Here is a 57,671-nt window from a genome sequence, read left to right as displayed (position 1 = left end):
AGTGAGCCTGCTCGCGATAGTCGCGGCGCGGTTCAACTGTGGAACAGCAATACAAGCAGCACCACATTCCCCAACAACGCCACCAGCGCTATGGTCCGCCAGACCTTCAACGGCTCCCGCTCCAGCAAAGGTCTGGGCCGCACACTCAAACTGCGCCGCTCGCCCTGTTCCAGCAGCAGCAACCATTCTTCCGCCGTTTCAAAGCGCTGCTGCGGATCGGCCGCGACGCCGCGCTCCAGACTCTGCGCCAGCCATTCCGGCAGATCCGGGCGAAACCGACTGGCGCTTACCGGCACGCCAAATCGCGGCCGCTGAAACGCTTCGATCTCGCCGTAGGGAAAATGCCCGGTGAGCAGGTAATACAGGGTCACGCCGACCGAATAGAGATCCTGCTGCACGCTTGGCAAATCCCCGCGAAAGGCTTCCGGGGCAATGAAGCTGGGGGTTCCCGGCAACGTCGACGGCGCGTCCTGCGACAGACCGGGGCAGTAGGCGAGGCCAAAGTCCAGCAGACGCAATTCGCCGTCATCGCCCCAATGCAGGTTTTCCGGTTTGATGTCGCGGTGCAGAATCTGCCGTCGGTGCAGCAGGCCGACCGCGCGCAGCAAGCGCTCGGCGATGTCCTGCCACTGCGCCAGCGGCAACTGGCCGTGTTGTTGAAACAATTGGGCGAGGGTCGTTCCCGGGTATTCGCGCATCACGTAATACAGATGCTGGCGCTGCGGGCAGGCATGCACTTCAGGGAAGTGCCGACCGGCGACGCGCCGCAGAAACCATTCTTCGGACAGCAGCGCTTGCCCGGCCTGCGGGTCGTCCGCCAGGCGCGCCGGCAGGGTTTTCAACAGCCACGACTGGCCCTGGCCATCGGCGACCCGATACAGCAAGGATTGCTGGCTCTGCGCAACAATGCCTTGCACCTGCCAGCCTTCGAATGACTGACCCGGTTTGAGTGGCGGCGGCAAAGGCCATTGCTGCAGATGAATCAAGGCATCGCCAATGCTCGACTCACCGAGCGCATCGACGCGCACCAGCAAGGCGCTGGCGTTGTCCTGACTACCGGCCAGATGTGCGGCGTTGATCAGCGTTTGTGCGGCGTTCGTCAGATCCGGTTGATCACGCAGAATCGCGGCGATTGCGGTATCGCCCAGCGTCGACCAGACGCCATCGCTGAGCAGCACGAAGCTTTCGCCTTCCTGCAGTTCACCATCGAGAAAATCCAGCACCAGGTGCTGGTCCAGTCCCAGCGCCCGCTTGAGGACATGTTGCATACCCGGCTGGTCCCAGACGTGATCCTCGGAGATGCGCTGCAACGTGTCGGCGTGCCAGCGATACACCCGGCAATCGCCGACGTGGGCGAGGGTGAAGCGCCGCCCGCGCAGCACCAGCGCACTGACCGTGGTCAGCAGCGGTTGCCCGCCGCCATTGGCCTGCAGCCAGCGGTTTTGCGCGAGCAACAGACGATCCAGCGCTTGCGCCACGCTCCAGGTTTCCGGCGTGGCGTAGTAGTCCAGCGCCAGCGCCTGCAAGGTCGAACGCGCGGCGAGGCCGCCATCGGCGCACTGGCTGACGCCGTCGGCGATGGCGAACAGATAGCCTTTGCTTGCGGCCAGCGCTGGCGCCGGCGTCACCGAACGCAGCGCGTCCTGGTTTTCCGCGCGCGGGCCGGTGGCGCTGGCTTCGGCAAAGCTCAGTTGCAGAGCCATCGACGCCTCAGACCCGCGCCGCCGTTACCGCTGCCGAGCCCCAGGTGGTCCTCCAGCGACGCTTGACGCCATGCAGGCCAAACCATGCCAGGACGCCGAGGCTGGCGAACAACCACAGCGCCAGTTGATAGCTGCCGGTGCTCTGTTTGATCGCGCCCATGCCGGCCGCCAAAGCAAAACCGCCGATGCCGCCGGCCATGCCGATCAACCCGGTCATCACACCGATTTCCAGACGAAAGCGCTGCGGCACCAGTTGAAAAACCGCACCGTTGCCGGCGCCCAGACCGAGCATGGTGCAGACGAAAAGCGCCAGCGCCGCGTAGGAACTTGGCAGATTGAAGCCGACGGCAGCGATGCAGATGGCGGCGACGGTGTACATCGCCAGCAAGGTGCGGATGCCACCGAAGCGATCGGCCAGCGCACCACCCAGTGGGCGCATCAGGCTGCCGCCGAACACGCAGGCGGCGGTGTAGTAACCGGCGGTGACCGGGCTCAAACCGTATTGATCGTTGAAGTAGCCGGGCAGGGCGCTGGCCAGGCCGATGAAGCCGCCGAAGGTCACGCTGTAGAAAAACATGAACCACCAGCTGTCGCGGTCGCCGAGGGCTTTGAAGTAATCGGCCATGGCTTTTGGTTTCGGCCGCTGCGGGGCGTTTTTCGCCAGCAAGGCGAACAGCACCAACGTCAGGATCAACGGGATCAGCGCAAAGCCAAAGACATTGCTCCAACCGAACGCGGCGGCAATCACGGGCGCCAGTAGGGCGGCGAACACCGTGCCGGAGTTGCCCGCACCGGCAATGCCCATGGCTTTGCCTTGATGCTCTGGCGGGTACCATTGCGAGGCCAGCGGCAGGGCCACGGCAAACGACGCGCCGGCCATGCCGAGGAAGAGGCCGAGGATCAGCGCCTGCTCGTAACTGTGAATACCGAGTTTCCACGCACCGAACAACGCGCAGATGACGATGACCTGACCGATCAGCCCGGCAGTCTTCGGCGACAGCCGATCAGCCAGCATGCCCATGGCGAAGCGCAGCACCGCGCCGGCGAGAATCGGCGTGGCGACGACCAGGCCGCGTTGTTGGGTGGTCAGTTGCAGGTCGGTGGCAATCTGCACCGCCAGCGGGCCGAGCAGGTACCAGACCATGAAGCTCAGGTCGAAATACAGAAAGGCCGCGAACAGGGTCGGGGTGTGGCCGGATTTCCAGAAGCTTGAATTCATCGCGCACCTCAGCTGATAAGAGTCTCGGGAGTCATGCACAGCAGGTGGAGCGCCTGCACGGCCGCACCACCGGCCCCGGTCTGTGGGGCCAAAACGCAAAAACGCCGCTACCGGATTCGCAAAAGGGCGAATGGGGTGAGCGACGTCTTTGTCGTGGGTGGGGCAACCGCCGTTGGTTACCTGAGGGAATGCTTAGCGAGATTTGTGCCAACAATCGAAGACCGAGGTGCATCCTTCGCGAGCAGGCTCGCTCCCACAGGGGAATTCAGATCGTTCCCATGCTCCGCGTGGGAATGCCGCCATGGACGCTCCGCGTCCGCTCTTGCGAGGTGACGCAGAGCGTCACGGGATGCATTCCCACGCAGAGCGTGGGAACGATCAGTCAGCCGAGCAACTCGCTCATGGCAATGATCTGCTCTGCCACCTGTATCAGCTTCTGCTGCCGGCTCATGGCCTGGCGTCGCATCAGCGTGTAGGCCTCTTCTTCATTGCAATTCTTCATCTTCATCAACAAGCCCTTGGCCAGTTCGATGCGCTTGCGCTCGGCCAGTTGCTGATCCCGCGCCTGCAACTGCGCGCGCAAGGCCTGGTCGCTTTCGAAGCGTGCCATCGCCACATCCAGAATCGGCTGCAGGCGCTGAGCGTGGATGCCCTCGACGATGTAGGCGCTGACCCCGGACTTGATCGCCTGGCGCATCACCGTCGGGTCATGCTCGTCGGTAAACATCACGATCGGCCGTGGCTGGTCGCGGCTGACCAGCACCACTTGCTCCATCACATCGCGGCTCGGTGACTCGGTATCGATCAGGATCACGTCCGGGCGCACCGTTTCGACGCGTGAGGGCAGGTCGATGGTCAGGCCGGACTCGTCGATCACCTCGAAACCAGCCTCGGTCAATGCCGCCTTGAGACGGCCGACTTTTTTCGCGGTGTCGTTGATCAGCAGAATACGCAACATGTTCGCGGCCTCCGGTCAGCGCTGGGCAAGCAGGGGAGCGTCGTCGTTCAGCGCGTGCAGCTTGAAGCTGCGCGCGTAGCCGGCCGGATCGCTGCCGTCCCAGACCTTGCCATCAAGCAACTGGCTGCTGCGCATGTCGGTGCCCCAGGCGGCCACGCCAACCGCCGTTGCGGCATCGCGATACAGCTGCAGTTGCTGAACCTGACGGGCCACGGCGAGGTAGTCCGGGTCGCTCCGCAACAAGCCCCATCGGCGGAACTGGGTCATGAACCACATGCCATCGGAGAGGTACGGCAAGTTGACTTCGCCATTGCCATGAAAGCGCAGCGCGTGCGGGTCTTGCCAGCGATTGCCGAGGCCGTCGGCATAGTCGCCGAGAAAACGCGGTTCGATGCACGCCACCGGCGCATCGAGGTATTCCGTCGCGCTGAGCAGGTGCGCGGTGCTGCGGCGATTTTCCGGGCTGGCTTCGATGAAGCGGCTGGCCTCGAGAATCGCCATCACCAATGCCCGCGCGGTATTCGGGTACTGCTCGACGAATTCACGGGTGCAACCGAGGACCTTTTCCGGGTGATCGGGCCAGATGGTCTGGCTGGTGGCGAGGGTGAAACCGAGGTCCTGCTGCACCGCGCTGGCGGCCCACGGCTCGCCGACGCAAAAACCGTCGATGCGCCCGGCTTGCAGGTGCGCGACCATTTGCGGCGGCGGCACCACCACACTGTCGACATCCTGCAACGGATGGATGCCCTGACTTGCCAGCCAGTAATACAGCCACATCGCATGGGTGCCGGTGGGGAAGGTCTGGGCGAAGGTCAGTTTTGCGCGGCTTTGGTGCACGTGGCGGTCGAGCGCTTCAGGACTGTTCACGCCGAGGTTTTGCAGACCGCGCGAGAGGTTCAGGCTCTGGCCGTTCTGGTTGAGGCCCATCAGCACGGCCATGTCGGTCGGCGCGACGCCGCCGATGCCCAGGTGCACGGCGTAGATCAGCCCGTACAGGCTGTGCGCGGCGTCGAGTTCGCCGCTGACCAGTTTGTCGCGCAGGTTGGCCCAAGAGGCTTGGCGCTTGAGGTTCAGGGTCAGGCCGTAGGGCTGGGCAAAGCCCTGCGTGGCCGCGACGACGACCGAGGCGCAGTCGCTCAGGGCCATGAAGCCGAGGTTGATCGCGCTCTTTTCCGGCGCATCGCTGCCATTGACCCAGGCCAGCGGCCCGACCGTCAGTTCATTCATACATCGCCACCTCGAAAAAAAAGCGCCGCCGCGGACTTTGCCCAGGCAAATCCCGTAGACGACGCCATTGTCCGCGCTCGCCGGTCGTCATTGGCCGGCGAGTTGATAACCGGGGAAGTGCAAGGCATATGCCACCGGCGCGATTTGCGCGTGCGCCTCGCGCCGCAGGGCCATGCCCGGCTATAATCGCCGCCTCTTTTCGCCGCCCGAGTCATCGCCGCCCATGTACACCCTGGCCCGTCAGCTGTTGTTCAAACTTTCCCCGGAAACCTCCCACGATCTGTCGCTGGATCTGATCGGCGCGGGTGGACGTTTGGGCCTCAACGGCTTGCTCTGCAAGGCGCCGGCGCAGGTGCCCGTAACCGTCATGGGCCTGGAGTTTCCCAACCCGGTGGGGCTGGCGGCCGGGCTGGACAAGAACGGCGCGGCCATCGATGGTTTTGCGCAACTGGGCTTTGGCTTTGTCGAAATCGGCACCGTGACTCCGCGTCCGCAGCCGGGTAATCCGAAACCACGGATTTTCCGCTTGCCGGAAGCCGAGGCAATCATCAACCGCATGGGCTTCAACAACCTCGGCGTCGACAACCTGCTGGCGCGCGTCGCTGCTGCGAAATACCAGGGCGTGCTGGGCATCAACATCGGCAAGAACTTCGACACCCCGGTCGAGCGTGCAGTCGACGATTACCTGATCTGCCTCGACAAGGTCTATGCTCACGCCAGCTATGTGACGGTCAACGTCAGCTCGCCAAACACCCCGGGCCTGCGCAGCCTGCAGTTCGGTGATTCGCTCAAGCAGTTGCTCGCGGACCTGGCCACGCGCCGCGCCGAACTGGCGCTGCGCCACGGCAAGCACGTGCCGCTGGCAATCAAGATCGCCCCGGACATGACCGACGAAGAAACCGTGCAGGTGGCGCAGGCGCTGATCGAAACCGGCATGGACGCGGTGATCGCCACCAACACCACCCTCAGCCGGGTGGGCGTTGAAGGCATGGAGCATGGCGACGAGGCGGGCGGTCTGTCCGGCGCACCGGTGCGCGAGAAAAGCACCCACACCGTGAAGGTGCTGGCGGGTGAGCTGGCCGGGCGTTTGCCGATCATCGCCGCCGGTGGGATCACCGAAGGCAAGCACGCGGCCGAGAAGATCGAGGCCGGTGCCAGCCTGGTGCAGATTTATTCGGGCTTCATCTATAAAGGCCCGGCGCTGATTCGCGAAGCGGTCGACGCCATCGCCGCGTTGCGCTGAGCCATCTGACACACCCGTCCCCCCTGTAGGAGTGAGCCTGCTCGCGATAGCGTTCTTTCAGTCACTTGATGAGTGACCGGTAGGCCGCTATCGCGAGCAGGCTCACTCCTACAGGTTTTTATGTGAGGCACAAGCCGCTTTTCAGGCAATAAAAAGGGCTCCTCGAGGGAGCCCCTGGGCCGTAGCCCGCCGTCCGGGAGGGACGTGCGTGGTTAATTCGTTACATATTCAGATTGTCGTGTCGGAATAAATGCCCTGTGTCAGCCGACGGCGTGAAGTTCGTTGAGTCTGTGGATTCCCGCAGTGCCGGTCATACCGTCCCAGTTGTCGCCGCGTCCTTCTCGCCAGCCGTTGATCCAGGCTTGACGTACCGACGGTAGAGTAAATGGGCAAAGCTCACGGGATTTGCCACCAACGCCATATTGATATCCGCGCAAAAACGCTCTTTCCAACGGATCACGCTTAAGTCTTCTCATAGGGTGTTTCCCTCACTTGTTGACTGTAGTGTCGCGTTGACCTCAATTGAGGTCTGGCAGAAAAAACCTGCCATGGTGCGGCTCGCTGCCGGCGTGGCGAGCCAAGGTGTTGACGCCGTTGCGACGTCAACCTGTATGCAGTTCTAACCAATGAGTCACAGCGAGGGAATGACCGTTTTGTCATAAGCACGTAACGGAAAGGATGCTATGGCAATAAGTAACCGTGTATTAATTGAACGTTTGTTGAGCAAACCCCGGTATGATCGGCGCCGCGCTGGATGATGGGGTTAATTCTTTAGTGAGAATGACCCACGTTTGCGCTCAGGTACTAAGCGACGAAGGGTCACTTCAAGACATTTTGTTGCCTCAACTTTTTTATCTGTCCCGGCATCTAAGCTCTTTTAACCCGAGCAGCGGGGATGGAACGGCACACCTTCGTGCCACGCGGGCGCTCTTTCAGAAAAGCGCCTGATTGAAAACCGGATCGGCAATGCGTTGCCGGTCCACTAGCCAAAGGCTTTGGAAATCACAATGTCCGACCGTTTCGAACTCTTCCTCACTTGCCCCAAAGGCCTTGAAGGCCTGCTCATCGAGGAAGCCGTCGGGCTTGGCCTTGAAGAAGCGCGCGAGCACACTTCCGCCGTGCGTGGCATGGCGACCATGGAAACCGCCTATCGCCTGTGCCTCTGGTCGCGTCTGGCCAACCGCGTGTTGCTGGTGCTCAAGCGCTTCCCGATGAAAGACGCTGAAGACCTGTACCACGGCGTGCTCGACATTGACTGGCAGGACCACATGCTCAGCGACGGCACCCTGGCCGTCGAATTCAGCGGCCACGGCTCGGGCATCGACAACACCCACTTCGGCGCCTTGAAAGTCAAAGATGCGATCGTCGACAAACTGCGCACGCCGCAGGGCGACCGCCCGTCGATCGACAAGCTCAATCCGGACCTGCGCATTCACCTGCGTCTGGATCGCGGCGAAGCGATCCTCTCCCTCGACCTCTCCGGCCACAGCCTGCACCAGCGCGGCTATCGCTTGCAGCAGGGCGCGGCGCCGCTGAAGGAAAACCTCGCGGCCGCAATCCTCATTCGTTCCGGCTGGCCGCGCATTGCTGCCGAGGGCGGCGCACTGGCTGACCCGATGTGCGGTGTTGGTACGTTCCTCGTCGAAGCGGCGATGATCGCCGCCGACATGGCACCCAACCTGCGCCGTGAGCAGTGGGGCTTCACCGCCTGGCTTGGCCACGTTCCGGCGTTGTGGAAAAAACTCCACGAAGAAGCCGTTGAACGCGCCGCTGCCGGTCTGGCCAAGCCACCGCTGTGGATTCGCGGTTACGAAGCCGATCCGCGCTTGATCCAGCCGGGCCGCAATAACGTTGAGCGCGCCGGTCTGAGCGAGTGGATCAAGATCTACCAGGGTGAAGTCGCGACCTTCGAACCGCGTCCGGACCAGAACCAGAAAGGCCTGGTCATTTGCAACCCGCCGTACGGCGAGCGTTTGGGTGACGAAGCCAGCCTGTTGTACCTCTACCAGAACCTCGGCGAGCGTCTGCGTCAGGCCTGCCTGAACTGGGAAGCGGCGGTGTTCACCGGTGCTCCGGACCTGGGCAAGCGCATGGGCATTCGCAGCCACAAACAGTACTCGTTCTGGAACGGCGCGCTGCCGTGCAAGCTGCTGCTGATCAAGGTCCTGCCGGACCAGTTCGTCACTGGCGAGCGGCGGACCCCGGAACAACGTCAGGCCGAGCGTGAGCAAGCGGCCTACGATCAGACCCCGGACGAGCCGCAGGAACGTAAGTTCAACAAGAACGGCAACCCGATCAAGCCGACCCCAGCCCCGGCACCGGTGATCGAACAGCCGCGCTTGAGCGAAGGCGGGCAGATGTTCGCCAACCGCCTGCAGAAAAACCTCAAGGCCATGGGCAAGTGGGTCAAGCGCGAAGGCATCGATTGCTACCGTGTCTACGATGCCGACATGCCTGAGTATGCCATGGCGATCGATCTGTACCACGACTGGGTGCACGTTCAGGAATACGCCGCGCCGAAATCCATCGATCCCGAAAAGGCCTCGGCGCGCATGTTCGACGCGCTGGCAGCAATTCCGCAGGCGCTGAACGTCGACAAGAGCCGCGTGGTGGTCAAGCGTCGCGAACGTCAAAGCGGCACCAAACAGTACGAGCGTCAGGCCGCACAGGGCAAGTTTGTCGAGGTCAATGAAGGCGGGGTGAAGCTGCTGGTCAACCTCACCGACTACCTCGACACCGGTCTGTTCCTCGACCACCGGCCGATGCGCATGCGCATTCAGAAAGAGGCCGCCGGCAAGCGCTTCCTCAATCTGTTCTGCTACACCGCGACCGCCAGCGTGCACGCGGCCAAGGGCGGGGCGCGCAGCACCACCAGCGTCGACCTGTCGAAAACCTATCTGGACTGGGCACGCCGCAACCTGTCGCTGAACGGTTTCTCGGACAAGAACCGTCTGGAGCAGGGCGACGTGATGGCCTGGCTGGAAAGCAGCCGTGACGAGTACGACCTGATCTTCATCGACCCGCCGACCTTCTCCAACTCCAAACGCATGGAAGGCATCTTCGACGTGCAGCGTGATCAGGTGCAGTTGATCGACTTGGCCATGGCGCGTCTGGCACCCGGTGGCGTGCTGTATTTCTCCAACAACTTCCGCAAGTTCCAGTTGGAGGACAACCTCGCCGAGCGTTACGCGGTCGAGGAAATCAGTGCGCAGACCATTGATCCGGATTTCGCCCGCAATACCAGGATCCACCGCGCCTGGAAAATCACGGCTCGTTGACACCTGCCGGGATTGGATCCTCAGAGCCTTGATTTTAAAAGGCTCCGTGGATCCGCCCGCGCTAGCTAAATTAGTGGCTAATAGCTATAACTCACACACGGTCAATGGGGTTTTCCCGTAATGCTCGCGCAGTGAGTGGTCTTTATGTCGTTGCACCCCGTGCGCCCGAAGATACTGGGCTTTATCAGTGAAGACGTCTCGGCCTGGCTGGTCGCGATGCTGGTATTGCTCGCCGGCGGAATTCTCACGGGGTTGCTCGCCTGGGCTAGTTACAACCAGTTTCAGCAACAACTGCGTCAGCGCTTCCAGTTGCTCGCCAACGAGCGCTACAGCCGTATCGAAGAGCGCTTTCAGGATCAGGAACAACGCCTCGATAGCCTGCGGCGGTTCTTCGCCAATTCCGAATCAGTGTCCCGCGCCGAATTCGACGGTTACTCCCGACCGTTATTGCTGCGCACCCAAGCCTATACCTATGCCCCCAGAATCAGCGGCGCCGAACGTGCGCTGTTCGAGCAGCGTGTGCGTGTTGATGGCCTGAGCACGTTCAACATCCGCGAACTGGACGCAAACGGCGAACTGCAACTGGCCGCGCCGCGCGATGAATACGTGCCGGTGCTGTACACCCAGACGCAGAGTCGCCTGCCGGCGCCGCTGGGCTATGACTTGCTCGCTCAGCCATTGCGCCGCGAAACCCTGCAACGTGCCGACCGGCTGCGCAGCCTGGTGGTGTCGCAACCGATGCATCTGGTCGGGATAGAACCGTCGTATGCGCGCGGGGTGTTGCTGCTGGCACCGGTGATTCGCCCAGACGAGGCACAGCCGTTCGGCTATGTGATGGCGGTGATCAGCATGCGCCAGTTGCTCGCCGACGGCTTGCCGGATGCGCTGCATGATTATCTCTCGGTGCGCATTATCGATCTGTCGACCCATGACCAGCATGAGGTGTTGTTCGAGTCGAGCAATCAAGCGGCGCCGAGCGATCTGGCGGCCACGCGACTGGTGCGCATGGCCGACCACGACTATCAGGTCGATATCCTGCCGAGCGAAGGATTCATGCAGGCTAATCACTCGTCGGTCAGCAGCGTGGTTGTGCTGGGCAGCTTGCTCAGTCTTTTGCTCAGCGCGCTGCTTTATGTGCTGGTCAGCCAGCGCCAGCGCGCCTTGCGTCTGGTTGAACTGCGCACCCAGGAGCTGCATGCCAGCGAACAGGAACTGCGCGGCACCCACGGCCAGCTGCGCGGCGTGCTCAACGCAGCGACCCAGGTGGCAATCATCGCCACGGACTTGCGCGGTGTGATCAATACGTTCAACCCCGGCGCCGAGCAGATGCTCGGCTACAGCAGTAGCGAAGTCGTCGGGCGCATGACCCTGGAAAACCTGCACCTGCCCCGCGAACTGGCCGCCCGCGCGGCCGAGCTGAGTGCGCGCTACGGCAAAAGCATTCCGACCTGTCATGCAATGTTGGTCGAGGGCGGCGAAGTCGGCGGTCACGAGGCCCGCGAATGGACGCTGGTGCGCAGCGACGGCAGTCACCTGCCGGTCAACATGCTCGCCACCCCAGTGCTCGATGAGCAGGGTTTGTGGGTCGGACATCTGGCGATCTGCATCGACATCACCGAGCGCAAACGCGTGCACGAAGTGCTGGCGGCGCGCGATGTGCTGCTAAAGAAGCTCAGCGCCCATGTGCCCGGAGGCATCTACCAGTTCAAGATGGAATTTGATGGGCGCTTCAGCGTGATCTATGCCAGCGACGGTATCCGCGAGATCTACGAGCTGGAGCCGGACGTGCTGCTGTTCAACGCCGAGGCGATTTTCACCCGGATTCATCCGCAAGACGTGACCCGCGTACGCTCGTCAATCCGCGCCTCGGCCGAAAGCCTCAGTCCGTGGCGCGAGGAATACCGCGTACAACTGCCCGAGCGCGGCCTGCGCTGGGTGCGCGGTGAAGCGACGCCGGAGGAGCAGCCGGGCGGGGGCGTGTTGTGGCACGGCTACATCTCGGACATCTCCGACCTCAAACGCGTAGAAGAAGAACTGCGCGCATTGTCGATCACCGACTCGCTGACCGGCATTCACAACCGCCGCTACTTCCAGGAGCGCCTGACCACTGAAATGGCGCGGGTCGAGCGCGGCGGTGGCGAATTGTCGGTGATCATGCTCGACATCGACCACTTCAAACGGATCAACGACCACTACGGCCACGCCGTCGGCGACCGGGTGTTGCAAGCGGTGTGCGAACGGATTGGCCATCGCCTGCGCCGCACCGATGTGTTCTGCCGCTTGGGTGGCGAAGAATTCATGGTGTTGTGCCCGGACATTGATGGTGAACACGCTTACATGCTGGCCATGGAGCTGTGGGAAGGCCTGCGCAGTGCGCCGGTGGATGTGGTTGGCGTGGTCACGGCGAGTTTCGGCATTGCCAGCTGGCGACCGGGGGAGGGCGCGGATGCGTTGCTGCTGAGGGCAGACTCGGGCGTGTATGCAGCGAAGCAGAACGGTCGGGATCGGGTTGAGCGGCAGATGAACTCAGCCGATTACACAGACCCCCTGTAGGCCTTCGCCTGCTCGCGATAGCGTCAGTCCAGATACATATCAGTGACTGATACACCGCTATCGCGAGCAGGCGAAGGCCTACAAGGGGTTATGTGTTTGTCAGAGGACCGAAGCGGTCTGCGGCAGTTTCGGCTGTTTGTAAAGGTCCAGCAGCACCTGATCGAGCACCGACGATGCGCCGAACGGTGCCTTGTCATTCAGGATCGCCACCACCGCCCAGGTGTTGCCATTCACATCCCTGCTGAACCCGGCAATCGCCCGCACGGTGTTCAACGTACCGGTCTTGATGTGCGCTTCACCGCGCATGGCGGTGGTCTTCAGGCGTTTGCGCATGGTGCCGTCGGTACCGGCGATCGGCATCGAGCTGATGTATTCGGCGGCATACGGGCTGTGCCATGCGGCTTGCAGCATGCTTGCCATTTCACGGGCGCTGACGCGTTCGGCGCGGGACAGGCCGGAGCCGTTCTCCATCACCAGATGCGGCGCGGTGATGCCCTTCTTCGCCAGCCACTGGCGTACTACACGTTGCGCGGCTTTGGCGTCGTCACCGTCGGCTTCGTTGCGGAAACGCTGGCCGAGGCTGAGGAACAGCTGCTGGGCCATGGTGTTGTTACTGTATTTGTTGATGTCGCGGATGATCTCGGCGAGGTCCGGCGAGTAGGCGCGCGCCAGCAGCTTGGCATTGCTCGGCGTTGAAGCGAGACGATCCTGGCCCTGAATGCTGCCACCCAGTTCTTTCCAGATCGCGCGCACGGCACCTGCGGTGTAGGTCGCGTGGTCGAGCAGCGACAGGTAGGTCTGCGAGCTGCAGCCTTCGCCCAACTGCCCGGCGACGGTCACGTTGACGCTGCCGTCAGCCTGCGGCACCGGGTTGTAACGCACGCCGCCGGTGCACTGCTTGGACGGCAGCGCCTTGACGGTGTTCTGGATATGGATGCTGGCGATCGGCGGTTCAACCGAAATCAGCACACGGCCACCGTCGTTGCGCGCGACGAAGCGCAGCGCCTTGAGGTTGACCAGCAACGAGTCCGGCTTGACCAGGAACGGCTTGTTGTCGTCATTGCCATCGTCGTTGAATTCCGGCAGTTGCGGCTGAATGAAGAAGTTGCGGTCGAGCACCAGATCACCGGTGATCTGGGTCACGCCGTTGGCGCGCAGGTCGCGCATCAGCAGCCAGAGCTTTTCCATGTTCAGCTTTGGATCGCCGCCGCCCTTGAGGTAGAGGTTGCCGTTGAGAATGCCGCCGCTCAGGTCGCCGTCGGTGTAGAACTCGGTTTTCCACTGGTGGTTGGGGCCGAGCATTTCCAGCGCCGCATAAGTGGTCACCAGTTTCATCGTCGAAGCCGGGTTCACCGACACGTCGGCGTTGAACACGGTCGGCGTGCCCGGGCCTTCCAGCGGCACCATCACCAGCGACAGGGCGCTGGGCTGCAATTTGCTGGCCTTGAGGGCTTTTTCGACGTTGGGGGTAAGGGCGGTGTTGATGGTGGCAGCGGAAACAGGCAGGGCCAGCGGCAGAAGAAGGCCGGCGAGAAGCAATGGACGCAACGATTTGATCATATGAAATAAAACCCTACAGCCGAGGGGGAAAATAACGAGGGCATGGATGAAAAAGCCCTCAGTGGTCATGAAAGTGTCGGCATTATGCCCCAAGCTGTAACAGCTTGTGCCTTGTCGGGGCGTTGCAAATCGTTATTTTTTACAGGCGGTCGGCCACAGAGGCCAGAGAGTCGGGCAATCGCCGGCTTAAACTGGTAAAGTGCCGGCCGTTATTACTTAAGAGGATTGTTCCAATGGCGACTAACCGTTCCCAGCGTCTGCGCAAAAAACTGTGCGTTGATGAATTTCAAGAGCTGGGTTTCGAACTGAACCTGGACTTCAAAGAAGACTTGTCCGAAGAAGCCATTGACGCTTTCCTCGAAGCATTCATCAAAGAAGCCATGGAAGCCAACGGTCTGGGTTATGTCGGCGGCGATGACTTCGGTCTGGTATGCCTGCAGAAGCGTGGTTCGGTCAACGAAGAGCAGCGCGCTGCCGTTGAAGCCTGGCTGAAAAACCGCTCCGAGCTGACCAAGTACGAAGTCAGCCCGTTGCTGGACGTGTGGTATCCGGAAAAGCCGATCAACGCGGCCAAGTGATACTGAAAAGAACGGCGGCCTGAGGGTCGCCGTTTTTTTTCGTCTGGGGTTTGGGGGTTCGGTTCGGGATCTGCGGTGGAGCTGCCCCTCACCCCAGCCCTCTCCCCTTGGAGAGGGAGCCGATTTATGGGCTTTGCAAAATTTGAGTTCGACTCGGTATCCCATCTCGGCGTATGTCTTCCAGACACCTCGGTCAGTCCCCTCTCCCCCGGGGAGAGGGCTAGGGTGAGGGGCTTTTGACCTTAAGCTTTGCGCCAATTCAAGATCAATAAAGTCAAAACCCCCGCCACAATCCCCCAAAACGCCGACCCAATCGAAAACAACGTCAGCCCCGACGCCGTGACCATAAAGGTAATCAACGCCGCCTCACGTTCTTTCACCTCGGTCATGGCAATGCTCAGGCCGTTGATGATCGAACCAAACAGCGCCAATGCAGCAATCGACAGCACCAGCTCTTTCGGCAGCGCGGCAAACAGCGCCGCCAACGTCGCGCCGAACACCCCGGCGATCCCGTAGAAAATCCCGCACCAGACGGCAGCGGTATAACGTTTGTTGCGATCTTCGTGGGCGTGCGGGCCGGTGCAGATGGCGGCGCTGATGGCGGCAAGGTTGATGCCGTGCGAGCCGAACGGGGCCAGCAGCAGCGAGGCGATGCCGGTGGTGGTGATCAGCGGCGAGGCCGGGACGTTGTAGCCGTCGGCGCGCAGGACGGCGACGCCGGGCATGTTCTGTGAGGTCATGGCCACCACGAACAGCGGAATGCCAATGCTGATGGTGGCGGCCAGTGAAAAGTGCGGCGTAGTCCAGACCGGGGTGGCGACCTCCAGGTGGAAGCCGCTGAAGTCGAGCAGGCCCATGGCGCCTGACAGCGCGGTGCCGACCAACAGGGCGGCGAGTACCGCATAGCGTGGCGACAGCCGTTTGATCAGCAGATAGGTGAAGAACATCCCCAGCACCAGCCCGGTACGGTGCTGCGCGGCGACGAAGATTTCGCTGCCGATCTTGAACAGGATGCCGGCCAGCAATGCCGCGGCCAGTGAGGCGGGGATCTTCTTCACCAGCCGTTCGAAGCTGCCGGTCAAGCCGCAGAGGGTCACCAGCACTGCGCAGGTGATGTAGGCACCGATCGCCTCGCCGTAGCTCACACCGCCGAGGCTGGTAATCAACAGTGCGGCGCCGGGCGTCGACCAGGCGATGGTGATCGGCGTGCGATAGCGCAGCGACAGGCCGATCGAGCACACCGCCATGCCGATCGAGATCGCCCAGATCCACGAGGAAATCTGCCCGCTGGTCAGGCCCGCCGCTTGCCCGGCCTGGAACATCAGCACCAGGGAGCTGGTGTAACCGGTCATCATCGCAATGAAGCCGGCGACGATGGCGGACGGTGTGGTGTCGGCGAGGGGACGCAGGCGGGCGTGGGTGGCGTCAGTCATGACGGTGGTGTTCCTTATACCAATGGAGATCCCCGCCACAACACAGATCCCGTAGGAGTGAGCCTGCTCGCGATAGCGTTGTGTCATTCAACCATTAATTGACTGACCTACCGCTATCGCGAGCAGGCGAAGGCCTACAGGGGGTTAGCGTTGAAGGCGGATTCTGCGATCAAGCCTAAACTCAAACCCGAGGGATCGTTGCAATACAGCCGAACGCACAAACAGCCGTACAGTCGTGTTGCCACCATTCATTGTGTACAATCGCGCTGTTTTTTACGCGATACTTGCCAGCGACCTACTGTGCCGTATTACAGTCACGGTCTATTCGCCGCAGTTCTTCCGACCCGAGTGCCCATGAACGAACAGTTGCAACCCCTCAAGAAACAACCGCGAGCAGGCAAAGCCGGGCGCAGCGGAACCCAGGACGATATTGTCTACGCGCATATCTTCGAGGCGATCCTCGAGCAGCGTCTGGCGCCCGGCACCAAGTTGAGCGAAGAAGCGCTGGGGGAAATCTTCGGGGTCAGTCGCACCATCATTCGCCGCGCGCTGTCGCGTCTGGCCCATGAAGGCGTGGTGTTGTTGCGGCCCAACCGTGGCGCGGTGGTCGCCAGTCCGAGCGTTGAAGAAGCGCGTCAGGTGTTTCTCGCGCGCCGTCTGGTCGAGCGTGCGATCACTGAACTGGCGGTGCAGCACGCCACGGCCGAGCAGATCGCCGAATTGCGGCAAATGGTCAATGACGAACGCGACAGCTTCTCGCGCGGCGATCGCGGTGCCGGTATTCGTCTCTCGGGCGAATTTCACCTGAAACTGGCGGAAGCGGCGATGAACGCGCCGTTGATCAGTTTCCAGCGCAGCCTGGTCTCGCAGACTTCGCTGATCATTGCCCAGTATGAAAGCGGCAACCGTTCGCACTGTTCGTACGACGAACACACCCAGTTGATCGACGCGATCGAGAAACGCGACGGTGAACTGGCGGTAAACCTGATGATGCATCACATGGATCACATCGACAGCAAGCTCAACCTCGACGAAGAAGGCGCGTCGGATGACCTGCATGCGGTGTTCTCGCATTTGTTGCAGACCAAGAAGCCGGGACGCTCGAGCGCCAAGCTCTGAGCTGACACCGAGTTGCCCCAATCGCTGGCAAGCCAGCTCCCACAGGTTTCTCGGTGTATCGCAGATTTGGTGAACCCCACAAAACCCTGTGGGAGCTGGCTTGCCAGCGATAGCAATCTGACAGGTATAAAAAATCCCCCGGGCGTAAACACCACCGGGGGATTTTTTATGCCTTGGGAAAGCTTAACGCTGATGCACCAACGCACCCGCCGCATACGTCTGCTGCACCGTGCGGTCATCGCCCAATGTCATCAAAACAAACAACGTCTCGGCAATGTTATTGGACTGCTTCAACCGGTAGCTCAGCAGCGGCGTAGCGTTGTAATCCAGCACCAGGAAATCCGCATCGGAGCCCGGTTGCAGGTTGCCGATTTTATCCTCCAGACGCAGCGCCCGCGCACCGCCCAGCGTCGCCAGATACAGCGATTTGAACGGGCTCAGCCGCGCGCCCTGCAGTTGCATCACCTTGTACGCTTCGTTGAGCGTCTGCAGCAGCGAGAAACTGGTGCCGCCGCCAACGTCCGTACCGAGGCCGACATTGAGCTTGTGCTTTTCCGCCATCGGCAGGTTGAACAGGCCGCTGCCGAGGAACAGGTTCGACGTCGGGCAGAACGAGATCGCCGAACCGGTTTCCGCCAGCCGCGCGCACTCGTCATCGCACAGGTGCACGCCATGGGCAAACACCGAGCGTTCGCCGAGCAGCTGATAGTGATCGTAAACGTCTAGGTAACCTTTGCGTTCCGGGAACAGCTCCTTGACCCACTCGATTTCCTTGAGGTTCTCGCTGATGTGGGTCTGCATGTACAAGTCCGGGTATTCGGTCAGCAGTTGCCCGGCGAGGGTCAGTTGTTCCGGGGTGCTGGTCGGCGCGAAGCGTGGCGTCACCGCATAGTGCAGGCGGCCCTTGCCGTGCCAGCGCTCGATCAGTGCCTTGCTCTCGACATAGCTCGATTCGGCGGTGTCGACCAGATACTCCGGGGCGTTGCGGTCCATCATCACCTTGCCGGCGATCATCCGCAGGTCGAGTTTCTCGGCTGCTTCAAAAAACGAGTTCACCGATTGCGGGTGCACGCTGCCGAACACCAGTGCGGTGGTGGTGCCGTTGCGCAGCAGTTCCTTGATGAAAATGTCCGCGACCTCGTCGGCGTGGGCCTTGTCGCCGAACTGGCTTTCGCAGGGGAAGGTGTAGGTGTTGAGCCAGTCGAGCAATTGCTCGCCGTAGGAGCCGACCATGCCGGTTTGCGGCAGGTGAATGTGGGTGTCGATAAAGCCCGGGGTGATCAGCGCGTCCTGATGATGCTCGATTTCAATGTCCGCCGGCAGGGTCGGCAGCAGGTCGCTGGCGTGGCCGAGGGCACTGATCTTGCCGCCATCGACCACCAGCAGGCCGTCCTCGAAATATTCGTAGGAGGCTTCGATGCCGACTTCGGCGGGGTCGGCAATGCTGTGCAGTATGGCGGCGCGGTAGGCTTTGCGAGTCAGAGGCATGAGGGTTCTCTAATCAGTTTGAGGCTTTGAGTTTGGCGGACTGGCTGCGGCGCGAGGCGGGCAGCAATCGGGCAATCGGTTCGGCGCTGGCGCTGTGCTGGCCGAAGTTGGCGTTGTAGGTGGCGATGATTTCGCCGGCGATGGAGATGGCAATTTCCACTGGCAGTTTGCCTTTGACTTCGCTGATGCCCATCGGGCAGCGCATGCGTTGCACCACGCTGGGGTCGAAACCGCGATCACGCAGGCGATGTTCGAACTTGACGCGTTTGGTCTTCGAGCCGATCAGGCCGAACCAGGCGAAGTCGTTGCGTTTGAGAATGGCGGCGGTGAGTTCCAGATCAAGCTGATGGTTGTGAGTCATGACGATGCAATAGCTGCCGGCGGGCAGATCATCGATTTCATCCACAGGCTCTTCGCTGACGATTTTACGCACGCCGTGGGGGATGTGCTCAGGGAATTCTGCTTCGCGCGAATCGATCCAGCGCACCCGGCAGGGCAGGCTGGCGAGCAGCGGCACCAAGGCGCGACCGACGTGGCCGGCGCCGAATACAGCGATTTGCGCCTGCACCTGGCCCATCGGTTCGAACAGCAACACCGTCGCGCCGCCGCAGCACTGGCCGAGGCTGGCGCCGAGGCTGAAACGCTCCAGATGGGTGTCCTGCTTGCCGCTGGCGAGCATGTCGCGGGCGATCTGCATGGCCTTGTATTCCAGGTGCCCGCCACCGATGGTGTCGAACATCCGGTGGGCGCTGACGACCATTTTTGAGCCGGCATTGCGTGGCGTCGAGCCGAGCTCTTCGATGATCGTCACCAGCACACAGGGTTCGCCCTGGTTCTGCAGGTCGGCGAGGGCGTCGATCCAGTTGTACATTGTTCACCCCTACAACATCGTTGTCTGTTCGGGCCTCATCGCTGGCAAGCCAGCTCCCACAGTGATTTGTGGTGACCACAAAATCTGGACTCAGCTCAAATCCTGTGGGAGCTGGCTTGCCAGCGATTGGCCGCGCCTCGGTCCTAGAGCGGAGCCAGTTCGGTTTCAGCCGCAACGGCTTTCACCGCTTTGAGCTGGCGCATCTGCTCACACCCCCACAACACCCGCTCCGGGGTCGCCGGTGCGTCGATTTTTGGCTGATGCTTGTAGTCACCCAGGCTCGCCACCGCATCCTTGATCGCGCACCAGGCGGCAATCCCGAGCATGAACGGCGGTTCACCGACAGCCTTGGAGTGGAACACCGTGTCTTCCGGGTTCTTGCGGTTTTCCACCAGCTTCACCCGCAGGTCCAGCGGCATGTCCGCCACTGCGGGGATCTTGTAACTGGCCGGGCCGTTGGTCATCAGCTTGCCCTTGTTGTTCCAGACCAGCTCTTCCATGGTCAGCCAGCCCATGCCCTGGACGAAACCGCCCTCGACCTGACCGATGTCGATCGACGGGTTCAGCGAGGCGCCGACGTCGTGAAGAATGTCGGTGCGCAGCATCTTGTACTCGCCGGTCAGGGTGTCGACGATCACTTCGCAGCACGCCGCGCCAAAGGCGAAGTAGTAGAACGGACGACCACGGGCCTGACTGCGGTCGTAGTGGATTTTCGGAGTCTTGTAGAAGCCGGTGCTCGACAGCGACACCTGATTGAAATATGCCTGCTGAATCAGCGCTTCGAAGGTCAGAATGTGCTCACGCACGCGGACATGGCCGTTGCGGAATTCGACGTCTTCTTCACTGACCTTGAAATGCCGCGCGGCGAATTCGACCAGACGTTGCTTGATGGTTTCCGCCGCGTTCTGCGCCGCTTTACCGTTGAGATCGGCACCGCTGGAAGCGGCGGTCGGCGAGGTGTTCGGCACCTTGTCGGTATTGGTCGCGGTGATCTGCACGCGGTCGATGTCCACCTGGAACACTTCAGCCACGACTTGGGCGACTTTGGTGTTCAGGCCTTGGCCCATCTCCGTGCCGCCGTGGTTCAGATGGATGCTGCCGTCGGTGTAAATGTGGATCAGCGCGCCGGCCTGATTGAGGAAGCTGGCGGTGAAGGATATGCCGAATTTCACCGGGGTCAGCGCCAGACCCTTTTTCAGGATCGGGCTGTTGGCGTTGTAGCGACGGATCGCTTCGCGACGCTCGGCGTACTGGCTGCTTGCTTCCAGTTCGGCGGTCATCTCTTCGAGCATGTTGTGCTCGACGGTCTGGTAGTAGTGGGTGACGTTGCGTTCGGTCTTGCCGTAATAGTTGGCCTTGCGCACCGCCAGCGGGTCGAGGTTGAGATGGCGGGCAATCGCGTCCATCACTTCTTCGATGGCGACCATGCCTTGCGGGCCACCGAAACCGCGATAAGCGGTGTTCGACGCGGTGTTGGTCTTGCAGCGGTGACCGTTGATGGTCGCATCGCCGAGGTAATAGGAGTTGTCCGAGTGGAACATCGCGCGGTCAACGATGGACGCCGACAGGTCCGGCGAGCAGCCGCAGTTGCCGGCCAGGTCCATGTTGATCCCGTGCAGGCGGCCGCTGCTGTCGAAGCCGACGTCATACTCGACGTAGAACGGGTGGCGCTTGCCAGTCATCAGCATGTCTTCGACACGCGGCAGGCGCATCTTGGTCGGCTGGCCGGTGAGGTGCGCGACCACGGCGCACAGGCACGCGGGGCTCGCGGCCTGGGTTTCCTTGCCGCCGAAACCACCGCCCATGCGGCGCATGTCGACGACGATTTTGTTCATCGACACATCGAGCACTTCGGCGACCAGTTTCTGCACTTCGGTGGGGTTCTGTGTCGAGCAGTAGACGATCATGCCGCCGTCTTCGGTGGGCATCACCGAGGAGATCTGCGTCTCCAGATAAAAGTGTTCCTGTCCGCCGATGTGCAGCGTGCCTTGGATGCGATGTTCGGCGCTGGCCAGAGCGGACGCAGAATCGCCACGCTGGTGGGTGTGGCTGTCGAGCACGAAGTGGCGTTTGCGCAAGGCGTCGACCACGTCGAGCACTGGCTCCAGGTCTTCGTATTCGATGATCGCGGCCATCGCCGCTTTACGTGCGGTTTCCAGGTCTTTCGCCGCGACGGCGAGCACCGGTTGCCCGACGAACTGCACATCGTCGATCGCCAGCAACGGATCGCCCGGCAGCAACGGGCCGATGTCTTTCAGGCCCGGCACGTCTTCGTGGGTGATGACGATGCGCACGCCGTCGAAGGCGTAGCACGGCTGGGTGTCGATGCTGAGGATTTTCGCGTGGGCGCGGTCCGACAGACGGGCGTACAGGTGCAACTGGTTCGGAAATTCCAGACGATCATCGATGTACTGCGCTTCACCGGACACATGCTTGGCGGCGCTGTCGTGCTTGACGCTGCGGCCGACGCCGGTGGTCAGGTCCCGGGCGAACAGTTCAGCCAGTTCAGCTTGAGTTTTCTCTACGCCGTGATGGTTAGACATAAGCGGTCACCCGAGTCTCGATGTGCGGTGTTTGCAGTTCGATGAAGTATTTGCGCAGCAGATTCTGCGCGCTGAGCAGGCGATATTCCTTGCTGGCGCGGAAATCGCTCAGCGGCGTGAAGTCCTCGGCCAGTGCAGCGCAGGCGCGTTCGATTACGGAGTTATTGAACGGCTGACCGAGCAGCACGGCCTCGCAATGCGCGGCGCGTTTCGGGATCGCCGCCATGCCGCCGAAGGCTACGCGGGCGTCGGCGATCACGCCGTTTTCCACGCGCAGATTGAACGCGGCGCAGACCGCGGAAATGTCGTCGTCCAGACGCTTCGACACTTTATAGGCACGGAACAACTGCTCGGCGCTGGCGCGCGGGACGATGATTTTCTCGATGAACTCACTTTCCTGACGGGCCGTGACGCGGTAATCGATGAAGTAATCTTCCAGGTTCAGCGTGCGGCGGGTTTCGCCTTTGCACAGCACGATCTGCGCGCCGAGGGCGATCAGCAGCGGTGGCGAATCACCGATCGGCGAGGCGTTGCCGATGTTGCCGCCGAGCGTGCCCTGATTGCGGATCTGCAGGGAAGCGAAGCGCTGCAGCAGTTCGCCGAAGTCCGGGTATTGGGCCTTCAGCGCTTCGTAGCAGTCGGAGAGGGCGGTGGCGGCGCCGATTTCAATGCGGTCTTCGAAGGTTTCGATGCGCTTCATTTCCGCGACGTTGCCGACGTAGATCATCACCGGCAAGGTGCGGTGAAATTGCGTCACTTCCAAGGCCAGGTCGGTCCCGCCGGCGAGCAGGCGCGCTTGTGGATAAGCGTCGTAGAGGTCGGCCAGATCGGCCACGGTCAGCGGCACCAGGCAGCGCTTGTCGCCGCTGTTGAGTTCGCCGATATCGGTCGGGGCGATGGCTTTGAGGCGGGCAATGGTTTCGGCTTCGCGGGCGTCGAACTGGTCGGGCTGTTTGCCGCAGCACGATTGCTCTGCCGCCGCCAGAATCGGCCGGTAGCCGGTGCAGCGGCAGAGGTTGCCGGCCAGCGCTTCGTGGGCCTTGGCGTGATCCGGGGCGTCGCTGTTCTTTTGCAGGGCAAACAGCGACATGACGAAACCGGGGGTGCAGAAGCCGCACTGCGAGCCGTGGCACTCGACCATCGCTTGCTGGACGCTGTGCAGCTCGCCTTTGTGTTTGAGGTCTTCGACGCTGATCAGTTGTTTGCCGTGCAGCGACGAGACGAAGGTCAGGCAGGAATTGAGGCTGCGATAGCGAATGTGCTCACGCCCGGCGTCATCCGTCTGCAACTCGCCGACCACCACGGTGCACGCGCCGCAGTCACCGCTGGCGCAACCTTCTTTGGTGCCAGGCTTGCCGACATGTTCGCGCAGGTAATTGAGCACAGTCAGATTCGGGTCCAGGGCGTGCTCGCTACGGAGTTCCTGGTTAAGTAAAAACTGGATCACGGAAGGCCTCGCAGACTCATTATTGTTGTTAACCGACGTGAACCGAATTTAGCAGGTCTGACTTTTCGGTCAATGGTTTTCTGACTTAAAGGTCAGGAAAATCGGTTTCGCCGATCAACAACGTGTCTATTCAGTATTGACCCTCATCGGTCACTGCGCTTTTTTGCGGGAATCGTGCCAAAAACCGCTGAGTGGGCACTCCGCCATGACCGTGCATTTGCGCTACACTGCGCCGCTTGTGCAGATCGATAGAGTTTGAAGGACAACCATGACGTTCAAGGCGCCGGACAGCCTCGCCGAGCAAATCGCTCACCACCTCGCCGAGCGCATCATTCGTGGCGAAATGAAACCGGGAGAGCGCATCCAGGAACAGAAGGTCACGCTGGCGCTCAACGTCAGTCGCGGTTCGGTCCGCGAAGCCTTGCTGATCCTCGAACGCCGCCACCTGATCGCGATCCTGCCGCGGCGTGGCGCCCACGTCACCGAACTCACTGCGCACAAGGTGCAGAGCCTGTGCACGCTGATGAGCGAGCTGTACATCCTGCTCGGCAATTCGGTGGCCAACGGCTGGCAGGTGCAGTCGGACATGGCGCCGTTCGTGCAGATCCAGCAGCGTCTGACCGGGCATTACGAACGCGGCGATATCCGCAGCTTTGTCGATGACAGCTTCGCGGTGATGCGCGCCGCCTATCCGTTCGCCAACAACCCGTATCTGCAGGAAACCGTCGAGAACCTGCAGCCGGCGATGAGCCGCGCGTACTTTCTCGCCCTCGAACAGCGCAAGGCGGAAATGAGCGAGTTCCTCGAACTGTTCGAACGCCTGCTCGCCGCCGTGCTCGCCCGTGATTTGCCGCAGATCCGCATCGTGCTGACGGCGTACGCCCAGCGCAGCTGCGATCTGGTGGTGTCTGCGCTGACGGTTGCTTAAGCGTGCGGCTCAAGTGCATCAAACTGGCGGGATTCAAATCCTTCGTCGATCCGACCACGGTGAACTTCCCCAGCAACATGGCGGCAGTGGTCGGGCCGAACGGTTGCGGCAAGTCGAACATCATCGACGCCGTACGCTGGGTGATGGGCGAAAGTTCGGCGAAGAACCTTCGCGGCGAGTCGATGACCGACGTCATCTTCAACGGCTCGACCAGCCGCAAACCGGTGAGCCAGGCGAGCATCGAACTGGTGTTCGACAACTCCGACGGCACGCTGCTCGGCGAATACGCGGCGTACGCGGAAATCTCCATTCGCCGCAAAGTCACCCGCGACAGCCAGACCACCTATTACCTCAACGGCACCAAATGCCGGCGCCGCGACATTACCGATATCTTCCTCGGCACCGGCCTCGGCCCGCGCAGCTACTCGATCATCGAGCAGGGGATGATCTCCAAGCTGATCGAGTCCAAGCCCGAAGACCTGCGCAACTTCATCGAAGAGGCCGCCGGTATTTCCAAGTACAAGGAGCGTCGGCGCGAGACCGAAAACCGTATCCGTCGCACCCACGAAAACCTTGCGCGTCTGACTGACCTGCGTGAAGAGCTGGAGCGCCAGCTCGAACGCCTGCACCGGCAGGCCGAAGCGGCGAAGAAGTATCAGGAATTCAAGGCCGAGGAGCGCCAGCTCAAGGCGCAACTGTCGGCCCTGCGCTGGCAGGATCTGAACGAGCAGGTCGGCCAGCGCGAGTCGATCATCGGCACCCAGGAAATCAGTTTCGAGGCGTTGGTCGCCGAGCAGCGTAACGCTGACGCGGCCATCGAGCGCCTGCGTGACGGCCACCACGATCTGTCCGAGCGCTTCAATCTGGTGCAGGGGCGGTTCTATTCGGTCGGCGGCGACATCGCCCGGGTCGAGCAGAGTATCCAGCATGGCCAGCAACGCTTGCGCCAATTGCTGGACGATCTCAAGGAAGCCGAACGCGCGCGCCTGGAAACCGAATCGCACCTGGGCCACGACCGCACGCTGCTGCTGACCCTCGGCGAAGAGCTCGACATGCTCACGCCTGAGCAGGAAGTCACCAGCGCCGCCGCCGAAGAAGCCGCCGCCGCACTGGAAGATTCCGAAAGCGTGATGCACGGCTGGCAGGAGCAGTGGGACGCGTTCAACCTGACCTCCGCCGAACCGCGGCGTCAGGCCGAAGTGCAGCAGTCGCGCATTCAGCAACTCGAAGCGAGCATGGAGCGCTTGGCCGATCGGCAGAAACGCCTCGGCGAAGAACGTGCGCTGCTGTCCGCCGACCCGGAAGACGCGGCGATCATGGCGCTCAACGAGCAGCTCGCCGAGTCCGAAGCGACTCTCGAAGATTTGCAGACCAGCGAAGAAGCGCAGGTCGAAAAACTCGAACAGCTGCGCCAGGAATTGCAGCAAGCACTGACCGCCCAGCAACAGGCACAGGGCGATCTGCAGCGACTCAACGGTCGCCTCGCATCCCTTGAAGCCTTGCAGCAGGCGGCGCTGGATCCGGGCACCGGCACCGCTGAATGGTTGAAGGAACACAACCTCACCGAGCGCCCGCGTCTGGCCGAAGGCCTCAAGGTCGAGGCCGGTTGGGAGCTGGCGGTGGAAACCGTGCTCGGTGCCGATCTGCAAGCGGTGCTGGTCGACGACTTCAGCGGCTTCGATCTGTCCGGTTTCAGCCAGGGCGATCTGCGCCTGCTCAGCCCGGCCAGCGACGGCGTGCGCGTGGCTGGCAGTCTGCTGGATAAAGTCGAGGCGCAGATCGATCTGTCGCCGTGGCTCGGTCAGGTCAGACCGGTCGACAGCCTCGAGCAGGCGTTGGTCCTGCGCGGGCAGCTCGGCGCTGGTGAAAGCCTGATCAGTCGCGATGGCTATTGGGTCGGTCGGCACTTTTTGCGCGTACGCCGGGCCAGCGAAGCGGAAAGCGGCATGCTCGCTCGTGGTCAGGAAATCGAAGCGCTGCACCTCGAGCGCGAGGAGAAAGAAGCCACGGTCGAGGCCATGGAAGCGCGCCTGCAAACCCTGCGTGCGCAACAGCGTCAACAGGAAAACGGTCGTGAGCATCTGCGCCGTTTGCTGCAGGACGAAGCCCGTCAGCAAGGCGAATTGAAAGCGCAGTTGTCCGCCGGCAAAGCCAAGGCCGAGCAACTGACCTTGCGTCGCACGCGCCTCGATGAAGAGCTGGTCGAGCTCGCCGAGCAGCGCGAGCTTGAGCACGAGCAGGTCGGCGAAGCGCGCATGCAATTGCAGGAAGCGCTGGATGCCATGGCACTCGATACCGAGCAGCGCGAGTTGCTGCTGGCGCAACGCGACAGCCTGCGCGAACGCCTCGACCGGGTGCGTCAGGAAGCCCGCCAGCACAAGGATCACGCGCACCAATTGGCCGTGCGTCTCGGCTCGTTGCGCGCGCAGCACGACTCCACGCGCCAGGCGCTGGAGCGTCTGGAAATGCAGGCCGAGCGCCTGACCGAAAAACGCGAGCAGTTGAGTCTGAATCTGGAGGAGGGCGAGGCGCCGCTGGAAGAGCTGCGCCTGAAACTCGAAGAACTGCTCGACAAGCGCATGACCGTCGACGAAGAACTCAAGACCGCGCAGATCGCCCTCGAAGACGCCGACCGCGAACTGCGCGACGCGGAAAAACGCCGTACCCAGGCCGAACAGCAATCCCAACTGATTCGCGGCCAGCTCGAACAGCAGCGCATGGAATGGCAAGCCCTGACCGTGCGGCGCAAGGCCTTGCAGGATCAGTTGCTCGAAGACGGCTACGATCTCAACGGTGTGCTCGCGACATTGACCGCACAGGCCAGTGAACGCGAAGCCGAAGAAGAACTCGAACGCATCAACGCGCGGATTCAGCGCCTGGGTGCGATCAACCTCGCGGCCATCGACGAATACACGCAACAATCGGAGCGTAAACGTTATCTGGATGCGCAGGATGCCGATCTGGTCGAAGCGCTGGAGACTCTGGAAAACGTCATTCGCAAGATCGACAAGGAAACCCGCAACCGTTTCAAGGATACCTTTGATCAGATCAATGGCGGTTTACAGGCGCTTTTTCCAAAAGTTTTCGGTGGCGGGCGCGCGTATTTGGAACTGACGGGCGAAGATCTACTCGATACAGGGGTGACGATCATGGCGCAGCCGCCCGGAAAGAAGAACAGCACCATCCATTTGCTCTCCGGTGGCGAAAAAGCCCTGACGGCACTGGCACTGGTTTTTGCCATCTTCAAGTTGAATCCGGCGCCGTTCTGCATGCTTGATGAGGTCGACGCACCGCTGGATGACGCTAACGTTGGACGCTACGCACGCCTGGTCAAAGAGATGTCGCAGACCGTGCAGTTCATCTATATCACCCACAACAAGATCGCCATGGAGATGGCCGAACAGTTGATGGGCGTGACGATGCATGAGCCGGGTTGTTCGCGGCTGGTGGCGGTGGATGTCGAGGAGGCGATGGCGATGGTGGACGCCTGATAGGGCGTGCGTCGGAAAGGTAAACGAGGGTTGTAGGACTTTTTTACCGAGGCGAATGAGCTGGCGATTCGACATATTCGCGCAAGCCAATGAGACAGACGGTGTAAAGTTGCCTTTGGTCGTGCTAGTTTAATGTCAATTTTTCGTATACGTGGGCAAAACGCCTGTCAGAACATAGAGTTGGCGCCACGTTTTAAAGCGGTTTGCACAATGTAAACCCCTTATTTTTCAGCATTTTTTATAGAGGCACGGGATTACATGGAAATCGGTCTGCGCGAGTGGCTGATCGTCATCGGCATCATTGTGATAGCCGGTATTCTTTTCGATGGCTGGCGCCGTATGCGCGGCGGCAAGGGAAAACTGAAATTCCGTCTTGACCGAAGTCTGTCCAACCTGCCGGACGAGGACAGCAGCGCCGAGCTGCTGGGCCCGGCCCGCGTACTGGACACGCACAAGGAACCGCAACTGGACGAGCACGATCTGCCGTCGGTGAGTATGCCCGCTCGTGAGGCCCGCGAGCCGCGCGAATCCGGCTCGAAACGTGGCAAGCGTGGCAGCAACGGCCCGGCACAGGGCGATCTGAACCTTGATCTCGATCTGGACGGTGGCCCGAGCTTCAACAGCCGTGACGACGACTTCGCTGAAGACAGCAAGCCTTCGCCGACGGTGGCCGACAAGGATCAGCCGCAAGCCGAAGAAGTCCTGGTGATCAGCGTGATCTGCCGCGACCCGGCCGGCTTCAAAGGCCCGGCGCTGTTGCAGAACATCCTCGAAAGCGGTCTGCGTTTCGGCGAGATGGATATTTTCCATCGTCACGAAAGCATGGCCGGCAACGGCGAAGTGCTGTTCTCCATGGCCAACGCGGTCAAGCCGGGCATTTTCGATCTGGACGACATCGACCATTTCAGCACCCCGGCGGTGAGCTTCTTCCTCGGCCTGCCTGGCCCGCGTCATCCCAAGCAAGCGTTCGACGTGATGGTGGCCGCAGCCCGCAAGCTGTCGCAGGAACTCAACGGCGAGCTGAAAGATGACCAGCGCAGCGTGCTGACCGCGCAGACCATCGAGCATTACCGCCAGCGCATCGTCGAATTCGAGCGCCGCGCGCTGACCCAGAAGCGTTGATACAAAAGGTTGTTCCTGTTTAACGGGACGATCGGCAGAATGATTGAGCAGCCTCGGCTGCTCTTTTGCTTTATGAGAGAACACCATGACCGCCGCGAAAAACCGCATCCTCGAGCTGCGCGCTGAACTCGACCAGCACAACTACCGCTACCACGTTCTCGACGAGCCGAGCATTCCGGACGCCGAGTACGACCGGTTGTTCCACGAGCTCAAGGCGCTGGAAGCGGCCAACCCGGAACTGATCACCAGTGATTCGCCGACCCAGCGCGTCGGCAGCGTGGCGCTCACCGCGTTCACTCAGGTGCGGCATGAAGTGCCGATGCTCAGCCTCGGCAACGCCTTCGAAGAAACCGACATGCGCGAGTTCGATCGCCGCGTGACCGAAGGTCTGGACTTGCCTGTGGGCGATCTGTTCGGCGGCGGGGCGGCCGTGGAATACAGCTGCGAGCCAAAACTCGATGGCCTGGCGGTCAGCCTGCTGTATCAGGACGGCGTGCTGGTGCGGGGCGCCACGCGCGGCGACGGCACCACCGGTGAAGACATCAGCGTCAACGTGCGCACCGTGCGCAACATCCCGCTCAAGCTGCACGGCGAAGGCTGGCCGGCAACGCTGGAAGTGCGCGGTGAAGTGTTCATGTCCAAGGCTGGCTTCGAGCGGCTCAATGCCTCGCAACTGGAAATCGGCGGCAAGACCTTTGCCAACCCGCGCAACGCCGCGGCCGGTAGCCTGCGCCAGCTCGATTCGAAGATCACCGCCAACCGGCCGCTGGAATTCTGCTGCTACGGCATCGGCCAGGTCTCGCACGATATTTCCGACACTCACATCGGCAACCTCAAGCAGTTGCAGAAGTGGGGCATGCCGATCAGCCACGAACTGAAACTGGCCAAGGGCATCGATGAATGCCTGGACTACTACCGCGACATCGGCGCGCGCCGCGACTCGCTGGCCTATGAAATCGATGGCGTGGTGTTCAAGGTCAACAGCATTGCCGACCAGCGCGAACTGGGCTTCCGCGCCCGCGAGCCGCGCTGGGCGATCGCGCACAAATTCCCGGCCATGGAAGAACTCACCGAACTGCTCGACGTGGAATTCCAGGTCGGCCGCACCGGCGCAGTAACGCCAGTGGCGCGCTTGAAACCGGTGAAAGTCGCCGGCGTCACCGTCGCCAATGCCACGCTGCACAACATGGACGAAGTCGCGCGGCTGGGTCTGATGATTGGCGACACGGTGATCATTCGCCGCGCCGGTGATGTGATTCCGCAAGTGGTGCAAGTGGTCACCGAGCGTCGCCCGGGCCACGCACGAGCAGTGGAGATTCCGCAGAGCTGCCCGGTCTGCGGTTCCCATGTCGAGCGCACGCAACTGATCAAGCGCAGCAAGGGCAAGGAAACCGTCAGCGAAGGCGCGGTGTATCGCTGCGTCGGCCGCCTGGCCTGTGGCGCGCAACTCAAGCAGGCGATCATTCATTTCGTCTCGCGCCGGGCGATGGACATCGAAGGGCTGGGCGACAAGAGCGTCGAGCAGTTGGTCGACGAGGGTCTGGTCAATTCCCCGGCCGATCTGTACGCGCTGAAGTTCGACGACATCGTCGATCTGGAAGGCTTCGCCGAGGTGTCCAGCAACAAGCTGTTGAAGGCTATTGAAGACAGCAAACAGCCGGGCCTGGCGCGCTTTATCTACGCGCTCGGCATCCCTGATGTTGGCGAGGAGACCGCCAAGGTGCTGGCGCGCTCGCTGGGCTCGCTGGAGCGGGTACAACAGGCTTTGCCGCAAGTGCTGACCTACCTGCCGGACGTCGGTCTGGAAGTGGCGCACGAGATTCACAGTTTCTTTGAAGATGCGCATAACCAGCAGGTCATCAGCGAGCTGCTTGGCCACGGTTTGCAGATTCAGGATCAGGGCGAACTGGGCGCCGAGTTCGCCGCGAGCACCACGCTGGGTGGGTTTCTCGACAAGCTGCATATTCCTTCGGTGGGCCCGGGTGGCGCGCAGAAACTTGCCGACAAGTTCGGCTCGCTTGAAGCCGTGATGATGGCCGACTGGCTGGACATGCGCCAGGCGTTGCCGGAGAAGCAGGCGAATTCGGTGCGCGAGTTTTTCGCCGTACCCGAGCATCGGCAACTGGCTGAAGCATCGGAAAAACAGCTGCGTGATTTCGGCATGCACTGGCAGAGCGAGAAGAAAGTTGTCGAAGGCTTGCCGTTGTCCGGGGAGACCTGGGTGCTCACCGGCAAGGTCGAATTGATGAGCCGCGATGTCGCCAAGGAGCATCTGGAAAGCCTCGGCGCTAAAGTCGCAGGCTCGGTGTCGGCCAAGACCCATTGCGTGGTCGCCGGCCCTGGTGCTGGCTCGAAACTGACCAAGGCCAATGAGCTGGGCGTGAAGGTCATGGATGAGGAGGCGTTTGTCGCTTTCCTCAAAACTCACGGTATTTCCCTGTGACCTTTTTTCTCACGCCCCTCAACTGATCGTTCCCACGCGGAGCGTGGGATTGATCAGTCGAGAAGGTGCGGGAACGATCTTCGCGCCAGGATGATCTAGTCTTGGCCAGTCCCAGGGAGAGATCGCCATGCACCGCTTCTTCGAGCAGCTCAGTTCCCGCATCATCGCGCCGTTCATGGCCGGGTCTTCACGCAACAGCAAAATCTGGCCGTGCCGCTGCGGCCAGTCCTTGTTCTTTCGCAACAGTCAGTGCCTGGCCTGCAACGCCTTGCTTGGCTATCAACCCGAAGAAAGCCGCCTGACCTCGCTGCAACCGGGGCCGCAGGCCGGCACGTGGACGCTGGACGCCGATCCCGATGCCGGACTGTTTCGCCGCTGCGCCAACCTCGATACAGCCGCCGCATGCAACTGGCTGCTGCCGGCCAACGATCGCGACAGCCTGTGCATCGCCTGCAGTCTCAATCGCACCATTCCCGACCTGTCCGTCCCGGAGAACCCGGAACGCTGGCGCAAAGTCGAAATCGCCAAACGCCGCCTCGTCGCGCAGCTGATCACCCTCGGCCTGCCGGTTATCCCCAAAAGTGTCTATGAAGAAACCGGGCTGGCCTTCGATTTCATCGGTATTGACCTTGAAGGCAACGCGCCAATGACCGGCCACGCCAACGGCCTGATCACCCTCGACATCAAGGAAGCCGACGACGCCCACCGCGAGCAGGTGAGGGCGCAGATGCACGAACCTTATCGCACGCTGCTCGGGCATTTTCGCCACGAAGTCGGCCACTACTACTGGGATCGCCTGATCGCCAACGGCCCGTGGCTCGGCGCGTTCCGCAGCCTGTTCGGCGACGAGCGCGCCAGTTACGCCGAAGCGCTCGACCGGCATTACCAGCAGGGTGCCCCGCTGGACTGGCCGCAGCATTACGTCAGCGCCTACGCGACCATGCACCCGTGGGAAGACTGGGCGGAAACCTGGGCGCACTACCTGCACATGATGGACGCCGTGGACACCGCGCTGGGCTTTGGCATGAGCGCGCGAGAAATGGACTTCGACTACCAGCCGTTTCCACCCAGCACGCTTTACGATCCCGAGCATCCCGGAGGCGCGGCGTTCCTGTCATTCGTCAACGCGTGGATCGAACTGGCCGGCATGCTCAACGAATTGTCCCGCAGCATGGGTCAGCCGGATTTTTACCCGTTCGTCCTGCCGGCGCCGGCGATTGCCAAGCTGCACTTCATCCATCTGGTCATCCAGCAGGCGGGTGGGCGGGCCGACGAGGTGCTTCAGGCGCAATAGCAAGTGCTTGAGCCCCTTGATATTTTTAATCTGCAACCAGGGTTGTAACTTCGTCTCAGACAGGTACAATGGCGCGGCTCGCCGACAGGCAAGCGTCGTTATGGTGACCCCATCGGTCCCCCCGCAACGATTACCCGTGAACCTGGTCAGAGCCGGAAGGCAGCAGCCACAGCGGGAACATTGTGTGCCGGGGTGTGGCTGGTGGGGTTGCCACCTTAACGAACAATCGAACGCTTCAACCACAACTGCATGGGTTTCGCCCACTGCGGTTTTTTTGTGTCTGTGATTTATCAGTTCGACACAAATCGCTGTAGGAGGGAGCCTGCTCGCGATAGCGGTGTCTCGGTCGACATAGATGTGTCTGACACACTGCTATCGCGAGCAGGCTCACTCCTACAGGGGTTATCGGGTGGATTCGGGATGACCGGTATACAGCCGGATAATCTCCTCAATCTCCCCCGATATCTTCATCCGCAGCAACGTGCGTAATATCCGTTGCACCGGCACGCTCGGATCGTTCCTCACGTAACAGCCCACCTCCTGCTCCTGCAGCACCGCCACCGCTTGCAGTTGCTCCGCCGGCAGCAGGCGTTGATTGAACCAGTCCAGTGTCCACTGGTTGCTCACGGCATAGCGATAACGCCCGGCCAGCAGTTTTTCCAGCACTTGTTCCTGATTGCGCGCGTCCTCGCGTTGCAGTTGATCGGCCTCGAACAGTGATTGCAGGGTCGGGTAGGTGTAACCGCGCACCGTGCCAATGGTCTGGCGGGGCAGGCGCGCGGGATCGATGGCCAGAGCCTGGTCCTTGCGGCTGATCAGCAGGTCGCGCTGGAACAGCAGCGGCACGCTCCACAGGTAATCGCCGGACTGATTCGGCAGCCACGACTGGGCGGCATAGCAGCGCACATCGATCTCGCCATTTTCCATGGCGCTTTGCACGCGCGCGCGGGGCAGAACGATGAATTCGGCTGGCGCGCCGACCTGCGTCGCCAGGCTGAGCATCAAGTCGAAGAGGATGCCTTGGGTCGGGCGGTTGCGTTCGAGTTGCACCATCGGCATCGCCCAGCTGTCGGACACCGCAAAGCGCAGCGGCGGTTCGGCGGCCGTCGCGCTCAGGCTGATACCCAGCAATGCCCCCATGGCCCACCGCATAAATGCTCCGGTCGTTGCCCATCCCGAGCCGATAAAAGCCTCTGCTGTTGCAGCTTAGCCATTTTAGGCGCGGACACCGGATGCAATTTTGCCCTTGCTCCGCTAGCATTAGCCGCTTCAGCTTCCTTCGTTGCGACGGTTTTCGATGAGTTATCAGGTTCTTGCACGTAAATGGCGTCCGCGCTCGTTCCGCGAAATGGTCGGCCAGACCCATGTGCTCAAGGCTCTGATCAATGCCTTGGACAGCCAGCGGCTGCACCATGCGTACCTGTTTACCGGTACGCGCGGGGTCGGCAAGACCACTATTGCGCGGATCATTGCCAAATGCCTGAACTGTGAAACAGGTATCACTTCCAGCCCGTGCGGCGAGTGCTCGGTGTGCCGGGAAATCGATGAGGGCCGTTTCGTCGACCTGATCGAGATCGACGCCGCCAGCCGCACCAAGGTCGAAGACACTCGCGAGCTGCTCGACAACGTGCAGTACGCGCCGAGCCGTGGGCGCTTCAAGGTCTACCTGATCGACGAAGTGCACATGCTCTCCAGCCATTCCTTCAATGCGCTGTTGAAAACCCTCGAAGAGCCGCCGCCGTACGTCAAGTTCATCCTGGCGACCACCGATCCGCAGAAACTTCCGGCAACGATTCTCTCGCGCTGCCTGCAGTTCTCGCTGAAGAACATGACGCCCGAGCGCGTGGTCGAGCATTTGACCCACGTCCTCAGCGCCGAGAACGTGCCGTTCGAAGACGATGCACTGTGGCTGCTCGGTCGCGCCGCTGACGGTTCGATGCGTGACGCCATGAGCCTGACCGATCAGGCCATCGCCTTCGGTGAAGGCAAGGTCCTCGCCACCGACGTGCGGGCGATGCTCGGCACCCTGGATCACGGCCAGGTCTTTGACGTCCTGCATTCGTTGATCGAAGGCGATGCCAAGGCCTTGCTTGAGGCCGTGCGGCATCTGGCCGAGCAGGGCCCGGACTGGAACGGTGTGCTTTCGGAAATTCTCAACGTGTTGCACCGTGTCGCCATCGCCCAGGCGTTGCCCGAAGGCGTCGACAACGGCCATGGCGACCGTGACCGCGTATTGGCGCTGGCCCAGGCGTTGCCGGCCGAAGACGTGCAGTTCTACTACCAGATGGGCCTGATCGGTCGCCGCGACTTGCCGCTGGCGCCGGACCCGCGCGGTGGTTTCGAGATGGTTCTGCTGCGGATGCTGGCGTTCCGACCGGCCGACACGGCGGACGCCCCGAGGCAACCGCTAAAGCCAGTGGGGATCAGCCAGGCCACAGTTGATTCCGCAAACGCCGTGGCTGCCGCGCCCAAGCCTGCGCCGGTGGTCGCCGCGCCAGTTGCACCAGCGCCCACGCCAGCGCAGACGCCAGTGGCTGCACCGGCACCGGCCGCCGCGCCCGCGCCAGTTGCAGCCGCTGAACCGGACCCCGTGGCAGAGCCTGAGCCCCTGGCCATCGAAGCAGTGGTTGATCTGCCGTGGAACGACCCGGTAGAAACCGAGGCTGAACCTGCGCCGGTGCAGCAACCCGCCGTCGAGCCGGTGCTGGAAACCGCCGCCGAGCAACCCGAGTTGCCGCCGATGCCGCTGCCGACCCCGGACAGCGTCGTCCCGGACGCGCCGGAGTGGGCCGCTGCGCCGATTCCCGAGCCGTCGGTTGCTGACGTCGATGCCGCCACGCCGGGCATTGATCTGGATGACGAGCCGCCGCTGGACGAGGACTACATCGAGCCGGACATGGATTCGGCCTACAGCTACCTCGACGAGCTGGCCAGCGAACACGCCGCCGACCCCGAACCGGAACCCGAGCCTGAGCCGGCTGCGGCACCGGCCACGGGTCTGGCTGCGCAATGGCTGGAGCTGTTCCCGAAACTGCCGATTTCCGGCATGACCGGGAGCATCGCCGCCAACTGCACGCTGATCGCGGTGGACGGCGACCACTGGCTGATGCACCTCGATCCGGCGCACAGCGCGCTGTTCAACGCCACTCAGCAACGGCGTCTCAACGATGCGCTGAACCAGTTCCACGGACGCACGCTGAGCCTGACCATCGAGCTGATCAAGCCTGAGCAGGAAACCCCGGCCCAGGCGGCCTCACGGCGCCGTGCCAACCGTCAGCGCGAGGCGGAGGAGTCGATCCACGGCGATCCGTTCATCCAGCAGATGGTTCAGCAGTTCGGCGCGGTGGTGCGACACGATACTATTGAACCTGTCGACGCCTTGGTCACCCAAGGCTAATAACTGAAGGTGCCCGGCCAACATCGCCGGGCGCTGTTTTGATCCAAGTACATTCGAGGTGATTACCATGATGAAAGGTGGCATGGCCGGCCTGATGAAGCAGGCGCAGCAGATGCAGGAAAAAATGGCCAAAATGCAGGAAGAACTGGCCAACGCCGAAGTCATCGGCAAGGCCGGCGGCGATATGGTCACCGTGGTGATGACCGGCCGTCATGACGTCAAGAGCGTGACCATTGACCCGAGCCTGGTCGAAGGCATGAGCGAAGACGACAAGGAAATGCTAGAAGCCGTGGTCGCTTCCGCCGTCAACGACGCGGTCCGCAAGATCGAAGCCAACAGCCAGGAAAAAATGGGCAGCATGACCGCCGGCATGAACCTGCCAGCGGGTATGAAACTGCCATTCTGATTCGCCAACCGGCGGCAGATGAGCTACACAAAATGCCAGGCATTGCGCCTGGCATTTTTGTTTCTGCCTTTGAAGGTGGGGCGCCAGTTGCACCGCCATCGCGAGCAGGCTCACTCCTACATTTGAAATGCGTACCCCTGTGGTAGCTAGCCTGCTAGCGATTGAAGTCACCACGGTCTTTGCTGAATAAACATCGAACGGCCTCATGGCGCAACGGTCTGCTCCCTATACCCGCTGAATTCACCATTCACAGGAGACGCTGACATGTCCGACCCTCTCACCCTCAACCAACGCTTCGTCCTCGCCTCGCGGCCGACCGGTGCTCCGACCCCGGAGAACTTTCGTCTTGAGCGCGAAGCGTTGCCGGATCTCGAAGACGGTCAGGTGCTGCTGAAAACCCTGTACCTGTCGCTGGATCCGTACATGCGCGGGCGCATGAGTGATGCTCCGTCCTACGCCGCGCCGGTGCAGATTGGCGAAGTGATGACCGGCGGCGCGGTCAGCCGGGTCGAGGATTCGCGTCATCCGAAATTCCACAAGGGCGATCTGGTGGTCGGCGCGACCGGTTGGCAAAGCCACAGCATCAGCGACGGCCGTAACATCATCCCGATCCCCGCTGGCCTGCCGAGTCCGTCGATGGCCCTCGGTGTGCTCGGCATGCCGGGGATGACTGCGTACATGGGGCTGATGGACATCGGCCAGCCGAGAGAAGGAGAGACCCTGGTGGTCGCCGCTGCTTCCGGTGCGGTCGGTTCGGTGGTCGGCCAGGTGGCGAAGATCAAAGGCCTGCGCGTGGTCGGTGTGGCCGGCGGTGCCGAGAAGTGCCAATACGTGGTCGATGAACTCGGTTTCGACGCGTGCATCGACCACAAGGCTGACGATTTCGCCGAGCAATTGGCCAAGGCGTGCCCCGAGGGCATCGATATTTATTTCGAGAACGTCGGCGGCCATGTTTTCGATGCGGTGGTGCCATTGCTCAATCCCAAGGCGCGGATTCCGTTGTGCGGCCTGATTGCCGGGTACAACGCCTCGGAAGCGCCGAAAGGCCCGGATCGCCTGCCAATGTTGCAACGCACGTTGCTGACCAAGCGCGTGCGCATTCAGGGCTTTATCGTCTTCGACGACTACGGTGACCGCCAGCCGGAATTCATCAGCCACATGGTGCCATGGGTGCGCGATGGCAAGGTCAAATTCCGCGAGGACGTGGTCGAAGGTCTGGAGCAGGCGCCCGAGGCGTTTATCGGTCTGCTGGAAGGGCGCAACTTCGGCAAACTGGTGGTGAAGGTCGCCGAGGACTGAGCATTTGACGCTGGCCGGAGGCGCGGGTATAAACCGCGTCTCGTTGTTTTGTCGGACTTTTCCCCATGAGCTTCAGCCCTTTGATTCGCCAACTGATCGACGCACTGCGCACCTTGCCAGGCGTCGGTCAGAAAACCGCCCAGCGCATGGCGTTGCAGATGCTCGAGCGCGATCGCAGCGGCGGCGTGCGTCTGGCCCAGGCGCTGAGTCAGGCCATGGAAGGCGTTGGTCACTGCCGGCAATGCCGCACGCTGACCGAAGACGATCTGTGCCCGCAATGCGCCGATAACCGCCGCGACGACACGCTGCTGTGCGTGGTCGAAGGGCCGATGGATGTCTATGCCGTCGAGCAGACCGGTTTCCGTGGGCGTTATTTCGTACTAAAAGGGCATCTGTCGCCGCTCGACGGGCTCGGGCCTGAGGCGATCGGCATTCCACAATTGATGGCGCGGATCGAAGAGGCGGGCACGTTTACCGAAGTCATCCTCGCGACCAACCCGACGGTGGAAGGTGAAGCGACCGCGCATTACATCGCGCAACTGTTGCAGCACAAAGGCCTGATCGCCTCGCGCATCGCTCACGGCGTGCCGTTGGGTGGTGAACTGGAACTGGTCGATGGCGGCACGCTGGCGCATTCGTTTGCCGGGCGTAAGCCCATCTCACTGTAAGTTCTTTACTGTCTGTTCTGGCCTCATCGCTGGCAAGCCAGCTCCCACAGTTTTCTTTGTTGAACACAATATTTGTGAACGCCCGAGATCCCTGTGGGAGCTGGCTTGCCAGCGATGGCCGCACCTCGGTCCGTCAGATTCACACAATTGAGTTGAAAACCAAGCAAGCGCTCGGTTAAGTTCGGCGAACCCCTTCGCGGAGTTCGCCCATGCCTGCCTTCCAGGAATACTTCGACCCCAGCCATCAATTGGTCCGCGACAGCGTCCGGCGTTTCGTCGAACGCGAGATCCTGCCGGACGTCGACCAGTGGGAAGAAGCCGAAAGCTTCCCGCGTGAGCTGTACCTGAAGGCCGGCGCGGCGGGCATCCTCGGCATCGGTTATCCCGAAGCCCTCGGTGGCAGCCATGCGGGCGATCTGTTTGCCAAGGTCGCCGCCAGTGAGGAATTGATGCGCTGCGGCTCTGGCGGGGTGGTGGCGGGGCTGGGTTCGCTGGACATCGGCTTGCCGCCGATCGTCAAATGGGCGCGGCCTGAAGTGCGTGATCGCGTGGTGCCGCAGGTCCTTGGCGGCGAGAAGATCAGCGCCCTGGCGGTGACCGAACCCGGCGGCGGTTCCGACGTTGCCAACCTGCAGACCCGCGCCGTGCGCGACGGCGATTGCTATCGCGTCAGCGGCAGCAAAACCTTCATCACCAGTGGTGTTCGCGCCGATTTCTACACCGTCGCAGTGCGCACCGGTGCGCCGGGTTTCGGCGGCATCAGCCTGCTGCTGATCGAGAAGGGCACGCCGGGTTTCACCGTTGGCCGCTCGTTGAAGAAAATGGGCTGGTGGGCCTCGGACACCGCCGAGCTGTTTTTCGATGACTGCCGAGTGCCGGTGGGTAATCTGATCGGCGCCGAGAACATGGGCTTCGCCTGCATCATGGGCAATTTCCAGAGCGAACGTCTGGCGTTGGCGCTGATGGCCAACATGACCTCGCAACTTGCACTGGAACAGAGCCTGAAATGGGCGCATGAACGTGAGGCCTTCGGCAAACCGATCGGCAAGTTTCAAGTGATCAAGCATCGCCTCGCCGAAATGGCCACGGCGCTGGAAGTATCGCGGGAATTCACTTATCGGCAAGCGGCGAAGATGGCCGCGGGGCAGAGCGTGATCAAGGAAATTTCCATGGCGAAGAACTTTGCCACGGACACCTCAGACCGGATCACCACCGAAGCGGTGCAGATTCTCGGCGGGCTCGGTTACATGCGTGAAAGTCTGGTGGAGCGGCTGTATCGGGATAACCGCATACTGTCGATTGGCGGCGGGACGCGGGAAGTGATGAACGAGATCATCAGCAAGCAGATGGGGCTTTGAGTTGATCGCTCCCACGCTCTGCGTGGGAATGCAGCCCGGGACGCTCCGCGTCCCTATCACAAGCTGCTGGCCTCATCGCTGGCAAGCCAGCTCCCACATGTTTTGGGGCATACACAATATTTGTGAACGACCGAAATCCCTGTGGGAGCTGGCTTGCCAGCGATAGCGTCAGTACAGGCGCTACTTATTTATCGGTCAAGGCAAACTGCGTCAGGCAGAACGTCGGAATGCCCATGTCCTGCAGACGCTGCGAGCCTTGCAGCTCCGGCAAGTCGATGATCGCTGCGGCTTCATGCACCCGTGCGCCCATTCGGCGGATCAGGTTGGCTGCGGCGATCAGTGTGCCGCCGGTGGCGATCAGGTCATCGAACATCACCACCGAATCGCCTTCGCACAGGCTGTCGGCATGCACTTCCAGAAACGCCTCACCGTATTCGGTGGCGTAGCCTTCGGCGAGCACGTCCGCCGGCAGTTTGCCTTGCTTGCGGAACAGCACCAGCGGCTTGTTCAGTTGATAGGCCAATACCGAGCCGATCAGGAAACCACGGGCATCCATCGCTCCGATATGGGTGAAGTCGGCTTCGACATAGCGGTGGGCGAAGCTGTCCATCACAAGGCGCAGCGCGGTCGGCGACTGGAACAGCGGGGTGATGTCGCGAAAGATCACGCCCGGCTTCGGGAAGTCGATCACAGGGCGGATAAGGGATTTGATGTCGAAGGAGTCGAAGACCATCGTCGAGGTGTCCTGGCAGGGCTGCAAACGGCGCAGTATACCCGCGGCTGAAACGATTCGCTCAACCGCGGGTCGTGATCAGCCTACTCAGCCTTCGATCGAACCGCCGGCCAGCGCGCACAGCTGGATCGGGTCGAGGATGTGAATTTCCTTGCCCTCGGCGGCGATCAGCTCGTTCTGCTGGAAACGCGTGAACACCCGCGACACGGTTTCCACCGCCAGGCCCAGATAGTTGCCGATTTCATTGCGCGACATGCTCAGGCGGAACTGGTTGGCCGAAAAGCCGCGGGCGCGGAAGCGTGCGGACAGGTTGACCAGAAACGTGGCGATGCGCTCGTCGGCGGTTTTCTTCGACAGCAGCAACATCATTTGCTGGTCGTCACGGATCTCACGGCTCATTACGCGCATCAACTGCCGGCGCAGCTGGGGCAGTTGCAGGGCCAGTTCGTCGAGACGTTCGAAAGGGATTTCGCAGACCGAGGTGGTTTCCAGTGCCTGGGCCGATACCGGATGTTTCTCGGTATCCATGCCGGACAGGCCGACCAGTTCGCTCGGCAGGTGGAAGCCGGTCAATTGTTCTTCGCCGCTGTCGCTGAGGCTGAAGGTCTTGAGGGCGCCGGAGCGTACTGCATAAACGGAATCGAACGTGTCGCCCTGGCGGAACAGGAATTCACCCTTTTTCAACGGGCGACCGCGTTTAACGATTTCGTCCAGCGCATCCATGTCTTCCAGATTCAGCGAGAGTGGCAGACACAGCGGGGCCAGGCTGCAATCCTTGCAATGGGCCTGGGTGTGAGCGCGCAGTTTGACTGGCTCGGACATTTCTTCAATCCTTGTGGGAAAACACACATAAGACGTAAGGGTAACTCACCGAGGGACCTTCAGGCCAGCGTATGAAGGCGTTGTCCCACAGACATAAAGCCAGCGCAAAAGCGGCCGATAAACAGGTTTCAGACCGCATGAAAGGAAGGATCCGATGACTGCCATTGGCACGCTAAGCCCCGGTAACAGCGGTGTTCCGGCATTGCCGGAGGTTGCCGGCAACGACGTCGCCAACGAGCGCGACGCTGACGCGTTGAACACCGCAACCCCGACCTTGGTCGAGGGCGTCAAAGTGTCGCTGTCCGGTGCGTCGATCGCCAAGGCCGCCAGCGTCGGCGGTGAAAACAGCGATATCGACAACAGCGGCCTGCCGGAGAACATCCAGCAGTTGCTGAAAATGATCCGCAAGTTGCAAAAACAGATCGCCGAAAAAAAGGCGCAGATGAACAAGGTCATGGCCGACAAGACCCTGTCCAACGAAGAACGGATCAACAAGCTCGCCGCCCTGCGCGGGGCCATCGCTGCGCTGAACAGCGGCGTGGTCACCGCCAATCTGGCCCTGTCCAAAGTCATGGGTCAGTCGGCAATGACCCCGGACCAGAACCTCAAGGTCGGCGCCTTGCTCACCAAAAACTAAATCACTCGCGAAAAGCGCTGGCGGTTCTGCTGTTGCAGGTACGCATCGAACACCATGCACACCGAGCGCACCAGCAGGCGCCCGGCTGGCAGCACGTTGATCCGCTTGCGATCCAGTTCAATCAGGCCATCAGTGGCCATGCCCTGTAGTTGTGGCCACAGCTCAGCGAAATAGCCCTGAAAGTCGATATTGAAACGCTGCTCGATGTCGGCGAATTCCAGGCTGAAGTTGCAAATCAGTTGCTGAATCACGTCGCGGCGCAAGCGATCGTCGGCGTTGCACACCAGGCCACGGCTGGTCGCCAGTTGTGCGCTCGCCAGGGTGTTTTGGTATTGGTTGAGATCGCTAGCGTTCTGGCAGTACAGGTCACCGATCTGGCTGATCGCCGAAACGCCCAGGCCAATCAGGTCGCAATGACCGTGGGTGGTGTAGCCCTGGAAGTTGCGTTGCAGGGTCTGTTCTTCCTGGGCAATCGCCAGTTCATCATCGGGCAGGGCGAAGTGGTCCATGCCGATATACCGGTAGCCGGCAGCGGTGAGCTGCGCAATGGTGCGTTCGAGCATTTCCAGCTTTTGCGCCGGCGCTGGCAGTTCGTGGCCATTGATCCGCCGCTGCGGCATGAAGCGTTCCGGCAGGTGCGCGTAGTTGAACACCGAGAGCCGATCCGGCTGCAGGCTGATCACTTCCTCGACGGTACGCGCGAAGTTGTCCGGGGTCTGTTTGGGCAGGCCGTAGATCAAGTCGATATTGATCGAGCGAAATTGCAGGGTGCGCGCGGCATCGATCACTGCGCGGGTTTCCTCCAGACTTTGCAGGCGATTTACCGCGCGCTGCACGGCCGGATCGAGATCTTGCAGGCCAATACTGACGCGGTTGAAACCCAATTCGCGCAACAAGCCCATGGTCGACCAGTCGGCCTCGCGTGGGTCGATTTCAATACCGTAATCGCCGGAGTCATCATCCAGAAGATTGAAATGCTTGCGCAGGTGCGCCATCAGCTGCCGCAGTTCGTCGTGGCTGAGAAAGGTCGGCGTGCCACCGCCAAAGTGCAGTTGCTCGACTTTCTGGGCCGGGTCAAGGTGACAGGCGATCAGCTGGATTTCCTGCTCCAGCCGTTGCAGGTACGGCGCGGCGCGTCCGCGGTCCTTGGTGATGACCTTGTTGCAAGCGCAGTAGTAGCAGATGTTCGCGCAGAACGGCACGTGCACGTACAGCGACAATGGGCGCAGGGCTTTGCGGCTGTCGCGCAGGGCATGGAACAGATCGAAGGTGCCGACCTGTCCGTGAAATTGCACGGCAGTCGGATACGAGGTGTAGCGCGGCCCCGCCAGGTCATAGCGGCGGATCAAATCGGTGTCCCAACGAATGGCGTCGAGCATGCGGGCATTCCCCCGGATAGGCTGGCAGTGCGGGCGAGTCTAGGGGAGGGGGCGGCGGGGCATCTTGATTTGCATCAACAGGGGGGATTTGTAGTGTTTGTGCGGGCCTCTTCTCGAGCAAGCTCGCTCCCACAAGGGATTAGCAGTGTTCACGCGATCAGTGAGCGAGCCTGCTCGCGAAGGCCACACCGCCGATCAATGGCCCATGAGCCAATGCTGATGCGGGCCGGGAAGGGTCCAGATACCGAACAGAATGACCAACAACCCGCCCGCCATACGCACACTGCGCTTGCGCAAGATCGCGGTAACCCGTTCCGCCGCCAGTCCGGTGGCCAGCAACACTGGCCAGGTGCCCAAGCCAAACGCGAGCATCAGCAAGGCGCTATCCAGTGCATTGCCTTGGCTCGCCGACCATAGCAGGGTGCTGTAAACCAGCCCGCACGGCAGCCAGCCCCATAGCGCGCCGAGCAATAATGCACGCGGCAGACTCGACACCGGCAGCAAGCGATTGGCGACCGGCTGAATGTAACGCCACAACCCACGCCCAAGCGACTCAATGCGCGTCAGCCCGCTCCACCAGCCGGCCAGATACAAGCCCATGGCGATCAACAGCAACCCGGCCAGTACGCGCATGAACAGCGCTGCCGGACTGTTGGTGACCGCCCAGCCGGCGAGGCCGATGAGCAACCCGGCCGTGGCGTAGCTGAGAATTCGCCCGAGGTTGTACGCCAGCAGCAAACGAAAGCGTCGGCTGCGTTGCTCCTTGGGAATCGCCAGGGTCAGTGCGCCCATCAGGCCGCCGCACATCCCCAGGCAGTGGCCGCCGCCGAGCAAGCCAAGAATCAGGGCGGAAACCAGCAACGGCGCCAGTTCAAGCATGCGGTGGCGCCTTGTCGTCCGCTTTGCCGCTCTTGGCTTCGTCCACGGCAGCGGTGTGGTTCGGGTCCTGATCGTCGAACAGAATGCTGTGCGCCGGGCCGTCGAGGTCGTCGTACTGGCCGCTGTCCACCGCCCAGAAGAAGATATACACGGCGATGGCCACGATCAGCAGTGCAGCGGGGATCATCACGTAGAGAGCTGGCATCGGTACTCCAGGCCCGCGCGGCTCAGGCCGGCAGCGGGCGGGTTTGTGCACGGGTGCTGGTGTGCGGCGAACCCGGCAGGCGAGTCAGGCGCAGGGCGTTGAGCACCACGGTCAGCGAACTGATCGACATGCCGACCGCGGCCCATACCGGAGTGATCCAGCCGAGGGCGGCGAACGGCAACATGAGGCCATTGTACAGCGCCGCCCACAGCAGGTTCTCGATGATCACCCGACGGGTACGGCGTGCCAATGTGAACGCTTGCACCAGGGCGTCGAGGCGGTTCGACAGCAACACCGCATCGGCACAGGTTTTCGCCAGATCGGTGGCCGAGCCCATGGCCACACTGATGTCGGCCGCCGCCAGCACCGGCACGTCGTTGACGCCGTCGCCGAGCATCAGCACCTTGCGTCCTTCCTTGTGCAGTTGTTGCAGCACTTGCAGCTTGTCGTCCGGGCGCAAACTGCCGCGCGCCTCGTCAATGCCCAGTTCGGCGGCGACGCTGGCGACCATCGGCGAGCTGTCGCCGGACAGCAGCAGCGTGCGCCAGCCGCGCGCCTTGCACGCGGCGAGCAGGGCGGGGGCATCGTCGCGCAAGCGATCGTCGAGCACCAGCCACGCCAACGGGCCGCTTTCATCGCCAAGCAGTAACCATTGGCCTGGCTCATTCGGCATTGCCGGCACACTCGCACCGCTCAGCTCACACACGAAATCTGCCTGACCAATGCGCAAGCGCTGCCCGCCCACCGAACCTTCGAGGCCCAGTCCCGGCGTGCTGTGCACTTCATCAGCGGCCAACGGCGCACGGCCGAAGGCGCGGGCGATCGGGTGTTCGGAGCGGTTTTCCAGCGCAGCGGCGAAGCTCAGGCATTGCTCGCTGTCGAGCGCGCCGAGAGGGCGGATCGAGCGCAGCACCAGGCGACCTTCGGTGAGGGTGCCGGTTTTGTCGAAGATCACCGTGTCGATCTGGTTCAAGCCTTCCAGCACATGCCCGCGGGTCAGCAGCAAGCCGAGTTTGTGCAAGGTGCCGGTGGCGGCGGTGAGGGCGGTCGGCGTCGCCAGCGACAGTGCGCAAGGGCAGGTCGCGACCAGCATCGCAAGAACGATCCAGAATGCCCGCGACGCGTCCAGTTGCCACCACAGCAGGCCGATGACGGCAGCGGCGATCAGCGACAGCAGGAGGAACCATTGCGCGGCGCGGTCGGCGATTTCTGCCAGTCGCGGTTTCTCGGCCTGGGCGCGGTCGAGCAGGCGCACGATCGCTGACAGGCGCGTGTCGTGTCCCAAAGCCTGTACTTCCACGGTCAATGCGCCTTCGACATTCAGCGTACCGGCGGTTACGGCATCGCCCAGTGTGCGCGGTTGCGGCAGGTACTCGCCGGTCAGCAGCGACTCGTCGATGCTCGACTGGCCGTCGATGATCTTGCCATCCGCCGGCAGCACCGAGCCGGGCTGCACCAGAATCCGCTCGCCGACGCGCAGTTCGCTGAGCAGAATGCGCTCGCTCTGACCGTTGGCATCCAGGCGCAAGCATGAGGCCGGCAGCAGGTTGACCAGTTGCGCGGTGGCGGCCGCGGTGCGCTCGCGGGCGCGGCGTTCCAGGTAGCGACCGGCGAGCAGAAACAGCGCAAACATGCCGACGGCATCGAAATACAACTCGCCGACGCCAGTGATCGCCGTCCAGATTCCGGCGACGTACGCACTGCCGATCGCCAGTGAAACCGAAACGTCCATGGTCAGGTGGCGCGTGCGCAGATCGCGCATCGCCCCTTTGAAAAACGGCGCGCAACTGTAAAACACGATCGGCGTGGTCAGAAATAGCGCGACCCAGCGCAGGATCGTGTGCAGCTCGGGGCTGAGGTCGATGTTGAATTCCGGCCAGGTCGCCATGGTCGCCATCATCGCCTGAAACCACAGCAGCCCGGCGACGCCTAGCTGGCGCAGGGCACGGCGGTTTTCGCTGGCCAGTTGTTCGCTGGCGCGGTCGGCGTGATACGGGTGGGCGGCGTAGCCGATGTGGCGGAGTTCGGCGAGGATCTGGCTCAGCGGTAGCTGCGCGTCGGCCCAACGCACGTGCAGGCGATGGTTGGACAGGTTCAGTCGCGCTTCGGCGACGGCGGGCAGGGTGCGCAGGTGTTTCTCGATCAGCCAGCCGCAGGCGGCGCAACTGATGCCTTCCATCAACAGCGTGATTTCGGCCAGTTCGCCTTCGTGGCGCACGAACGGTTGCTGGACGTCCGCGCGGTCGTACAGCGCCAGTTCGTCGGTCAATTGCACCGGCAGTGCTTCGGGGTTGGCCGAGGCTTCGCTGCGGTGTTGGTAATAGCTGTCGAGGCCACCCGCGACGATGGCTTCGGCCACGGCCTGACAGCCCGGGCAACAGAATTCGCGCGGTTGCCCGAGGACGACGGCGGTGAAGCGGCTGCCGGAGGGGACGGGCAGGGCGCAGTGGTAGCAGGGAAGTGGGGTGGTCATGGTGCGCGTTCCGATGATCGTTCCCACGCTCCGCGTGGGAATGCCTCCCCGGACGCTCCGCGTCCGCTTCGGCTGGGACGCAGAGCGTCCCCGGCTGCGTTCCCACGCTGGAGCGTGGGAACGATCAAAGCGGTGTCAGTCGCCGACATTGTTACGGTCATCCGCAAGGCCCCGAAGCGCTGAAGATCAGTCCCCTCTCCCTCTGGGAGAGGGTTAGGGTGACGGGCTTTTGACCTTGACTCACTTCTTCAGGTCTTCGGCACCCTGCAACGGCTCATCGCCCAGCAGCAGTTCCTTGTCATGGCTGACCAGTTCTTCCTCGAACATGCGCCACACATGTTCATCCTGACTACCCAGCAACTCGACAAACCGCCGACCTTCAACCTTGTCGTTCAACTGACCGATGTAACGCCCGGTCTCGCTCTCGCTGCGGGTCAGGACAATCTTGCGATCCTTTTCCGGCTGCGTTGGCGAAATCAGATTCAACTCCAGCGTGTTCGGCTGACTGTCGCCACTCAAGCGCAAATCGACTTCACCGGTGACATCGTCCAACTGCACCGCCGCGCGCATCTTCAGGGTTTGCGCCAGCAGTTCACGGTCCAGCGAACGGTTGATGCCTTTGCCGGCCTCGTAATAGTTGTCGTTGACCAGATTGTCCGGGTTGTTCACCGCAATCGTCACCATCGACAAGGTCAGCGCCACCGAGCAGGCCAGAATGCCGATGATGATCCACGGCCAGAGGTGCTTGTACCAGGGGCTTGCAGCGTTTGCGGCAGACATAATGCAGTTCTCTCAACGAATTTGCGGGCCGATGAATCGGCTCTTGGCTTCAATGTGGACGCTGTTGTCATCGGCATCCTTGAGGATGAATTTCACCTCGTTGGTGCTCGACGGCAGTTGTTCCGGTGCGCTCGACAACTCGACCGGCATGCTGACGATATCGCCGGCAGCCACCTTGATCTCGCGCTTGCCTTGCAGGCGCAGGTCCGGCAGACCTTCGGCGTGCAGCACGTAGGTGTGATCGCGCTGATCCTTGTTCATGATTTTCAGGCTGTAGACGTTTTCGATCCGGCCTTCGGCGTTTTCGCGGTACAGCACGCGGTCCTTGCTGACGTCGAAACCGACCAGCGAACGCATGAAGAACGCCGTGACCAGCAGGCTGATCATCGCCAGCAGCACCACGGCATACCCGATCAGACGTGGCCGCAGTTTATGGGTTTTCTGCCCGGACAGGTTGTGTTCGGTGGTGTAGCTGATAAGGCCGCGCGGGTAATCCATCTTGTCCATGATGCTGTCGCAGGCATCGATGCACGCGGCGCAGCCGATGCACTCGATCTGCAGGCCGTCGCGAATGTCGATGCCGGTCGGGCAGACCTGCACGCACATCGTGCAGTCGATGCAATCGCCCAGGCCCAGCGCCTTGTAATCGATGCCTTTCTTGCGCGGGCCACGGCTTTCGCCACGGCGCGGGTCGTAGGAAACGATCAGTGTGTCTTTGTCGAACATCACGCTCTGAAAGCGCGCATACGGGCACATGTAGATGCACACCTGCTCGCGCAACCAACCCGCGTTGCCGTAAGTGGCGAGGGTGAAGAAACCGACCCAGAAGTACGACCAGCCATCGGCCTGGCCAGTGAAGAAATCAATGACCAGTTCGCGGATCGGCGAGAAGTAACCGACAAAGGTCATGCCAGTAACAAAACCGATCAGCAACCACAGCGCGTGCTTGGCCGCTTTGCGCAGGAACTTGTTGGCGCTCATCGGCGCCTTGTCGAGTTTGATCCGCTGGTTGCGGTCGCCTTCGGTGACCTTTTCGCACCACATGAAAATCCATGTCCACACACTCTGCGGGCAGGTGTAACCGCACCAGACCCGCCCGGCATACACGGTGATGAAGAACAGGCCGAACGCGGCAATGATCAACAGGCCCGACAGCAAGATGAAATCCTGGGGCCAGAACGTCGCGCCAAAAATGAAGAACTTGCGCTCCGGCAGATTCCACCAAACGGCCTGATGACCGCCCCAGTTCAGCCACACCGTGCCGAAATACAACAGGAACAGCGCCGCACCGCCGAGCATCCGCAGATTGCGGAACAGGCCGGTGAAGGCGCGGGTGTAGATTTTTTCTCGTGAGGCGTAAAGATCGACGCTGTTGTTCGGGTTTTTGCTCGGTGGTGTGACGTTGTGTACCGGAATCTGGTTGCTCATCATTGCATCCCACGGCAGTGGAAAAATGCCCCGGTCGATACGTGCCAACCAAGGTCAAAAAGGGCTGTTGCAGTGGCGCGATGATACGCCTGTCGCTCTGGCTCAAGGGTGCGACCTTTGGTCGCGTTGGGGAAAAAACCTGAATGGTGTAGCGAATGCAGCAAAGCATGACGCAGATCAATTGACTAGTTGAGTATGGACGGATTTGCTGCACTGGCTAATCTGCGGTTTCCAAAGGGCTCGGCAGCGCTCAGCGGCTGACCCTGATATTACAGTTCAATGCAACGATGATTTATGACGGCGCGCGTGGTTTTGAACTCGCTGTCAGTTGCCTCGAGCATGACCAGCAGGTCGACGATGCCGGGAGGGGACTGTTGGTTTCCGGCGCGTCCCGGACCAGGCAGTCTGCCGCCGCCGAGGCCGTCCAGACCGCCACCGTTACCTGGATTTTCAAAGGCGTTTTGGGTATTTGCATGCGCGCGCGGCGCCTGCGTTTTCGCTGACCTGAATTGATGATCAGGGCAGGGTTGGAAGCGTTTGGGCATTGTCCTTTCGTGCATGTCGGTTTCATCCTTGGAGATCAGTCCGATGCGGTTTATCGGCGTGAAAAAAACCTACAGGGCACCGCTGCACCGGTCCATAAACCAAATGTCTCAAAGCGTGAATGCCATCATGAAAAAGGCCCCGCCAATCGAAACTGGCGGGGCCTTTTTTGTATCGAGCGTCGGCCTTATTCCGCGTTCGCCTCCGGTGCTTTTTCACCGTGGGACAGGCTGTAAACATACGCTGCGAGCAGGTGCACCTTGTCGTTGCCTTGCAGTTGCTCCTGCGCCGGCATCTGGCCCTGGCGGCCGTAACGGATGGTCTGCTGCAGTTGCGCGAAGCTTGAGCCGTAGATGAATGCGCCCGGATGGGTCAGGTCAGGCGCGCCCATGGCCGGGGTGCCTTTGCCGGCCGGGCCGTGGCAGGCCACGCAGTTGGCCGCGAACAGCTTCTGCCCGTTGACCGGGTCGGCCTTGGTGCCTTCCGGCAATTTGCGCCCATCGAGATTGGTCACGACAAACGCTGCCACGTCGGCCACGCCTTGCTCGCCGATGACTTCCGCCCAGGCCGGCATCACCGCGTGGCGACCGCCCATGATGGTGGTCTTGATGGTTTCTGGTTCGCCGCCCCAGCGCCAGTCGGCGTCTGTCAGGTTGGGAAAGCCGTAGGCACCCTTGGCGTCGGAACCGTGGCACACCGAGCAGTTGGAGGCGAACAGTCGGCCGCCCATTTTCAGTGCCTGCGGGTCCTTGGCGACTTCTTCGATCGGCATCGCCGCGAACTTGGCGAAGATCGGGCCGAAGCGAGCGTCCGAACGGGCCATTTCCTTTTCCCATTCGTGTACGCCAGTCCAGCCGGTCTGGCCGTTGGCGAACGCGGTCTGCTTCTCGTTATCCAGATAGTTGTAACCCGGCAACAGGCCTTTCCAGTTGCCCAGGCCCGGATACAGCACCAGATAACCCAGGGCGAAAATGATCGTGCCGACGAACAGCATGAACCACCATTTCGGCAGCGGGTTGTCGTACTCCTCGATCCCGTCGAAGGAGTGGCCCACCGTCTCGTCCGTCTGTTCGCTGCGCTGGCCCTTGCGGGTCGACAGCAACAGCCAGGTCAGGGCGAAGATCGTACCGAGACTGAGGACTGTGACGTACAGACTCCAGAATGTAGTCATTCTTTGTTACTCCTAGAAGCTTGCTCGACGTGCTTGATGGCTTCGGGATCATCCGCAAAAGGCAACAAGGTCGCGTCGTCAAACTCCGACTTGCGCTTGGGGCTGAACACCCACAACGCCAGACCGATGAAGGCCACCATCACGACAACGGTGCCCAGGCCGCGAATCATCCCGATATCCATCAGATTCACCGTTTGCTTTTGATAATGGTGCCCAGGCCTTGCAGATAGGCCACCAGCGCGTCCATTTCGGTTTTGCCCTTCACCGCATCCTGTGCGCCGGCGATGTCTTCGTCGGTGTAAGGGACGCCGAGGGTGCGCAACACTTCCATTTTCTTCGCGGTTTCCTTGCCGTCGAGCTTGTTCTCCACGAGGAAGGGGTACGCCGGCATTTTCGACTCGGGCACCACGTTGCGCGGGTTGTACAAGTGCGCACGTTGCCAGTCATCGGAGTAACGACCGCCGACTCGGGCCAGATCCGGGCCGGTACGTTTGGAACCCCACAGGAACGGGTGGTCCCAGACGCTTTCACCGGCAACCGAATAGTGGCCATAGCGTTCGGTTTCAGCGCGGAACGGACGGATCATCTGCGAGTGGCAGCCGACACAACCGTTGGCGATGTAGACGTCGCGGCCTTCCAGTTCCAGCGCCGAGCGTGGCTTCATGCCCTCGACCGGCTTGTTGGTGACGTCCTGGAAGAACAGCGGAACAATTTGGGTCAGGCCACCGACGCTGACGGCGATGACCATGAAGAAGGCCAGCAGGCCAATATTCTTCTCGACAGCTTCATGCTTCATCAGTGAGCTCCAACGACGGCAATCTTGGCGGCGGCTTCGGCTTCAACCGGATCCGACGCGCGTACGGTGCGGTACACGTTGTAAGCCATCAGCAGCATGCCGCTGGCAAAGAACGCCCCGCCCAGCGCACGGACGATGAAGCCCGGGTGGCTGGCCTGCAGCGCTTCGACGAACGAATAGGTGAGGGTGCCGTCATCGTTGATTGCACGCCACATCAGGCCCTGGGTGATGCCGTTGACCCACATCGAGGCGATGTACAGCACGGTGCCAATGGTGGCGAGCCAGAAGTGCGCGTTGATCAGGCCGGTGCTGTGCATCTGCGCACGGCCGAACAGTTTTGGAATCATGTGGTAGATCGCGCCGATCGAGATCATGGCTACCCAGCCGAGAGCACCGGCGTGTACGTGGCCGATGGTCCAGTCGGTGTAGTGCGACAGCGAGTTGACCGTCTTGATCGCCATCATCGGCCCTTCGAAGGTCGACATGCCGTAGAACGCCAGCGATACCACGAGGAAACGCAGGATCGGGTCGGTGCGCAATTTATGCCAGGCGCCCGAGAGGGTCATCATGCCGTTGATCATGCCGCCCCAGCTTGGCGCCAGGAGAATGATCGACATTGCCATGCCCAGCGACTGCGCCCAGTCCGGCAGGGCGGTGTAGTGCAGGTGGTGCGGGCCGGCCCAGATGTACAGGGTGATCAGTGCCCAGAAGTGCACGATCGACAGGCGATAGGAGTAGATCGGACGCTCGGCCTGTTTCGGCACGAAGTAATACATCATCCCGAGGAAACCGGTGGTCAGGAAGAAACCCACCGCGTTGTGCCCGTACCACCACTGGATCATCGCATCGGTGGCGCCCGAGTAGGCCGAGTACGATTTGAACAGGCTGACCGGCAGCGACATGTGGTTGACGATGTGCAGCATCGCGGTCACGACAATGAACGCGCCGTAGAACCAGTTACCGACATAGATGTGCTTGGTCTTGCGCTTGGTGATGGTGCCGAAGAACACCAGTCCGTAGGTGACCCAGACAATCGCCAGCAGAATCGCGATCGGCCATTCCAGCTCGGCGTACTCCTTGGTGGTGGTGTAACCCAGCGGCAAGGTCACGATGGCGCCGACGATCACCGCTTGCCAGCCCCAGAAGGTGAAGGCTGCGAGGCTGTCGGAAATCAGTCGCGTCTGGCAGGTTCGCTGCACGACATAGTAGGAAGTGGCGAACAGTGCACAACCACCGAAGGCAAAAATCACCAGGTTTGTGTGCAACGGGCGCAAGCGTCCAAAGCTCGTCCACGGCAGACCGAAGTTCAGTTCCGGCCAGACCAGTTGCGAGGCGATGAAAACACCGAGCCCCATGCCAAGGATCCCCCAGACCACCGTCATGATGGCGAACTGGCGGACTACCTTATAGTTATAAGCAGTCGGACTGATTGCTGTGCTCATTCTAAGGTTCCACGGTTTGGGTATTTTTATAGGGATAAAATCGGCCGCAAGTATGTATAAAGCAGGGGGTCATTGCAACGCGCCATGACCTGGGTCAATGCTTTCCAACGCTGATTCTGCGGCCTTTCCATGTGCCGCGTAGGGTCAAAAATGACCTCTGCCAAAATGTCGCGGTGAGTGAAAAAAATGTTGGGTCCGCATCGCCGTCAACGATGCCTGCTCAAAGGTCTTGATCGGGTTTCAGAAGGCAATCGGCGTAACAGCCGTTAACTGCCTGCCTTTGCGGCAAATCCACAAGCCGCTTCATCGGACGCATCGCTCGGTGGGCAGTTGAAACCGTCACGCGCCGGTCTGCTTTCGAACAAGCGTAGACCCGAATCAGGCGAACCGAAAGGTGAGGTGGGAAGGGGTGCGACAATGCGTCGCAAGGGGGAAGGAAACTGCCGCGACGGAAAAGTCGCGGCGGTTGTGTACGCAAGAGTTATTTTATTTTGTCCTCAGTTGCCAGTTGAGTTGTATTCAATCCTTGGCTAAGGCTGTACACATAAGCGGCAAGCAACTGCACTTTGTCGTTGCCCAGCAGCTCATTTTGCGCTGGCATGTGTCCTTGGCGACCGTGGCGAATGGTCTGCTCCAATTGCGTCAGGCTGGTGCCGTAAATGAAGCCGGCCGGATGGGTCAGGTTCGGCGCGCCCATCGCCGCAGTCCCCTGGCCGGTGGCGCCATGACAGGCGACGCAAGTAGTGCTGAACGCTTGCTGCCCGGCCTGCAGATCCGCCTTGCTGTCGGCGGGTAGCGGCAGGCCGGCCAGTTCGTGGCGCACATAGGCGGCAACGTTTTTCACCCCGGCCTCACCGAGCACTTCGCCCCAGGCCGGCATCGCCGCCATCCGCCCACCCATGATGGTGGTCTTGATGGTTTCGGCGTCGCCGCCCCAGCGCCAGTCACTGTCGGCGAGATTAGGGAAGCCGAACGCGCCCTTGGCATCCGAGCCGTGGCACACCGAGCAGTTGGAGGCAAACAGACGGCCGCCCATCTTCAGCGCCTGCGGGTCCTTGGCCACTTCTTCCAGCGGCATTGCAGCGAACCTGGCAAAGATCGGCCCGAAGCGGGCGTCGGCCTTGTTCATTTCCTTTTCCCACTCATGCACGCCGGTCCAGCCATCCTCGTAACCGGGCAGGATGCCTTTCCAGTTACCCAGGCCCGGATACAGAATCAGATAGCCCACAGCGAACACCAGCGTGCCGGCGAACAGCATGAACCACCACTGCGGCAGCGGATTGTCGTACTCCTCGATGCCGTCGAAGCTGTGGCCCATGGTCTGGTCGACGCTGCCCTTGGTCTCGCCCCGGCGGGTGCCGACCAGCAGCCAGGTCAGGCCGATCAGGCTGCCAATGGTCAGTACGCAGATCCACGTACTCCAGAAGGTGGTCATGGCCGGGTACTCCTTGTTTCAGAGGCGGGGGTTGTGTTGGGCAGTGGTTCGTCGGCGAACGGCAGCAGTCGTGCTTCGGCAAATTCCGCGGTGCGCTTGCGGTTGAACACCCACAAAGTCAGGCCGACGAAGGCGACGAACACCACGACCGTGCCGAGGCCGCGTATCAGGCCAGTGCTCATTTCAATGACCATGGATCACCTCTTGCTCTTGATCGCAGTGCCGAGCACTTGCAGGTAGGCGACGAGGGCGTCCATTTCGGTTTTGCCCTTGAGGCTGGCGACCGCGCCACTGATATCGTCTTCGGTGTACGGCACGCCGAGGGTGCGCATGGTTTTCAGCTTGGTTTCGGTGTGGCTGCTGTCGACCGCTTGCGTGACCAGCCACGGGTAGGCCGGCATCTTCGATTCCGGTACCACGTTGCGCGGGTTGTACAAGTGCGCGCGGTGCCAGTCATCCGAGTAGCGCGCACCCACGCGGGCAAGGTCCGGCCCGGTGCGTTTCGAACCCCAGAGGAACGGGTGATCCCAGACGCTTTCGCCGGCCACTGAATAGTGCCCGTAGCGTTCGGTTTCGGCGCGGAACGGGCGGATCATCTGCGAATGGCAACCGACGCAGCCTTCGCGGATATAGATGTCGCGCCCTTCCAGTTGCAGCGCGGTGTAGGGCTTCATACCTTCCACCGGTTTGTTGGTGACGTCCTGGAAGAACAGCGGGACGATCTGGGTCAGGCCGCCGATGCTCACGGCGAACACCATCAGCAGCATCAGCAGGCCGACGTTCTTTTCAATCGTTTCGTGTTTCATGGCGGACTCCTCAGGCCATCTGCGCGGCAGCGACGACGTCGGCGGGTTGCGAGGCCCGCACGGTGCGCCAGGTGTTGTAAGCCATCAGCAACATGCCGCTCAGGAAAATCGCCCCGCCGATCAGCCGCACGACAAAGCCGGGATGGCTGGCCACCAGGGTTTCGACGAAGGAGTAGGTCAGCGTGCCGTCCTCGTTGACCGCGCGCCACATCAAGCCCTGGGCGATGCCGTTGACCCACATCGAAGCGATGTACAGCACGGTGCCGATGGTCGCGAGCCAGAAGTGCGCATTGATCAGGCCGATGCTGTGCATCTGCGCTTTGCCGAAGATTTTCGGGATCATGTGGTACAGCGCGCCGATCGAAATCATCGCCACCCAGCCGAGGGCGCCGGCGTGAACGTGGCCAATGGTCCAGTCGGTGTAGTGGGAGAGGGCGTTGACAGTCTTGATGGCCATCATCGGCCCTTCGAAGGTCGACATGCCGTAGAACGCCAGCGACACCACGAGGAAGCGCAGGATCGGGTCGCTGCGCAACTTATGCCAGGCGCCCGATAGGGTCATCATGCCGTTGATCATGCCGCCCCAGCTCGGTGCCAGCAGAATCAGCGACATCACCATGCCCAGCGACTGCGCCCAATCCGGCAGCGCGGTGTAGTGCAGGTGGTGCGGGCCGGCCCAGATGTACAGGGTGATCAACGCCCAGAAATGCACGATCGACAAGCGATACGAATACACCGGGCGCTCGGCTTGCTTCGGCACGAAGTAATACATCATGCCGAGGAAGCCTGCGGTGAGGAAAAAGCCTACAGCGTTGTGGCCGTACCACCACTGCACCATGGCGTCGGTGGCGCCGGCGTACAGCGAATAGGACTTGGTGAAACTCACCGGCAGCTCAAGGTTGTTGACGATGTGCAGAATCGCCACGGTGATGATGAAACCGCCGAAGAACCAGTTGCCGACATAAATGTGCCTGGTCTTGCGCTGCATGATCGTGCCGAAGAACACGATGGCGTAGGCGACCCAGACGATGGTGATCAAGATGTCGATCGGCCACTCCAGCTCGGCGTATTCCTTGGAACTGGTGTAACCCAGCGGTAGGCTGATCGCCGCCAGCAGGATCACCAATTGCCAGCCCCAGAAGCAGAACGCGGCGATTTTTGGTGCAAACAGTTGTGTCTGGCAGGTGCGTTGCACCGAATAAAACGAACTGGCAAACAGCGCGCAGCCACCGAAGGCGAAGATTACCGCGTTGGTGTGCAGCGGGCGCAGACGGCCGAAACTGGTCCAGGGCAAATCGAAGTTGAGTTGCGGCCAGACCAATTGCGCCGCGAGAAAAACCCCGAGGCCCATGCCGACGATGCCCCACACCACCGTCATAATGGCGAATTGGCGGACCACCTTGTAGTTGTAGGCGGTACTGATAGAAGTGTTCATGGTTCCCCATCCACGGTTCAGCCGAAGTGAGCGCGCGCAAACCGCGCGAATCCTTCGCCTGGAGTTATAGGCAGACTAAAAGCGAGGCAAGCATGGACAAACAGCACAAGGCCAGTATTGACGGGGATCAATGGGCGCAGTGTGTGCGTGATCATGGGTGGCTTTGGGATGCCGCTGTTGGTGAGGCTTCGGCGACGTTGATCCTGGCGCATGGGGCGGGGGCGCCGATGGATAGCGACTGGATGAATGACATGGCGGGGCGCCTTGCCGGGCTTGGGGTCAACGTGTTGCGGTTTGAGTTTCCGTATATGGCGCAGCGGCGGGTTGACGGTGTGAAGCGGCCGCCCAATCCTGCGGCGAAACTGTTGGAGTGCTGGCGGGAGGTGTTTGCGGTTGTGCGGCGTCATGTCGCTGGGGTTTTGGCTGTGGGCGGGAAATCGATGGGCGGGCGGATGGCCAGTTTGCTGGCGGATGAGTTGGGTGGGGATGCGTTGGTGTGTCTGGGGTATCCGTTTTATGCGGCGGGGAAACCGGAGAAGCCGCGGGTTGAGCATTTGGCTTCGTTGCGTACGCGGGCGTTGATTGTGCAGGGGGAGCGGGATGCGCTGGGCAATCGGGAGGCTGTTGCGGCTTACAGCTTGTCTCCGAGTATTGAGGTGTTTTGGTTGGCCTCCGGGGACCATGATTTGAAGCCGCTCAAGGCTTCTGGCTTTACGCATTCGGATCATTTGGCGAGTGCTGCGCAGAAGGTGGCTGAATTTCTCCGCAATTGATTTTGAGCCGGGCCGGGATTTTGGGTTGCATGTAGATCGGCTCCCTTTCCCCCTCGCTCCCCTTGGGGGAGAGGGTTGGGGAGAGGGTTGGGGTGAGGGGGTTCGCTTTTGATCTTGCTTTCGAGGGCATATTCGTTGCTGCGGTAACGGCTGCTTACGGTTTCGCCTGACGGCGACTTACTTTTTTACAAGCGCCAAAAAAAGTAAGCAAAAAACGCTTGCTCCTACGTACGGCCCTCGCAGGCTCGGGTCCCTTCGCTCCGGGATCGATCCGGGCGCAGCGGCTACGGTTTGCTTCGCTGCACCTA

General features: G+C 61.5%; 46 protein-coding genes and 1 other RNA gene. 18 read left to right on the top strand and 29 right to left on the bottom strand.

Going from position 1 to position 57,671, the window contains the following annotated elements; genetic code table 11:
- Positions 1–32: 32 nt before the first annotated feature.
- From ACYYKW_RS12685 to ACYYKW_RS12670, 4 genes are all read right to left on the bottom strand, one after another.
- On the bottom strand, positions 33–1,703 hold the full coding sequence (locus tag ACYYKW_RS12685; protein WP_464990277.1) for a protein kinase domain-containing protein: 1,671 nt from the start codon (positions 1,701–1,703) through the stop codon (positions 33–35).
- Between the two features lie 7 nt (positions 1,704–1,710).
- Entirely contained in the window at positions 1,711–2,922 is a 1,212-nt protein-coding gene (locus tag ACYYKW_RS12680; protein WP_090282557.1) for a nitrate/nitrite transporter, read from the bottom strand.
- A 382-nt stretch (positions 2,923–3,304) separates the two neighbouring features.
- Positions 3,305–3,880, bottom strand: a complete 576-nt coding sequence (locus tag ACYYKW_RS12675) for an ANTAR domain-containing response regulator (protein ID WP_464990276.1) — start codon at positions 3,878–3,880, stop codon at positions 3,305–3,307.
- Positions 3,881–3,895: 15 nt separating this feature from the next.
- Positions 3,896–5,107, bottom strand: coding sequence for a CmpA/NrtA family ABC transporter substrate-binding protein (locus tag ACYYKW_RS12670; protein ID WP_464990275.1), 1,212 nt, complete (start codon positions 5,105–5,107; stop codon positions 3,896–3,898).
- A 223-nt stretch (positions 5,108–5,330) separates the two neighbouring features.
- Between ACYYKW_RS12670 and ACYYKW_RS12665 the strand changes: the two genes are divergently transcribed.
- Positions 5,331–6,350, top strand: a complete 1,020-nt coding sequence (locus ACYYKW_RS12665; RefSeq protein ID WP_093103045.1) for a quinone-dependent dihydroorotate dehydrogenase — start codon at positions 5,331–5,333, stop codon at positions 6,348–6,350.
- Between the two features lie 260 nt (positions 6,351–6,610).
- On the opposite strand, the gene rmf is transcribed toward ACYYKW_RS12665, so the two are convergent.
- Positions 6,611–6,826 (bottom strand): ribosome modulation factor, encoded by a 216-nt coding sequence (gene rmf, locus ACYYKW_RS12660; RefSeq protein ID WP_003223300.1) that lies wholly within the window; start codon positions 6,824–6,826, stop codon positions 6,611–6,613.
- A 531-nt stretch (positions 6,827–7,357) separates the two neighbouring features.
- Here rmf and rlmKL point away from each other — a divergent pair.
- On the top strand, positions 7,358–9,628 hold the full coding sequence (rlmKL, locus tag ACYYKW_RS12655) for a bifunctional 23S rRNA (guanine(2069)-N(7))-methyltransferase RlmK/23S rRNA (guanine(2445)-N(2))-methyltransferase RlmL (RefSeq protein WP_434707740.1): 2,271 nt from the start codon (positions 7,358–7,360) through the stop codon (positions 9,626–9,628).
- 144 nt (positions 9,629–9,772) lie between these two features.
- The gene (locus ACYYKW_RS12650) at positions 9,773–12,181 is read left to right on the top strand and encodes a sensor domain-containing diguanylate cyclase (protein ID WP_464990274.1); all 2,409 of its coding nucleotides are present in this window, start codon (positions 9,773–9,775) and stop codon (positions 12,179–12,181) included.
- Positions 12,182–12,280: 99 nt separating this feature from the next.
- Here the strand turns inward: ACYYKW_RS12650 and dacB are convergent, their stop codons facing one another.
- Positions 12,281–13,741, bottom strand: coding sequence for a D-alanyl-D-alanine carboxypeptidase/D-alanyl-D-alanine endopeptidase (gene dacB, locus ACYYKW_RS12645; protein WP_090282563.1), 1,461 nt, complete (start codon positions 13,739–13,741; stop codon positions 12,281–12,283).
- Between the two features lie 233 nt (positions 13,742–13,974).
- Here dacB and ACYYKW_RS12640 point away from each other — a divergent pair, with 233 nt between their 5' ends.
- Positions 13,975–14,319 (top strand): YggL family protein, encoded by a 345-nt coding sequence (locus ACYYKW_RS12640; RefSeq protein ID WP_016773843.1) that lies wholly within the window; start codon positions 13,975–13,977, stop codon positions 14,317–14,319.
- 242 nt (positions 14,320–14,561) lie between these two features.
- Here ACYYKW_RS12640 and ACYYKW_RS12635 read toward each other — a convergent pair whose 3' ends face one another.
- The gene (locus ACYYKW_RS12635) at positions 14,562–15,752 is read right to left on the bottom strand and encodes a benzoate/H(+) symporter BenE family transporter (RefSeq protein WP_336354359.1); all 1,191 of its coding nucleotides are present in this window, start codon (positions 15,750–15,752) and stop codon (positions 14,562–14,564) included.
- A gap of 354 nt (positions 15,753–16,106) precedes the next feature.
- On the opposite strand from ACYYKW_RS12635, the gene ACYYKW_RS12630 reads away from it, so the two are divergent.
- Positions 16,107–16,871, top strand: coding sequence for a GntR family transcriptional regulator (locus ACYYKW_RS12630; RefSeq protein WP_039763010.1), 765 nt, complete (start codon positions 16,107–16,109; stop codon positions 16,869–16,871).
- Between the two features lie 183 nt (positions 16,872–17,054).
- Here the strand turns inward: ACYYKW_RS12630 and guaD are convergent, their stop codons facing one another.
- From guaD to xdhA, 4 genes are all read right to left on the bottom strand, one after another.
- The gene (gene guaD, locus ACYYKW_RS12625; protein ID WP_464990273.1) at positions 17,055–18,359 is read right to left on the bottom strand and encodes a guanine deaminase; all 1,305 of its coding nucleotides are present in this window, start codon (positions 18,357–18,359) and stop codon (positions 17,055–17,057) included.
- A 13-nt stretch (positions 18,360–18,372) separates the two neighbouring features.
- Positions 18,373–19,230 (bottom strand): xanthine dehydrogenase accessory protein XdhC, encoded by an 858-nt coding sequence (gene xdhC, locus ACYYKW_RS12620; protein WP_093103030.1) that lies wholly within the window; start codon positions 19,228–19,230, stop codon positions 18,373–18,375.
- A 143-nt stretch (positions 19,231–19,373) separates the two neighbouring features.
- Positions 19,374–21,773, bottom strand: coding sequence for a xanthine dehydrogenase molybdopterin binding subunit (gene xdhB, locus ACYYKW_RS12615; RefSeq protein ID WP_464990272.1), 2,400 nt, complete (start codon positions 21,771–21,773; stop codon positions 19,374–19,376).
- A complete protein-coding gene (gene xdhA, locus ACYYKW_RS12610; RefSeq protein WP_464990271.1) occupies positions 21,766–23,220 on the bottom strand; it encodes a xanthine dehydrogenase small subunit in 1,455 nt (484 codons plus the stop codon). The genes xdhB and xdhA overlap by 8 nt, the downstream gene beginning before the upstream one ends.
- Positions 23,221–23,488: 268 nt before the next feature.
- Here xdhA and ACYYKW_RS12605 point away from each other — a divergent pair, with 268 nt between their 5' ends.
- The 6 genes from ACYYKW_RS12605 to ffs all read left to right on the top strand — a co-directional run bounded on the left by ACYYKW_RS12605 (position 23,489) and on the right by ffs (position 32,705).
- Positions 23,489–24,148: a GntR family transcriptional regulator gene (locus tag ACYYKW_RS12605; protein ID WP_093103020.1), complete on the top strand. Its 660-nt coding sequence runs from the start codon at positions 23,489–23,491 to the stop codon at positions 24,146–24,148.
- A 2-nt stretch (positions 24,149–24,150) separates the two neighbouring features.
- Positions 24,151–27,639, top strand: a complete 3,489-nt coding sequence (smc, locus tag ACYYKW_RS12600) for a chromosome segregation protein SMC (protein ID WP_464990270.1) — start codon at positions 24,151–24,153, stop codon at positions 27,637–27,639.
- 258 nt (positions 27,640–27,897) lie between these two features.
- A complete protein-coding gene (gene zipA / locus ACYYKW_RS12595) occupies positions 27,898–28,761 on the top strand; it encodes a cell division protein ZipA (protein WP_093103014.1) in 864 nt (287 codons plus the stop codon).
- 85 nt (positions 28,762–28,846) lie between these two features.
- Positions 28,847–31,204 carry an NAD-dependent DNA ligase LigA gene (gene ligA / locus ACYYKW_RS12590; protein WP_464990269.1) on the top strand — a complete coding sequence of 786 codons (2,358 nt, stop codon included), beginning with the start codon at positions 28,847–28,849 and terminating at the stop codon, positions 31,202–31,204.
- 127 nt (positions 31,205–31,331) lie between these two features.
- Positions 31,332–32,498 carry a zinc-binding metallopeptidase family protein gene (locus ACYYKW_RS12585; RefSeq protein WP_464990268.1) on the top strand — a complete coding sequence of 389 codons (1,167 nt, stop codon included), beginning with the start codon at positions 31,332–31,334 and terminating at the stop codon, positions 32,496–32,498.
- 110 nt (positions 32,499–32,608) lie between these two features.
- Positions 32,609–32,705: signal recognition particle sRNA small type (gene ffs, locus ACYYKW_RS12580), an RNA gene on the top strand.
- 195 nt (positions 32,706–32,900) lie between these two features.
- Here ffs and ACYYKW_RS12575 read toward each other — a convergent pair.
- Entirely contained in the window at positions 32,901–33,650 is a 750-nt protein-coding gene (locus ACYYKW_RS12575; RefSeq protein ID WP_464990267.1) for a substrate-binding periplasmic protein, read from the bottom strand.
- Positions 33,651–33,795: 145 nt separating this feature from the next.
- On the opposite strand from ACYYKW_RS12575, the gene dnaX reads away from it, so the two are divergent.
- The 5 genes from dnaX to ACYYKW_RS12550 all read left to right on the top strand — a co-directional run bounded on the left by dnaX (position 33,796) and on the right by ACYYKW_RS12550 (position 39,626).
- A complete protein-coding gene (dnaX, locus tag ACYYKW_RS12570; RefSeq protein WP_464990266.1) occupies positions 33,796–35,895 on the top strand; it encodes a DNA polymerase III subunit gamma/tau in 2,100 nt (699 codons plus the stop codon).
- A 67-nt stretch (positions 35,896–35,962) separates the two neighbouring features.
- Positions 35,963–36,301, top strand: a complete 339-nt coding sequence (locus tag ACYYKW_RS12565; protein WP_093103000.1) for a YbaB/EbfC family nucleoid-associated protein — start codon at positions 35,963–35,965, stop codon at positions 36,299–36,301.
- 264 nt (positions 36,302–36,565) lie between these two features.
- Positions 36,566–37,600 carry an NADP-dependent oxidoreductase gene (locus tag ACYYKW_RS12560; protein ID WP_464990265.1) on the top strand — a complete coding sequence of 345 codons (1,035 nt, stop codon included), beginning with the start codon at positions 36,566–36,568 and terminating at the stop codon, positions 37,598–37,600.
- 65 nt (positions 37,601–37,665) lie between these two features.
- Entirely contained in the window at positions 37,666–38,268 is a 603-nt protein-coding gene (gene recR / locus ACYYKW_RS12555; RefSeq protein ID WP_090282578.1) for a recombination mediator RecR, read from the top strand.
- Positions 38,269–38,477: 209 nt separating this feature from the next.
- The gene (locus tag ACYYKW_RS12550) at positions 38,478–39,626 is read left to right on the top strand and encodes an acyl-CoA dehydrogenase family protein (RefSeq protein WP_464990264.1); all 1,149 of its coding nucleotides are present in this window, start codon (positions 38,478–38,480) and stop codon (positions 39,624–39,626) included.
- Positions 39,627–39,810: 184 nt separating this feature from the next.
- Here the strand turns inward: ACYYKW_RS12550 and ACYYKW_RS12545 are convergent, their stop codons facing one another.
- Positions 39,811–40,359: an adenine phosphoribosyltransferase gene (locus ACYYKW_RS12545; protein WP_024012326.1), complete on the bottom strand. Its 549-nt coding sequence runs from the start codon at positions 40,357–40,359 to the stop codon at positions 39,811–39,813.
- An 87-nt stretch (positions 40,360–40,446) separates the two neighbouring features.
- The gene (gene fnr / locus ACYYKW_RS12540) at positions 40,447–41,181 is read right to left on the bottom strand and encodes a fumarate/nitrate reduction transcriptional regulator Fnr (RefSeq protein WP_090282580.1); all 735 of its coding nucleotides are present in this window, start codon (positions 41,179–41,181) and stop codon (positions 40,447–40,449) included.
- A gap of 154 nt (positions 41,182–41,335) precedes the next feature.
- On the opposite strand from fnr, the gene ACYYKW_RS12535 reads away from it, so the two are divergent.
- Positions 41,336–41,818 (top strand): hypothetical protein, encoded by a 483-nt coding sequence (locus ACYYKW_RS12535; protein WP_336354373.1) that lies wholly within the window; start codon positions 41,336–41,338, stop codon positions 41,816–41,818.
- Here ACYYKW_RS12535 and hemN read toward each other — a convergent pair.
- The 15 genes from hemN to ccoN (ACYYKW_RS12460) form a co-directional block, all read right to left on the bottom strand.
- Positions 41,815–43,197 (bottom strand): oxygen-independent coproporphyrinogen III oxidase, encoded by a 1,383-nt coding sequence (hemN, locus tag ACYYKW_RS12530; RefSeq protein WP_464990263.1) that lies wholly within the window; start codon positions 43,195–43,197, stop codon positions 41,815–41,817. The genes ACYYKW_RS12535 and hemN overlap by 4 nt on opposite strands.
- A 195-nt stretch (positions 43,198–43,392) precedes the next feature.
- Positions 43,393–44,076, bottom strand: coding sequence for a sulfite exporter TauE/SafE family protein (locus ACYYKW_RS12525; RefSeq protein WP_464990262.1), 684 nt, complete (start codon positions 44,074–44,076; stop codon positions 43,393–43,395).
- Entirely contained in the window at positions 44,069–44,281 is a 213-nt protein-coding gene (gene ccoS / locus ACYYKW_RS12520; RefSeq protein WP_093102983.1) for a cbb3-type cytochrome oxidase assembly protein CcoS, read from the bottom strand. Before ccoS ends, ACYYKW_RS12525 begins: the two co-directional genes overlap by 8 nt.
- Before the next feature lie 22 nt (positions 44,282–44,303).
- Positions 44,304–46,754 carry a heavy metal translocating P-type ATPase gene (locus ACYYKW_RS12515; protein ID WP_464990261.1) on the bottom strand — a complete coding sequence of 817 codons (2,451 nt, stop codon included), beginning with the start codon at positions 46,752–46,754 and terminating at the stop codon, positions 44,304–44,306.
- A 240-nt stretch (positions 46,755–46,994) separates the two neighbouring features.
- Positions 46,995–47,534 (bottom strand): FixH family protein, encoded by a 540-nt coding sequence (locus tag ACYYKW_RS12510; RefSeq protein WP_093102978.1) that lies wholly within the window; start codon positions 47,532–47,534, stop codon positions 46,995–46,997.
- Positions 47,535–47,546: 12 nt separating this feature from the next.
- A complete protein-coding gene (gene ccoG, locus ACYYKW_RS12505) occupies positions 47,547–48,962 on the bottom strand; it encodes a cytochrome c oxidase accessory protein CcoG (RefSeq protein ID WP_464990260.1) in 1,416 nt (471 codons plus the stop codon).
- A gap of 269 nt (positions 48,963–49,231) precedes the next feature.
- Positions 49,232–49,507, bottom strand: coding sequence for a hypothetical protein (locus ACYYKW_RS12500; protein WP_464990259.1), 276 nt, complete (start codon positions 49,505–49,507; stop codon positions 49,232–49,234).
- Positions 49,508–49,692: 185 nt separating this feature from the next.
- Positions 49,693–50,676 (bottom strand): cytochrome-c oxidase, cbb3-type subunit III, encoded by a 984-nt coding sequence (ccoP, locus tag ACYYKW_RS12495; RefSeq protein ID WP_093102969.1) that lies wholly within the window; start codon positions 50,674–50,676, stop codon positions 49,693–49,695.
- A complete protein-coding gene (locus ACYYKW_RS12490; protein WP_003183474.1) occupies positions 50,673–50,858 on the bottom strand; it encodes a CcoQ/FixQ family Cbb3-type cytochrome c oxidase assembly chaperone in 186 nt (61 codons plus the stop codon). Before ACYYKW_RS12490 ends, ccoP (ACYYKW_RS12495) begins: the two co-directional genes overlap by 4 nt.
- Before the next feature lie 5 nt (positions 50,859–50,863).
- The gene (gene ccoO, locus ACYYKW_RS12485; protein ID WP_007917161.1) at positions 50,864–51,472 is read right to left on the bottom strand and encodes a cytochrome-c oxidase, cbb3-type subunit II; all 609 of its coding nucleotides are present in this window, start codon (positions 51,470–51,472) and stop codon (positions 50,864–50,866) included.
- Entirely contained in the window at positions 51,472–52,914 is a 1,443-nt protein-coding gene (ccoN, locus tag ACYYKW_RS12480) for a cytochrome-c oxidase, cbb3-type subunit I (protein WP_039763035.1), read from the bottom strand. The genes ccoO (ACYYKW_RS12485) and ccoN (ACYYKW_RS12480) overlap by 1 nt, the downstream gene beginning before the upstream one ends.
- Before the next feature lie 481 nt (positions 52,915–53,395).
- Positions 53,396–54,349, bottom strand: a complete 954-nt coding sequence (gene ccoP, locus ACYYKW_RS12475) for a cytochrome-c oxidase, cbb3-type subunit III (protein WP_464990258.1) — start codon at positions 54,347–54,349, stop codon at positions 53,396–53,398.
- Positions 54,346–54,543, bottom strand: a complete 198-nt coding sequence (locus ACYYKW_RS12470; protein WP_464990257.1) for a cbb3-type cytochrome oxidase subunit 3 — start codon at positions 54,541–54,543, stop codon at positions 54,346–54,348. Before ACYYKW_RS12470 ends, ccoP (ACYYKW_RS12475) begins: the two co-directional genes overlap by 4 nt.
- A gap of 3 nt (positions 54,544–54,546) precedes the next feature.
- Positions 54,547–55,155 (bottom strand): cytochrome-c oxidase, cbb3-type subunit II, encoded by a 609-nt coding sequence (ccoO, locus tag ACYYKW_RS12465; protein ID WP_464990256.1) that lies wholly within the window; start codon positions 55,153–55,155, stop codon positions 54,547–54,549.
- Between the two features lie 10 nt (positions 55,156–55,165).
- A complete protein-coding gene (ccoN, locus tag ACYYKW_RS12460) occupies positions 55,166–56,590 on the bottom strand; it encodes a cytochrome-c oxidase, cbb3-type subunit I (RefSeq protein ID WP_090282592.1) in 1,425 nt (474 codons plus the stop codon).
- A gap of 92 nt (positions 56,591–56,682) precedes the next feature.
- Between ccoN (ACYYKW_RS12460) and ACYYKW_RS12455 the strand changes: the two genes are divergently transcribed.
- The gene (locus tag ACYYKW_RS12455) at positions 56,683–57,363 is read left to right on the top strand and encodes an alpha/beta family hydrolase (protein ID WP_336354381.1); all 681 of its coding nucleotides are present in this window, start codon (positions 56,683–56,685) and stop codon (positions 57,361–57,363) included.
- Positions 57,364–57,671: the final 308 nt, after the last annotated feature.

It is taken from the genome of Pseudomonas sp. 15C (assembly GCF_055484735.1).
This window is presented reverse-complemented; position numbering and strand designations above follow the sequence as displayed.

Excerpts from the sequence above, each read along its gene's own strand:
- ACYYKW_RS12685 (WP_464990277.1), bottom strand. The coding sequence starts at position 1,703 with ATGGCTCTGCAACTGAGCTTTGCCGAAGCCAGCGCCACCGGCCCGCGC.
- ACYYKW_RS12680 (WP_090282557.1), bottom strand. The coding sequence starts at position 2,922 with ATGAATTCAAGCTTCTGGAAATCCGGCCACACCCCGACCCTGTTCGCG.
- ACYYKW_RS12675 (WP_464990276.1), bottom strand. The coding sequence starts at position 3,880 with ATGTTGCGTATTCTGCTGATCAACGACACCGCGAAAAAAGTCGGCCGT.
- ACYYKW_RS12670 (WP_464990275.1), bottom strand. The coding sequence starts at position 5,107 with ATGAATGAACTGACGGTCGGGCCGCTGGCCTGGGTCAATGGCAGCGAT.
- ACYYKW_RS12665 (WP_093103045.1), top strand. The coding sequence starts at position 5,331 with ATGTACACCCTGGCCCGTCAGCTGTTGTTCAAACTTTCCCCGGAAACC.
- rmf (WP_003223300.1), bottom strand. The coding sequence starts at position 6,826 with ATGAGAAGACTTAAGCGTGATCCGTTGGAAAGAGCGTTTTTGCGCGGA.
- rlmKL (WP_434707740.1), top strand. The coding sequence starts at position 7,358 with ATGTCCGACCGTTTCGAACTCTTCCTCACTTGCCCCAAAGGCCTTGAA.
- ACYYKW_RS12650 (WP_464990274.1), top strand. The coding sequence starts at position 9,773 with ATGTCGTTGCACCCCGTGCGCCCGAAGATACTGGGCTTTATCAGTGAA.
- dacB (WP_090282563.1), bottom strand. The coding sequence starts at position 13,741 with ATGATCAAATCGTTGCGTCCATTGCTTCTCGCCGGCCTTCTTCTGCCG.
- ACYYKW_RS12640 (WP_016773843.1), top strand. The coding sequence starts at position 13,975 with ATGGCGACTAACCGTTCCCAGCGTCTGCGCAAAAAACTGTGCGTTGAT.
- ACYYKW_RS12635 (WP_336354359.1), bottom strand. The coding sequence starts at position 15,752 with ATGACTGACGCCACCCACGCCCGCCTGCGTCCCCTCGCCGACACCACA.
- ACYYKW_RS12630 (WP_039763010.1), top strand. The coding sequence starts at position 16,107 with ATGAACGAACAGTTGCAACCCCTCAAGAAACAACCGCGAGCAGGCAAA.
- guaD (WP_464990273.1), bottom strand. The coding sequence starts at position 18,359 with ATGCCTCTGACTCGCAAAGCCTACCGCGCCGCCATACTGCACAGCATT.
- xdhC (WP_093103030.1), bottom strand. The coding sequence starts at position 19,230 with ATGTACAACTGGATCGACGCCCTCGCCGACCTGCAGAACCAGGGCGAA.
- xdhB (WP_464990272.1), bottom strand. The coding sequence starts at position 21,773 with ATGTCTAACCATCACGGCGTAGAGAAAACTCAAGCTGAACTGGCTGAA.
- ACYYKW_RS12605 (WP_093103020.1), top strand. The coding sequence starts at position 23,489 with ATGACGTTCAAGGCGCCGGACAGCCTCGCCGAGCAAATCGCTCACCAC.
- zipA (WP_093103014.1), top strand. The coding sequence starts at position 27,898 with ATGGAAATCGGTCTGCGCGAGTGGCTGATCGTCATCGGCATCATTGTG.
- ligA (WP_464990269.1), top strand. The coding sequence starts at position 28,847 with ATGACCGCCGCGAAAAACCGCATCCTCGAGCTGCGCGCTGAACTCGAC.
- ACYYKW_RS12585 (WP_464990268.1), top strand. The coding sequence starts at position 31,332 with ATGCACCGCTTCTTCGAGCAGCTCAGTTCCCGCATCATCGCGCCGTTC.
- ACYYKW_RS12575 (WP_464990267.1), bottom strand. The coding sequence starts at position 33,650 with ATGCGGTGGGCCATGGGGGCATTGCTGGGTATCAGCCTGAGCGCGACG.
- dnaX (WP_464990266.1), top strand. The coding sequence starts at position 33,796 with ATGAGTTATCAGGTTCTTGCACGTAAATGGCGTCCGCGCTCGTTCCGC.
- ACYYKW_RS12565 (WP_093103000.1), top strand. The coding sequence starts at position 35,963 with ATGATGAAAGGTGGCATGGCCGGCCTGATGAAGCAGGCGCAGCAGATG.
- ACYYKW_RS12560 (WP_464990265.1), top strand. The coding sequence starts at position 36,566 with ATGTCCGACCCTCTCACCCTCAACCAACGCTTCGTCCTCGCCTCGCGG.
- recR (WP_090282578.1), top strand. The coding sequence starts at position 37,666 with ATGAGCTTCAGCCCTTTGATTCGCCAACTGATCGACGCACTGCGCACC.
- ACYYKW_RS12550 (WP_464990264.1), top strand. The coding sequence starts at position 38,478 with ATGCCTGCCTTCCAGGAATACTTCGACCCCAGCCATCAATTGGTCCGC.
- ACYYKW_RS12545 (WP_024012326.1), bottom strand. The coding sequence starts at position 40,359 with ATGGTCTTCGACTCCTTCGACATCAAATCCCTTATCCGCCCTGTGATC.
- fnr (WP_090282580.1), bottom strand. The coding sequence starts at position 41,181 with ATGTCCGAGCCAGTCAAACTGCGCGCTCACACCCAGGCCCATTGCAAG.
- ACYYKW_RS12535 (WP_336354373.1), top strand. The coding sequence starts at position 41,336 with ATGACTGCCATTGGCACGCTAAGCCCCGGTAACAGCGGTGTTCCGGCA.
- hemN (WP_464990263.1), bottom strand. The coding sequence starts at position 43,197 with ATGCTCGACGCCATTCGTTGGGACACCGATTTGATCCGCCGCTATGAC.
- ACYYKW_RS12525 (WP_464990262.1), bottom strand. The coding sequence starts at position 44,076 with ATGCTTGAACTGGCGCCGTTGCTGGTTTCCGCCCTGATTCTTGGCTTG.
- ccoS (WP_093102983.1), bottom strand. The coding sequence starts at position 44,281 with ATGCCAGCTCTCTACGTGATGATCCCCGCTGCACTGCTGATCGTGGCC.
- ACYYKW_RS12515 (WP_464990261.1), bottom strand. The coding sequence starts at position 46,754 with ATGACCACCCCACTTCCCTGCTACCACTGCGCCCTGCCCGTCCCCTCC.
- ACYYKW_RS12510 (WP_093102978.1), bottom strand. The coding sequence starts at position 47,534 with ATGTCTGCCGCAAACGCTGCAAGCCCCTGGTACAAGCACCTCTGGCCG.
- ccoG (WP_464990260.1), bottom strand. The coding sequence starts at position 48,962 with ATGAGCAACCAGATTCCGGTACACAACGTCACACCACCGAGCAAAAAC.
- ACYYKW_RS12500 (WP_464990259.1), bottom strand. The coding sequence starts at position 49,507 with ATGCCCAAACGCTTCCAACCCTGCCCTGATCATCAATTCAGGTCAGCG.
- ccoP (WP_093102969.1), bottom strand. The coding sequence starts at position 50,676 with ATGACTACATTCTGGAGTCTGTACGTCACAGTCCTCAGTCTCGGTACG.
- ACYYKW_RS12490 (WP_003183474.1), bottom strand. The coding sequence starts at position 50,858 with ATGGATATCGGGATGATTCGCGGCCTGGGCACCGTTGTCGTGATGGTG.
- ccoO (WP_007917161.1), bottom strand. The coding sequence starts at position 51,472 with ATGAAGCATGAAGCTGTCGAGAAGAATATTGGCCTGCTGGCCTTCTTC.
- ccoN (WP_039763035.1), bottom strand. The coding sequence starts at position 52,914 with ATGAGCACAGCAATCAGTCCGACTGCTTATAACTATAAGGTAGTCCGC.
- ccoP (WP_464990258.1), bottom strand. The coding sequence starts at position 54,349 with ATGACCACCTTCTGGAGTACGTGGATCTGCGTACTGACCATTGGCAGC.
- ACYYKW_RS12470 (WP_464990257.1), bottom strand. The coding sequence starts at position 54,543 with ATGGTCATTGAAATGAGCACTGGCCTGATACGCGGCCTCGGCACGGTC.
- ccoO (WP_464990256.1), bottom strand. The coding sequence starts at position 55,155 with ATGAAACACGAAACGATTGAAAAGAACGTCGGCCTGCTGATGCTGCTG.
- ccoN (WP_090282592.1), bottom strand. The coding sequence starts at position 56,590 with ATGAACACTTCTATCAGTACCGCCTACAACTACAAGGTGGTCCGCCAA.
- ACYYKW_RS12455 (WP_336354381.1), top strand. The coding sequence starts at position 56,683 with ATGGACAAACAGCACAAGGCCAGTATTGACGGGGATCAATGGGCGCAG.